The following is a 50,360-nucleotide window of genomic DNA, read 5'->3' on the forward strand; positions in this document are numbered from 1 at the left end:
TGTCAGCTGCTGCTCTTGCTGCGTTTTCAGCTTCTTGCTTTTGCTTTTCGGCTTGCTTAGCTTTAGCACGCTCTTTTTGCTCAATGGCACGTGCTTTTTTAGCTTCTGCCTCGGCTTGCGCTTTTTCTTTCTCTTTAGCTTTACGCTCTTGCTCTAGCTTTTTAATATTACGTGCTTCTGATTCACGTTGCTTGCGTGCATTGGCCGCTCTGCGTTCTAAATCACGGATACGTTTATCTTCAGCACTTTTTTTATCTTTTTCTTTCTTTTGAAGTTCAGCAATTTTTTGCTCAACTTGTTTTTGATCAACTGTAACGGCTGATACCGCTTTATCTGGCGTAGGTATAGCCGAATTAAGCGTTACTTCCATTACTTTAGGTGTTGGCGGATGAATATTTGCAGAAGCATACAAAAATCCACCAATCCCTAAATGAAGTACTATTGATTTTACTACTGAACTATTCATACAGCTACTTCCCCTCAAAGGATTCAGTCATTAATCCTACTGATGGTACGCCTGCATTTTTCAAAAAATCCATTAGTAATAATACTTCTTGATACGACACCTTACCCGAGCCTTTAATCATTACCGGCACGTCAGGGTTTTTCATTAGCTGTAATTTTATAACCGCAGCCACATCAAGTGCTTCCATAGGCTCTTCTGGATCAGTACCTACACTCACGTAATATTTACCTTGTGCATCTATTGAGGCAATAATAGGCGGAGTATCTTTAGTATCAACTAAATCAGACTCTTCCATTTTAGGTAAATCAACTTTTACACCATGCGTAATAAGCGGTGCTGTAGCCATAAATATTATAAGTAGTACCAACATTACATCAATGTAAGGTACTACATTAATCTCTGCGACCGGACGGCGCTTTTTACGCTGATACATTCGCTTGTGCCTCTATTTGTGTAGCTGCTTGACGGTGTAAAATATTAGCAAACTCTTCCATAAAGTTAATATAGTGAGACTCAAGCTTTTCAACACTGTTTGAAAAACGGTTATAAGCAATAACAGCAGGGATCGCCGCAAATAAACCCATAGCAGTCGCAATAAGTGCCTCTGCAATACCTGGTGCTACCATTTGTAATGTAGCTTGCTTAACTTCACCTAGTGCAATAAAGGCATTCATTATACCCCACACTGTACCAAACAAACCGATGTACGGACTTATAGAACCTACTGTTGCTAAAAACGATAGGCTAGATTCCATTTTTTCAATTTCACGAGAAAGCGCAACACGCATAGAGCGGTGCGTTCCTTCCATAACAATACTCGCACTTTGAAATGTATTCTTTTTATGGCGAGCAAACTCTTTAAAGCCCGAAGTAAACAAAGCTTCAATGCCTTGAGACTGACCGCTGCGTGACGATATCTCGTTATATAATTTGCTTAAATCAATACCAGACCAAAACTTTTGCTCAAATTTCTTAGCATTTATTAGCGCATCCGATATTGCTTTTTTACGTTGAAATATAATTGTCCACGACATTACAGACATGGCAACTAGCCCTAACATTACTAATTGAACAAGCAAACTTGCTTCTAAAATTAGATCTAAAAAATTAAGCCCTGATCCCACGTTAAACTCCTAAATAATTTCAAAATACGGCAAATTGGTTAATTTGTGTAAATATGACCGTTTACACGGCCAAAAGTTGCATCTAGTGTATCTAGTCCATTTCAAGCTGACAACGGTATTGCTATGAATAGGCAACAAAAAACGTTAAAAAACAGCTTTAGTTGGCATTTCCCTTTGCCTCAGTATTTTATTTAAACTTTTAAACAAACTCGCTAACTATAAATATGCGTAAATATATACATGAAACGTCATAAAATGCGCCGTTTATTCAAAATAAGAGCATAAACACTCAAAACCTATAAGCCTCACCTGCACGTAATAGTAAAACTAATACCGAGATATAACGAAATAAATTACTTAAGTTATAAATTTCATAAACTTATAAATTTAACGATTAATTAACGCACAAGATTCAAACAACAATAAAATTCACTAAATTAGTTTTTCTAATCTGAAAATACAAATTTTCTAGTTTGAACAAAAAAGTAAACTTACGTATTATTCTCCCATACCGAGCTAGCGCACTGAATGAGATAGTTTCATTAAGCCAAGTTCTTAGTAATAGGATATTTTATCGTATTACATTGTTTTACTCTTTCTGGATAAAACCAAATTTAGTAAAACGTAGTTCCCCTGGATTACTTCCTTCAACTTGTTGTTTGCCCGCATTTTTTGCGGGCTTTTTTTTGCCTGCAATTTAGCGCGCTACATATTTTATTTATAAACTAATAATTGCCCTACCTAATTTACAATAAGTAATTCGCTTACTAGTTTGAATGCTACGCAGGATAGCCTCGCGAGTCTTAACGCCCTGTGAATTAACAGTTAACTATAAAGCGTATTTGTATTTTGAAATAACATTTGCAACAGTGTGTTGAGGTTTTGGGGATAATAATTTGAAACAAAGGGATACTGAAACAATTACCTGCTGCGCAATAAACCACAGCAAGTAAAGTATATAGGCTAGTCTTTTTTAGGAAGTAAACCAAAGTGATGGTATGCACTGTCAGACACTATGCGCCCACGTGGTGTACGTTGAATAAATCCTTGCTGGATTAAAAATGGCTCTATTACATCTTCTATTGTTTCGCGCTCTTCGCCAATAGCAGCCGCTACATTGTCGAGCCCGACAGGGCCGCCCATAAATTTTTCGATTATGGCGAGTAAATATTTGCGATCCATATAATCAAAACCACTTTTATCTACGTCAATCATATCAAGGGCTTGCTTAGCTACATCGGCGTTTACTGTACCGTCAGATTTTACTTGAGTGTAATCGCGTACACGGCGTAATAAGCGGTTTGCAATACGTGGTGTGCCGCGTGAGCGCTGGGCAATTTCGGTAGCGCCATCGTCACACATTTCTAAACCAAGATAATGTGCAGAGCGCCCTACTATGTGCGACAAATCTTCTACAGAATAAAACTCTAATCGCTGCACAATTCCAAAACGGTCACGCAGTGGCGATGTAAGCGAGCCTGCTCGTGTGGTTGCACCAATGAGTGTAAATGCAGGTAAGTCTAATTTAATAGAACGCGCAGCTGGGCCTTCACCAATCATTATATCAAGCTGGTAGTCTTCCATTGCGGGATACAGTATCTCTTCAACTTGCGGGCTTAGCCTGTGTATTTCATCGATAAACAGTACGTCGCCCTCTTCTAAATTAGTAAGTAGAGCAGCTAAATCGCCTGCTTTTTCAAGTACAGGGCCTGATGTTGTTTTAATACTTACGTGTAATTCATTGGCTACAATATTTGCAAGCGTGGTTTTACCAAGCCCAGGTGGGCCAAATATTAATAAATGATCGAGCGCTTCACCACGAGTTCGCGCAGCTTCAATAAAAATTTCCATTTGCTGCTTAACATGAGGCTGGCCTCTGTAGTCGGCTAAAAGTTTTGGTCTTATTGCACGATCTATAGAGTCTTCATTTGTTTTTTCAGTCGCATCAATTAAGCGATCCGCTTCAATCATGGGTTACTCACAACATAGATTTTAAAGATTCTCTAATAAGAACCTCAGTAGACATATCGGGTTTACTTATCGATTTTACTGCTTTTTGAGCTTGTGGCAATTTATAACCTAATGCAAGCAGTGCCGATACGGCATCATCCGCTGCATTATTAGCAATTGTCGCATCGCTCATTGGCTCTATTACTGCGCTGTCGCTAAATGGCGTAAATAAATCATTGCCCCAATCTTTTAGTCTGTCTTTCATTTCGAGTACTAAACGCTCGGCTGTTTTTTTACCTACACCGGGTAATTTAACAAGCGATGTTGAGTCTTCGTTATTTACACAACTTACAAATTGTTTTGCCGACATGCCCGATAAAATAGCTAAGCCAAGTTTTGGCCCTACGCCATTTGCTTTTAATAGCTCTCTAAACAAGGCACGTTCAACTTTATTATTAAAACCAAATAATAGTTGAGCATCTTCACGCACTACAAAGTGAGTGTAAACAATCGCATTTTCACCAATTTTTGGTAAATCGTAAAAACAGGTCATCGGCATTTGTACTTCGTAACCTACACCACTTACTTCGAGTAATATTTCTGGTGGCTGTTTTTCGACTAAAATACCATTTAAGCGGCCTATCATAATTATTTCCTTAAACGTCCTCTAACGGTTTTGCTTGCGCTGCCCGCTAGTTTAATTAAATTTTGTTCTGAGTGGGCGTGGCAAATCGCAATAGCGAGTGCATCAGCTGCATCGGCCTGTGGCGTACCGGGTAGTTTTAAAATATTTTTTACCATGTGTTGCACTTGTGTTTTATCTGCGCCACCGTTGCCTACTACTGCTTGCTTAATTTGCCTAGCTGAGTATTCAAATACGGGTAAGTCGGCCATTGCAGCGCCAACAATCGCAGCGCCTCTAGCTTGGCCTAGTTTTAAAGCTGAATCGGGGTTGTGCGCCATAAATACTTTTTCAATGGCAAAGGTTTCTGGCGAAAACTGCTCAATAAGCTGTGTAATGCCTTGATAGATCATTTTAAGCCTAACCGGAAAAGGATGATCGGCTAACTTAATACAGCCACTGCCTAAGTATGTAAATTTAGAACCTTGATGGGCAACAACACCATATCCGGTCAAACGTGAACCAGGATCGATCCCTAAAATGATGGCCAAACAGCGCTCCATTGTTATTATTTTTAAATTACGCTAATAATGCCAGAGCACTGTATAAATTACCAGTACAAAGAAAAACAAAAATGCCCACGTACTAGGTGGGCATTTACAGGAGCATGTTAGTTTAAGCTTACCCTAGGGCACGCACTAATCCTTGGGTATTTTGTTTAAGTGTTCGGGCAATCATTAAATAGCCTAAACCAGCCACAAATACGCCGCCAGCTACCGGACCTATAATCCATATATGTGGGTGTAACTTACCTGCTAAATCAAACATTTGTTGCTGCACAATTAAAAGCGCTATATCACTAAAAAATGCAGCCACTAAACCAGCTAAACCGCCGAGTAATAAAAACTCATACAGGGTCGCGTTTTTAATTAATCGGCTTTTAGCGCCAAGCGTTCGCAGTATTACAATTTCTTGCATACGCTCACCTAAACTAGCTTGCACTTGCGATATAAGTACAAGCGCGCCACACAGCACAACAATTGCAAGTACAAAGCCAATGGCGAGCGATACTTGCGAAATAGTAGTTTGTATTTGCTTAACAAAGTTATCAATATCAATGGCTGTAATAGTAGGGTAAGTACGTAATAACTGGCTAAAGTCACGTTTTTGATCTGGATTTATACGTAACGACGAAATATATGTTGCGGGAAAATCTGCAAGTACATCAGGGCTTAAAATAATAAAAAAGTTAGGTTTAAGCGTGGCCCAATTTACTTTGCGCACACTGGTGATTTTAGCGTCGAACGACTGCGAACCAATTAAAAATGTAAGCGTATCGCCTATCTCAACATCTAAACGCTCAAGCATCGACTCCTCTACTGAAGCCTCAGCCATCGCATTTTCACCAAACCACGTGCCTTGTGTTACTTCATTTTGGTCAGGCACATCTTTAAGCCATGTAAGATTTAGCTCACGACCAATACCTGCACGTGCTTCTTCGTCTTTTTTCTCGTTGTCTTGCAGCGATACAGAGCGCGCTACCAACTCGCCGTTCACAGCATTTACGCGCCCACGAATAGTTGGATAAAACTCTGATACTTGAATATCTTTTTGTGCTAAATATTCATTAATTGGCTCAAGCTCATTTTGCGTAATATTAACTAAAAACGCATTAGGCGCGTCGCTTGGAAGTTGCGACTGCCAATCAGATATCATGTCGTTTTTAAGTACCACTAAAAACAGCAGTAATTTAATCGCTAACGAAAAACTAATTAACTGTACCGCGTTCACATTTGCACGCTTTTGGATAGATGCAATTGCAAGCGACCAACTGTTACCTGGCTTTAATCCTAGCTTTCGACCACCACCAAATATTAATTTAGATACTAAAAACAGCACACCAATTAGCGCAAGTGTTGATATAAACAAAATAAGCGTTATTTTTATGTTGTTACTAAATAACCACATTAATAAAAACACGGCTAACGCACTCATACCTAAATGCACACGACTTACTGCCAACTTGTCGCCTAAGTTACGGCGCAGAACTCTAAGCGGTGGAATATCAAATAAATCAAATAATGGTTTAATAGAAAACATAATGGCACAAATTACGCCAGTGCTTATAGCCACCAGCCAAGGTTTAAAGCCACCTAAAGGCAGCTCTGTGCCCATACTTTTTGATAAGTAACTTGTTGCTATTTCTTGCAAGCCATAACCAATTAACAGCCCAATACTTACCGCCATTGCACATACAAGCAATAAATGGAGCATGTATATTTTGCGGATCATTGAACGGCTACCGCCTAGCGTTTTCATCATCGCTACTGGGTCGTATTGGCGTTCACAATAACGTTTTGCTGAAACAGCTATAGCCACTGCGGCTAAAATAATACCTAATAAGCCGGCTAGTAATAAAAAGCTCTCTGCGCGGTTTAAGCTGTTTGAAATGGGTGATTGGCGGTCTTTAACGCCATACCATTGTTGGTTTTCTTTCATTTGTGGTTTAAGCCACTCGTAAAAGCTATTTATGTCGGCCTCACTACCTGCATAAAGTTGGCGGTAATAAACACGACTACCCGGCTGCACAACTTCAGTTTTTGCCACATCGTCAATATTAATAAGCACACGGCGGCTACTCGAAAATACATTAAATGGCGCGTCTGGCTCTTCTACAATAACTTTTGAAACATTAAATAGTGCCGCGCCAAGCTCTACTTGTGCGCCTATATCAATATTTAAACTGTAAAATACCGATTCACTTAGCCACACATTACCCGGCGTTGGTCCGCTATTAGCAACTTTAGTTTCACCGGTTAGGGTATCTTTAACTTTTAACTGCCCTTTTAGCGGGTACGCATTAGATGCCGCTTTTACTGAGCTAAACTGCATTTCATCATCGGCAAACAACATAGTGTCGAAGTACACCATTTGCGCCGTTTTTAAATTTTGGCTCTGTGCTTGAGTAATAAAAGCGGTGTCCAGAACATGGTCGCTTGCAAGTACACGGTCTGCTGCAATAAAAGCACTGCTTTTTTGCGCAATACTTTGCCCTATTCGCTCAGTAACCATAGACAATGTAAGCACGGTTAACACAGCAAGAGCGATAGCTGCGCTTATAACCGTGAGCTCACCACGGCGAAATTCTCGCGAAAATAACTTAAGCGCTAACTTAACCCACATTAGCAACGTCCTCTACTTGGCTTTTTACCAGTAAACCCGCTTCTATTTGAATAATGTGCTCACATTTTTGTGCAAGCCCTTCATCGTGAGTTACCAAAATAAGCGTAGTACCGTGCTGAGTATTTAAATCAAATAATAAGGATTCAATCATTTTACCGTTTTTGCTGTCTAAATTAGCCGAAGGCTCATCAGCAAATAGTATTTTAGGTGTACCAATAAATGCTCGCGCAATAGCAACACGTTGCTGTTCACCGCCAGAGAGTTGCGACGGGTAATGATCAATTCGATGGCTCAAGCCTACTTTTTCAAGCAAAGCAATTGCTTGCTCTTTCGCATCACTTTCGCCAGCAAGCTCTGCTGGCAGCATAACGTTTTCTAGTGCAGTTAAGCTTTGTACTAACATAAACGATTGAAACACAAATCCAATTTTAGCGGCGCGCAGTGCAGCACGCTCTTCTTCATCTAAATTGTGTAATGGTTCACCATCTAAAAATATTTCACCGCTGCTGGCGGTATCCAGCCCTGCTAATAAACTGAGTAACGTAGATTTACCTGAGCCCGATGTGCCAACAATAGCAACAGACTCGCCATGCTTGACATTAAAGCTGATGTCGCTGAGGATGGGCAGCTCACCTTCAAAGGTAGAAACTATTTTAGACAAACCATTAACCTGAATTATATTTAATTGAGAAAGCGCTGACATATGACTCATTCAATCCTTCGTTTAGTATTCATTTTATTTTTAGTTATCAAACCGCTGAGCGCAGCAGCCGAAAACACGATTTTAATACTCGGTGACAGTTTAAGCGCAGCCTACGGACTTCAACAAGAAGAAGGCTGGGTAAAATTGTTACAAGATAAATACGATGACGAACAAGCCGACATTGAACTTATCAACGCCAGTATTAGTGGCGAAACATCTGGTGGAGCCCTACGCCGTTTAGATGCATTGCTTGAGCAATACGAACCCACTCATGTACTTATTGAGCTAGGTGCTAATGACGGTTTACGTGGTTTCCCAGTTAAAAAAATGCAAACTAACTTAACGTCTCTTATTCAAAAAAGCCAAGCAGCTAATGCGATGACCGCCTTAATGGAGATTTACATTCCCCCTAATTACGGCCCGCGTTACAGTAAAATGTTTACTGACACTTTTTCGCGCGTTAGCGAAGAGACAAATGCGCATTTAATGAACTTTTTTATGCTAGATATTGCCAGCCAATCTGATCTAATGCAAAACGATAGTTTACACCCTAACAAAAAAGCTCAGCCATTAATACGAGATGAGATGTATGACTCGATCAAAAAGTGGCTAAATAAAGACTAGCTAATTAATACACCGCAAGGGCGCCTTTTTAGGCCTCTTGCGTAATAAACACCCAAACAAACAATCGCTTATTGATTTTTAAAAAAATACACGTACTATTGCAAACAACGTCGGTATGTAGCGCAGCTTGGTAGCGCACTGTCATGGGGTGGCAGGGGTCGAGAGTTCGAATCTCTCCATACCGACCAATTAAATCAATATCTTACCTCAACTTATAAATCTCTCGTTAAAACCTAAACTGCTCCGTGTAGCCAATCTGTAGCCACTCTTTTCTTTTTTATAGTCGGGAATTAAAAAATTTATCTCTTTAATCGTTCGCGCGTACTGGTTGCGAATCTTCCTTTTACGGTGTCTGAAAATACCCTATAGAAATCTAGCTAATTTGTTATGTTGTTCTAAGCTATTTCTTAGCCCCCATACGCCAGAGAAGCCGTTTCTTTGTAGATACCTGAATAAGCTTTTACTAGTCCAAGAATTACCCCAGCTTGTCTTAATGGCTCTATTATTCAGGTAATTGACTAAAACACGATAACTAGGGTTTTTGTATCGACTGGATTGGTTTATCAACTCCACCAGCGTTATAAAAATTAGCTTATCGTTATTAATTTTATGTGATGTATTCATATATCCCCCAATATGAGTTCTTATTATACCCTTTCTTAGCTTAGTATCATGCGGATATGACCTACTAAAAAGTACATTAAATATCGCTTTATAATATTAAATTTAAATAGCTTGAATTTGCCTCGTTCTTTTGTGATTCTAAAATAATTACAACTACTAAGGACGGTTATGTTTCTATCAGACAACCAACAATCATCTTCTTCAAATACAAAAACAGAATGGACATTAAACGACAAAGGCCTGACGAATAATTTTACAGAAATAACTTATGATATTGACAGCCTAAGCTTTTCACTAAAAAAGGATGGGTATAAAGGGGTTGCATCAATCTTTTATAAGGATAAATTTCTTTGTAATCTATCAACTTTATTTAGTCAATCTGGGATCTATAAAAAGCACGGTATTAAAGAAAGTATAATAATAACCAATAATATTGAGGATAAGCTGACAGATGTACACAATAACGAAATCACTCTGACAAGCACATTACTCAACTTTAATTCAAAAGAATATGGTATTGCAGGCTTGCGAACGGTTAAAGGTACTTCATCATATGACGTTCTGTTTTATGGGAAACACTTAACTGATGTGTCAGAAGCAACAGCTCAAAAATTAGAGAGCACAAAAGACATATACTTAAAGCGTAAGTTGTCTACTTTCCATGAAAAAATGAAAGACAAAAAAACAGTTAGCGAAATCGTAAAAATAAAAGAGAGTCTCACTGCAAAAAATTATAAAATAATCCGTAGTCCAAATGAAGTAATACTAACCACTGAAACCTCATCAAATTTAAATGTGCTGAAAAGGCTGGACGTTATAACTGCTGAATGTGCGTATGGTATGAACATATTTAAAGACTTGTTCGCGAGCATAAGTGATATTTTTGGCGGTAGAAATAAAAGTATTCAAAATACGTTGAAAGACGCTCGTAAAAACGTTTTAGCTGAACTACAAAAAGAAGCATTTTCTCTAGGTGCTAACGCTGTGGTAGGCATAGACCTAGATTACAGTGAAATATCGGGCGGTGGTAAATTCGGTATGTTATTTATCGTTGCTTCTGGCACTGCGGTAATTGTTGAGGATTAAATTTAATTATTTATTTTAGCTAGCTTATAGCGGCGTTAATAAAGTATAAAAACGCCGCTTTTAAAATTAGTTAATACTCATCTGGGGCGCTGCGCCATTAGTGAATGTGTAGTTTGAAACAATACCGTCATCAAAAAGTATATCTAACATTTTTTGAGTGCCTTCGGTTTGAACTTTCATAGTGAACACATAAGATTGGGCTTTAGATGTGCCCTGTGAGTAAAAATAAAGCCACTTTACTTGGTTGCCATTAATAACAGTTTTTGAATACGGTTCACCAAACCAATCTGCAACTTGCTCTTTAGTTGTAACTCCCTTTTCAATCTGATCAACCTTATCTGTTTTAAAGTCGCTGCCTGTTGTGTAATTTGCAGTAGCACAGGCCGTCAGTAATAAAGCACATAAAATTAAAATTCCATATTTCATAGTTATTCCCTTTTCATTTAATGAACCATAAAAATATACAAGCATGTGAATATTTACAACTATTTAATTAGTTAAGCCATACATTCACTCTTAACTACTCCTAATATATTGATTCTAAAATCATAAAAAGCTGTTAAGTTAAGTGTTAAGTAAAAAGGCCACCTTTACTATATTAGCCTTTTCTATACTCGGTAGTCCTTATTCCCTTTACAGACCACACTATTTTAAATCAGCTATTTAATTTATTTATAGAAAGTTACTTAACTACTTAACACAAACAAGTAAAGCCCTTATAAATAAAGGGCTTTAGCTGGGTTAGGTGAATTTTAAGAGCTTAACTTTACTCAACTAACCTAACAGTTGATATAAAAGAAGCGGCTAGTAAATGCTTAATTTATAGCGTGTTTGATTCCCCCCTGCTTTTTTGGCTTGTAGATAACCTTCGCGGCTTAATTGCTTTAGCGCTTTACCGACAACACCGCTTGTATAAGAGTTAAGTTTTTTATCTTCATAAATTAACTCACCAGCTGAAAACCAACCATTAATACACTGTGGCCTATCAATTTCGTTTGCAAAATCTATCTTGCTGGCTGGTGCTATGTAATTGTCGTATATGTAACTATACGCAAAGCCCTTATCTTGGTAGCTGTCATTAAACTTGGCTATTTGCTGCAAATCTTCGTCTTTTAGCATCCAGCCATAACCACTTAAATAGAGCTGCTTTACTTCAAGCCAAAACTGTTTAAGTTGTGACTCATCAACCTGTTTTAATGAGCCTGTACCGTCATAGTGCCAGCCCAGTAACTCGTTTAGCTTATCCATGTTAGCGGCTCGCTCCATTTCAATTACAGCAAAGCGGCTTGAGCCTGTTTCATCCTTTAAAAACTCGCTACCGTTAACCGTGGCAATAAAATGTGTTTGCCTTGGTTTTTTAATATCGAGCCTTGCATAAGGTGGGCGAACCTTATCAACCTTATTAGTGATAAACGCTTTCAAACTTCCTTGTGAGTTTTTACTGGTACGTTCAAGCTCGCCTAGCTCAACAATAAATGAGCGAATACACGACAACACACTGTCTTTATCATCGGGATTTAAAGCTGCCCCTTCTAAAAACGCATGTGGGATAATCTCAGCAAAGCGAGAGACAAACGCCGTTTTTCTAAAAGACTGATTGCCCTGCAATACGGGCACAAGCTTACTATTGAAATTACTCTCATAAAGAGATGCCACACAGCCCACCAGCCAGTGTTTTAATATTGTGTCGGCCAAGTCTTCATGTTTAGCGTTTAAGCAGCTAATAACGGCACTAACGCGCCCTTTGCCATCCCATTTTTCGCCATCAAGATATAGCTTTATTGGGTGGTATTTAGTTTGCTCACATAATGCAACTAAATGTGTGTTAATTGCCTTTTCAGGTAAACCATAAATATTTGCAGCTGATATAAGTTTACTGTTAATGCTGTCGTACGAGTCGGCTATTAAATTGCCGAACATATCGCACACCTCGTTATTAAAAGTCATCATGTTAAGCCTAACATCTAGGCTACAAAAATTAGCTAAGTCAGCAAGGTTTTGATTAGTGTTTAATACTCTTACATTGCCTTTACTGTCCTCCTTTAAATCTGTAAAACGTGGCTTATCTAATACAGTATTTTGAGGTAACTCTATTTCGTAGCTTTTATGCGGGGCTGGTATAGCTATACTCATAATTTAGCCCCCATAAATAACGTATGAGTGCGTTGGTTTTGCTTATGAATTTTGTACTCTTTTAGGTTGTGTTTGTGCAACTCAGAAAAGTAAGTTTCAGCCACCAGCTTTAATGCTCGTTTATAATCGCCTTGATAGGAACGTATCACCATAAAATCAAACTTATCTATACATAAGCCATTAGCGCAGGGGTCATTTTCATGGTGCGAATAGTACCGCTCTTTTCCATCTGTATTACTTGTTAGTATGTAAACACCTGCCTGTTTGCTGGTGGACTCTGGCGGTAAATACGCCTTACCTTGTGCTTTGTAACCGTATTGAATAAGTAACTCATGCCATGAGTAAGCGCTGTTAACAGCATCGATAATAGATACCTGCTTACCTATTAACTGAGTTTGATAACTTGGCTTAACAGGTAGGCTAGTAGCCTTTTCTAATTCCTGGTTTTGCTCTGCTTCTAAAGCTTGTGCGTCTTTGTAAAGCTGAGAGCTTTCAACATCAAGCGCCCTACCTTCTGCAATTTTAAATTGGTAACTATCACCTTTTAAGCGGACAGGTAAATACATTATTTGCTGCGGGCGTTTGGCGCAATCATCTGCCATGAACACATAGCTTAAATAGCTTTCCATTGCCGCCCACACCTCATAAGTAATAGAGGCGGCTAGTTCTATATAAACTCTATACCGATTTGTTGTGGTCTGTTGCTGGTGGCTTGCTGTTGTATGGATTATGTATGACTCAATACACATACTTTCTAGCATGTCGGCAATAGTCGTTAACTCTAGGTTAGTATCGTCTAAATCAAGCCTAAGTAGCGTAAACTTATCATGTAAGAGAATAGACTCTTTTGTTTTATTGGGCGCATCTGTAGCCGCTATAACTGCCGATTTAGCTTTAGCTTCTTTGGGTGTTATTGCGCCTAAGTTTTGAGGGCTTTCAATTTTGAGTGTTAGCTCATGCCAATTTATATAGGTAAAATCAGCGGTTACATTGTGACTTTTAGCATACAAAAAGCTAAGCATGGCAATTACCTCGTATTGAAAAAGCAGTATTAGTTAATGAGTTTGTATTTATGTAATGGCTGAGCAATTGCCGTTCATTTCGAGTATAATTAAACATGCAATCTATTGATTTAATCAGCCCTTTAACGAGGGCTTTTTTATTTGTGTTCATAAAGCCCCCGACTTGAGTAGGATAATTAATAAATTTGTCGATACTATTAGCTGTAGAATCAGACATACAATTATCATTAATAAATCACTAAGCTTTACACTCACTTCTAATTTAAGTAAGTTGTCTATCGCAAACTTTGTTCGTTTGCAGCTTCTAAAAAGGCTCATTATTTTGACTCCTTTTTTGGCTGGTGGTTAGTCTGTAAACTTTTATCACCAGCATTTGAACTAGAAGCCGTTACAGTTGGCGCTGCAGTGGCTTTTTCATTTTGGTTTTTTGGATTGTAGTAATCATCATTTGCAGCATTGCTCACTAAATTAGCTAATTCTGACCTTGCACTAATTGATTCAATAAAGGCTTTTGATTCTCTGAGTCGACCTTGCTTAGCCAGTTTATGAGAGTCACGTTTGTATTCACTTTTCCTCTCAGCTCTCGCCTTCGCATCATCTAGTTTTGAACCCGATTTATGCCTTGGGTCTAAGCTACGCGCAAAAATAACGCCTTTATCATTTGTATGGTTAATGATATTCCAGCAATACGTATCCCCTCCCAAGCTTTGCAGCGGGCTACGTTGTCGACCACTAAAAATTTGAGTTAAATCACATTCGCAAACTTCGTCATTACTCAAAAGTAATAAAAGCAATTTGTAAGCTTGGCTGTTTAGTTTTGGGATATAACGTTGATCAAAATCATTGATGGCGAACATGATCACGCCTCCTTACTTTCAAGCCATGCGTCTAAATCTACTCGGCGATAAATACAACAGCGGCTAGTAATATGGATTTTTCGTGGGAAGGTAGGGTCATTTTCCCCTAGGCGATAAAGTGAAACCTTGCTAATTCCAAGGTATTCAGCTGCTTGTTGTAAACGTAGGTTTGAGTTGTTTAAAGACATTTCTATTTACCTCATGGTTGCTATGTCGAGATAAATAATATTTTTAAGTGGTGATCAAATCTCACAGGACTGATCACTTATTTCAATTTTATTTTCTTATTCCTCACAAACTTTTGAAAAGTACCTAAACTTAACTTGAAACCCTTATTTTTTAAATGCGTGTGTACACTTCGCTGATAAATTGTAGCCCCTTTATGAACATCAATATATTTATCAATATATTTTTGCATCAGAGGAATGTCATCGTCGTATTTGCTCCGCTTCTTATCACTCGATTTTTCTGTTTTTACCCTCCCTATGTGATGTAATCGCTCAAGCTTTTGAGTTTCTAGATTCCTTAAACAAATAGCTGCTCGCATTAAATGTACAGAAGCACCACTAAACCCATCATTTAGCGCCCATTTGTAGGCATATAGCATTTCAGTTAGCCCTTCAATCGCAGTATAAACTATTGGGTTTTGCGAAGACTTTCGCTCAAAATATTTTTTATAATCACTGATGTAATCACATTGTTCTAATGCGGCTTTTCGCTCATCTTTATTTAACTCGTAAAAAGGAACTCCATCGGAAACTCTTATTGGTGAGTCACAAACTCTGATATGGGAATAAACCGCCTCAGCCTTTAAGGTTGACTCAAATAAGACAGCTAACAGCAACCAATTAAAATAAAAGCTATCCACTAGATCGCTGTTAAACTTAACTATATCCATTACTTTTGAAAGCTCTGATAGCTGCTTCTCTGATAACTTACCACTACAATCAAGCTTGAGCTTATATCTACGTCTATTTATATACCCTGCTTCAGTATTATCTGAATTTTTACTGTTTGTTTGAACTGAATAGCCCGCGTACTTTTCAACTTTACCTAGTTGATTAAAGGGTCTTTGATTGAGTCTAATTAATTCACTTTCCAGTGATTCAACTTTTTTTAAATCTTCAAGACTGAGCATTTTGTTTTCCTTCACTAGAGTCGTACCAATCGTTATTAAGTATTTTAGCTATGTCATGCTCATCATGTCTTAGATAGTTAGCTGCAATCATTGAACCATCTTTATGCCCGACTAAACCCGCAATAGTTAATACAGGCACACCACGAGCCACCAGCTCAGATATAAAGTTATGGCGGAACGAATAAAAATCTAATCCCTCTAACACGCCACCAAGCGCTTTAACCTGCTTCCAGTGTCTTAGGTGGGCTTTACGCTCTAAAGTTTTGTTAGTGCGTTCTGATTTGAATATTAGGCCATGTTTAGCCTGTTCTTGTTGTGCTGCCCAGCTATCAAATACATGCTTTAACTCTCCAGTAACAGGAAATTTAATCTTTCGGCTGTTCTCTGCTTTTTTAGTTTTACTAGGTGTGAAAATAAGTGTGGTTTGGTTGTTAAATTGATTGAATACCAAGTTATCCCACCTCAAAGCGTATATGTCGGATGGGCGCATACCTGTTAATCGCGCTATATGGCAAAAGGGAATAAACCAGTGCGGGTAAGTGTGATTATCTAAATTTATTAAATGGCTTTTACCGTGGGCTATGCTTGAACGTCTTTTCTTTTTAAGGTTATCTGAGTAAAGCTGTAAGCCTGTGCTTATTTGCTGTTTAACTTCATCGCTGAATATGTCGCGCTGGTGGCTTAGCTTTTCGTTATGGGCTTCTAAGTCGTCTTGCTCTTTAATAGTGAGCGCTGGTAACGTAAAATTTTTAATAGGGTTAACTTTAAGAATTGGCTCACTCACTCCCCTTAAAGGCTGGGCAGCATAATTAAGCATGGCTTTAAATGCGCCATAATCCCTTACGAGTGTTGAACGCATAATGCCTTTGCTTCTGCGCTTGTTGTACCACTGTAAAATATCAGCACTATTTAGTTTATCCATATCGCGCTCAAACAAGTGCGAAAAATTATGCTTAATACCTTTTAGTGTACCTGCGCCATAGCGGTAGTTATCTATTTTATGAGGCGTATAAATAGATTCAAAAAACTCACCCACTTTTAAATATACATTGGCTGCTTTTAACTGCTCTTCTTCTCGCTGTATTTGTGCAAGCTCTTCTTTGTATGAGAGTGGATCAATGCCCTCTCTTAGTTTAGCTTTCCATGAAATAGCTTCTTCTGCTGCTTGATTAGGCTTAGTGCTGGTGTCTGCAATTGTGGCTGTTCTGCGCTTGCCTAATAAATCTGTATAGCGCAATCGCCATGCGCTACCTTGAGCAAGCTTTAGATAGAAAAAGCCTGATATTTTATCGCACCCTAGCTGCTGCCGTGGAGTAGCCGTTTTTTTGAATGCTGATAATTTAGCTTGAGTAATAGAAGTTAAATCTGCCATTTTAAAACCGAGCGTGTAGCCAATGTGTAGCCAATGTGTAGCCAGTATAACTTAATTTACAGAAATTTGCTGAAACCTAGTGATAACTAAAAACAAGGCTATACAACGGCTTATGATTTTTAGGCTTTATAAAACAAGAGGCTTAGCCGTCATGGGGTGGCAGGGGTCGAGAGTTCGAATCTCTCCATACCGACCATTAATACCAATCCGCAATAATACTTAATCATTTTGCGGGGCTAAACGTGTCGCTACCTGTGTTAAAAAATTCTCATTTAGAACAACTAAATAGCGAATTTTTTGCCTAGCTATCAACACGTTTTTCCATCCTAAAAATAGATCACTTAATTAAGCGAATTGGTATAAACTCCTTCTATATCAATAAGTTAAGCTTCTCTTCAAAATATAGCCAAAATCCATCTGTTTTGATTCTACAATTTATCCGTGGCACTATCTTATTTATCTAAGCGCACTTAATAAAACTGAGTTTAGCTGGCTAGTTTTGTGGTTTTTGAGGGGGTTATATTTAAATGTTATTACCTTGAAGTGGCCTTTGTGGGATCTATATAAAGCCATTTAATTTCAATTTATTGAAATTAAAATAAAAAAGCGCTCTAAGCGCTTTTTTATTAAAGTACTAGTGCTTGCGCCCTACACCATTACGTACCATGTCTTGCCCTGTTTGGAATACATCTTCTGTAATACCGCGCGCTAAAAGTAATTTTTGATTATCGTCAAACACGGCTACAAAACGACTACCATCACTATTGTTTGTTGCCATACCAACGCCCGAAACACCCTTAAGGCCAAGACCGCCGTTTTCTATATTTAATAAAAAGCTTTCTAATTCGGCTAGACTAGAAATTACATCATTTTCTTTATTCATTTTAACACTCTTTTAGTAAGGCTTTTAAATCATTATGGTGGCTATTTTATATAGAAGAGCCAAAAACTTAAACCCTTGGCTCAGGTTAGTCACTAAATCGACTTTATAGCTAACTCTAAATTGCTTAGCGCACAACCAAACTCTTTTGCATTGATGCGATGATACTGCGTGTCACTCGTTGCTGTAAGGCTAATTATAAACTCGTCTTGTTGGGCTACCGCACTTTGCTCTTGGCTTAGGCACATCGCTTGAGTAAGTGAACGCAGTTTTGAATTTGTTAAAATTGAGCCAAAACGCTGCACTGGCAGTGGAGGTATTTTTATAGCGGGTAACGCTTCATCTATTGTGCGTGCGCTTAAGGTAAACGTGTTATTGGTAATTTCAATTACACTGCTTGTAGGCCAGTACGAGTAGCTATAGCTCTTACTCTCAGGTTGGGCTTTTCCTTGGTTAGCCAAATGCACTACACCACTTTTGCCTATTACGGTTATTAAACTACCTTCTGGCGATTTAATAACAACCAAAGCCGTATTTTCATCAATACCAAAACCATGTTGAATTTCTGTTTTAGTACTTTTTACTTCGTTTTTATTTAGCGCTGCTGTGAGCTTAAATGTACGGTTTTGTTCGCTAAATTGAGTATCTAGTACACCAAAGTTAAAACTGCCCAGCCCACCAGCATTAGTGTTATTTTCACTTTTACGAAGTGCCTCAAGGCTTGTCGTATTTGTAAGCATGCCCGTCACTTTACTTTGGATTACAGCACCGGCTCCTTCACCTACAATTACTGGGCGAGTTTGCAATGCTTGCGTCCACGGGTATGGGTTATTGTTTTGATCAAATAATACCTTATGAGTTAATGCTGCATTACCGCTATTAAACATCACACCGGTACTATTTTTAATAAGTGATACAAGTGCATTAGTGCCATTTTTACATAAAGCGTATTCGGCCTTTGTGCGATCGGGATAAATCACTTCACGGTTATACACATTCATTAATGTATTTCTAAGCGCTGGTAATTCATCGCACGAGTTACTCGTAATCGCTTTAGCAAGCGCTGGCGTTAGTGCTAACCATTGAGTGTTTATATTTGATTGTGCCAAAAGACTTTGCGCTACATCTGCCGACTCATAAGGGTCGCGGCTCGAAGCCGTAATAGCAAGCATGGTTGGTTTTGCGTTATTAACTTTTAAACTGCCCGACACAAATTGTAAAATATTATTAGTCGCAACCTCATTATTAAAATCGGTATTTACTTGCTCTTTTAAACGCTCACCGTTTTTATTAAGTAGCGGTACTTCTAGCATATCAAATACAAAGTTGTACTCTTGCTGAGTTAGACTTTCTAATTGCTGATTATTTTTATCGCGCCACTGCCAGAGTAAATCTGTTTTTGATACGCTATTTGACGATTTACTTTGTATGGTTTTAAGTGTTTTTAATACAGCCGTTTTTGCCTCAACATTATTATTAGGCCAATGCTGCGCGATGTTTTTTATTTGAGAGCTGCTAAGTGTATATAAATTATGTGACTTACCATCAATAACAGCCTCTTTTTGGCAATTATTAAGCTTGGCGCTAGTACAGGTAGTAAGCTCTGACCCCACTAAAATTAAAGTTTGGCTTTGCTCTTGAGCTACTGCATTTATTGAAAAACCGGCACCGAACAATGCCACTACCATACCCAGTAACTTCGGCTGTTGATCACGTAAAAATGCACATATCATAATGTAAACTCTAATATAAATAATAAAACTAATGTGCTGTAGTTTAACAGCTAGCCACTTGCGCCTAAATATATTTTTATAAATGTTAAATAATTCAAGTCTCTGAAAAACGTTCGGGTTAAGCACTGCATTTAAATACATTGTTTAGTTTGCCCCTCTGTCTTTGTAAATATTATCTAAACAAATTTAAACGGAGCATTTATTGACCAATTTCATTGTTTAAATTACGGTGGTGAATTATTTTATGTAACTGGGATGAAATATGGACTTTTCTAATGAAGAGATAAATTTTTTTGCTGAGTTATTTAAGCCCAATACAAAGTCACATGCTCACAACAGTCACGTTTTAACGTTACAAAGTTCAGTACCAGCCAATATTGCTCACTTACTTAGTAGCGCTAATTTAACCCTGCTCGCAGAGGTTGCACACTATCAGTTATGGTTTCCGTTGGACTTGAAAATTGATAGCGCCGGTATAATCAAACCGATTTTAACCGCCCCCGAAGTAATAGACACACAAGGCACGCTGCGCAGTTGGCGCTGGAGTGAGCTAAATATTAAAAGCCAAGGGTTTAAAATTGAATCAATATCAAACACGGGGATGTTTTTAAAACCCCTCAGAAAAGGTAACCATTTAAATAAATCGCAGCACATGGAATTTCTTTTACCTAACAAACAAAGTATTTCGATGGAAATAGAACCCGTAAGGCAAAGCACGCAAGGTATAGCCGCTAAAATAACGCAAATTCATAGCGGTCAAGAGCAACTAAGAGCTTACCTATTTGAAGAACATAAGCGTCAACATGCTAAATTATACGAGAATGGCCAATTAGTTGAGCAGCTAATTTAATAGGTGTTTACCCCGCTATACTTGCATTTAGTTGGCTTTATTTAACCCCCTCTCAATGTTAATCTGTACCCTTATTAATAAATCATAAGGATATGACAATGCCAGGTGCTTTTGCGCACATCACTGCTGTTAATATTGCAACGCAAACCAAGTCACTCGCTAAAATGGATATGCCTAAAAAAGCAAAGCTTATTTTAAGCCAACGCCAAGCATACCTTGAACTAGGCTGTGTAGCCCCCGATTATCCTTACTTAGCTGTAGCGCAGCCTAGCCAAAATGCGTGGGCCGACCTAATGCACTATGAGCACACAGGCGATTTACTTAAAGCAATGATTGAATACTGTAAAACACTTGAAGGTGAAGCATTTGAAAAGTGTTTTTCCTGGTTATGCGGTTATATGGCCCATGTTGCTGCAGATATAACAGTGCATCCGGTTGTTGAATTAAAAGTAGGCCCTTACGCGCAAAACCAAACGGCGCACCGTACCTGCGAAATGAATCAAGACGCGTTTATTTGGCAACGTTTAAACTTAGGTGAGTTAGGTTATGCTGACCGCGTGCAACAAAATATTGGATCTTGTACTAACAAAGACGATAATTTTGATACCGATATTGCAAAAATTTGGCGACATGCTTTATTAACGGTTCACCCAAGCTACGCAGCACAACACGCTCCTAACTTTAATTCATGGCATAACGGTTTTCAGCTTGTAGTAAATAATGTTGAAGAAAGCTATCGATTATTTGCCTGTGCACGCCATGTTGCTGCTAATTTAGGCTTGTTTTATCCTCGCCCAAACGAAGTAGACCCCACTTTTATTGAACATCTAAAAACGCCGCACGAGCCTATGCATTACAACGATATTTTTGACTTTGCCGTTAGTAACATTCAGCACTACATAACCATTATTGCCAATGCCGTATTTTTAGATACTGATTACAGTGCAATTAAAAATTGGAACCTAGATACAGGCTACGATGAACACAACACGATGACGGTATGGAGCCAATAAAATGAAACACTTACTTTATATAAGCCTCATAGTATTACTTAGCGGTTGCTACACTCCTAAAAAAAACAATCCAGAAGTGATGGCCGACTTAGCCTCACAATTAAAAGATATTGCTACAGCCGTTGATGGCACACTAAAATTTAGTGAAACATCCTATTCAACAACTGATGAGTTATTAAAAGCCGCTGTTAATAACGATTTAAGCAAACTTGCACCTTTTGGGGAATACACGCTTATTGTAAACGTACAAGATGATAACGCAGTGCTACTTTTATGTGATGCCAATACGGCTTTAATTGAAGATGCAGGCTGTACTGCTCAATCAGATATACAGCATTGGGGAGCAGGAGTTATTCATCAGTGCGAAATAACTATAAACGCCCAACAGCTCTGTAACTAGGTAATAAAATACCTGCTATACATTTAAAGTTGAGCCGTCACCTCTTTGGGGTTAAACACTAAGCCATGGCGGCTAACATGCTCTGCAAAATTTTCGGCTGACATTGGTTTCGCAAAGTAAAAGCCCTGAAATTCTTTACACCCCATTTGCGCCATTATTGCTACTTGCTCTTGGGTTTCTACTCCTTCGGCTACACACTTAATATCAAGCTCTTCACACATAACGTGCACCGCTTTAACTAAACTTTTTTGACGCGTAGAGCTTGTTACTTGGCTAATTAATGAGCGATCTAACTTGAGCTTGTTAATAGGGTAATCGGCAAGGCGTGCAATATTAGAATACCCCACTCCAAAATCATCAACCGAAATAGTAAAACCCCACGATTGCAGTGTTTGCATAAGCTTTAGCGAATGCGCTTGGTTTGCCTCAAGAGAGGTTTCAGTCAGTTCTAACTCTATTTGAGGTGGCTTTACGTTGAAGTCGGCAAGGTATTTAACCAGTTTTGACATAAAATCGGTTTGGCTAAAATCAATTAGAGATATATTTATTGCCACCGGCACACTCGGTAAACCCGCCTTAGTCCAATTGGAAATTTGAGCGCAGACTTTTTGAATAATCAGATCGGTTAACCTACTGACCATTCTGTATTCTTCGGCAATAGGAATAAATACCACTGGCGACACATTACCTAGTATAGGACTGTTCCAACGCGCTAAAGCTTCAAGCCCTATACATTTACCCGTTGCATCTACTTTAGGTTGATAGTGTACCGACAAATCGCCCTGCTGAAGCGCTTCATCTAATAACATCGAAATTTCGTATTTTTCGATAAAAGCTTGTGATTGTTTTTCGTTATAACCACTTAGAGGCATATTACAGTTTGCAACTTTAAGTGCTTCGCACGCATTGCTAAGTACTGTTGTGCTGTTTTTTCCGTGATCAGGATACTTTGCAAAACCAAATAAAAATGATTGCTGACACTTAGTGCCAAACACATTATAAGTTTTATCTAATGTATTTTTTATTTGCATTAATAGCTTATCTTCAAGCTCGTTTTGCGAGTTTGCGCCAATTATAAAAGCAAGCTTTCCTACTCCTATATGGGCACACAACAACGGCCCATCTGCCATCGCCTTTAAACGCTTGTACGCGTTAATAAGTAATGCTTGAGAGTCGGCTTTAGTGAGCTTTAAATTTAAGTATTCACTATTTGCACTTTGGGTAACAACGATAAAAAAACCTTTTTGGTATTTGCTTGTTAATCTGTCGCATTGCAGCTCAAACCATTCTCTATTAGGTAGTTTTGTTTGCGAGTCTCTAAAGCGTAAACGTTTATTTTCTTGTTCCATCATCGATAAATTTTGTTTAATGAGCTGTTCTTGCGTGCAATCGTAAAAGTCGTATACACGGTAGTTAGTACTCATTGTTATTTGTTGGTAGCAGGCTTTAAAATAGCTTTTTTTGTACTTCACAATTTTATTTTGAGCATTAGGGGCGTCAAAAACTAAAGTAGGAAATAAATGAGAAAGGTTAACGCATTCTTCTTTTAATTCTTTTTTTATACCAAACATATCAATAGCGTGTTGATTAAAATCAGTAATGACAAGATTTTCGTCAACAATAATTTTGGCTTTATTTGATTCGGTGAACAGGCTTCGATAAAGCTCATTTTTATCTTTAAGGTGTGTATTAGCGCTTATCATTGTTTTGTTTAAACGCTTAGCAGCCACAATTGTGCGTGCCACAGCAAGGGGAATACAAATGTTAAAAAATAAGAATATTAGCCCTGTAATGTATAAGCTGGCATCGGGAAGTTGCTGAGCAATGCCAGTTAAGCCCGATACATCAACGTTATTGATGATCATATAAAACGGTACAATATTTAATACGCCATAAGCAAGGGCTGTTCTATAACCAAGTAGCATAAGTGCGATTATTGGGCAGGAATACATATACATAGAGCCCACTTTAGCAAGCTCTAGGTCTGTTAAAAATAAGTTCATTGACACGCTAGCAGCTACAATGGCTATTAAAAGTACATGCGCGCTGAAGTGATAAAAACGCTTACTTGCTATAAGCAAACCGCATACAGTCGCAAAAAAACTGCTTGTTAATACAACAATATAAATTAAGTTAAACTCAATAGCGCTTGCGTACGTGTGGCACACCACAGCAAAACATAACACCATTACTAATGATAGAATAATGCGCAGTGCACTTACTCGCCAATTAGCAACCTGATCAGGGGCTGAATAGTGATCGTTTAATAAAAAGAACCTATTGAAAAAATGCATAATAAACAACAGTTAAAGCTCATTCTTCTATTAGACATTGATAACTTGTTAAAATCAATCAAATGAATATAATTTCTATTTACATTGTTCTATAAAATAGACAGGTGTAAACCTGCTCGTTAGCCGTTAAACATTCATTTTTCGAGTGTTTTTACAGTTATCCTCTTTAAGTGCGAAACCACTGCACCCTAAAAATTCACCGTGCTTAGATTTACGTTTACGCATTTCGCGACCACACTTTTCACAAATTGGATGCTGCGTTTTACACTCTGTATTCACACATTGTGAATACGTGCTTTTATCAACTGATGGGCTACTACAGCTTTTACACACTCGTAGTTTAGTTTCGCAAATCTGCGTATTAGTACAGCTATAATAATCACCATACTGACCCGTTTTTGGCACAATTAATCCGTCGCTGCACGTATTACACTCTCTTTGCTTTAGTTGCGACTTGTTAAACAACGTGGAGCCGATTTGAATAGGATAATCGTCATTTACTAGTTCTTTTACAAACGCTGAGCATGCATAAGGGTCTGCAATTAAATACGCTTTATGTTTTGCGCGCGTAATACCTACATAAAGCAAACGCCTTTCTTCTGAGTGAGTGAATTCATCTTGCACTGGTAATAACGACTCCACCAGGACGTTATTTTGATTATCGCTAGGAAACCCTAATTTACCTTGTTCAAAACCAATAATAATACAGTAATCGGCTTCAAGCCCCTTAGCGCTATGCAATGTCCAAAAATAAAGAGGGTTTGTATGCTTTTTATCTTTTAAATGCTGCTGCACGCTATTTAACATGTATCGGTATCGACTAAGTATGGCAATGCTCGCTGATGCATCGTTTTTTTGAATAGTGCTTATGCTCTGCTGTACTTTTATTTCTATCGATTTAGTGCCTTGGTATAAATCGTCTAACAAAATAACTTGTGGTGTGGTTACTTGCGTATGTGTGCTGATCTGCTTTTTATATTGCTCAGGGTTTTGCATTACAAAGCGCCCCGCTACATCACTAATACTATTGTTATATCTAAATGTTTTTTGCAACATAGTAAGTGAGTGGCTGCCCACTAATTCATTAAAGCGTGTAGTAAGCGCTAAATTACCACCCGAGAACCGATAAATTGCTTGCCAGTCATCACCTACCGCAGTAAAGCGTATTCCTTTGCCATATTTTAATATGGCATTTAAAAAAACCATACGCGCACTTGATATATCTTGAAACTCATCAACTAAAATGTGGCTCCATGGAATATTAAAATCTCCGCTTACTATCGCCTTTGTTGCTTGAATAATCATGTCGTCAAAATCAATGGCATTTTGCGTGCTTAGTTCATTTATATAAGCGTCATGAATTTGCACTAACAAGTTTGCATATTGTTGATAGTTTTTAATACCACTTTGCTTGATGCGCTGCGCTATTTGCTTATTACTTAGTTGCTCCACTCGAATAGCTTGTAAGCATTTTATGTACTTATCAATGCCTTGCTGTAACTGTCCTGAGTTATTTAAAGTATGAAATATTTCGTCGTTACTTAAAGGTGTTAATTCAACATTATGCTGCTTTAATTGTTTAGCGAGAGTTTGCTCTAGCTTTCCTTCTACCCAGTTGTAATGAAAGGTTTCGAGTAAAGTGGTGCCATTTTGTTTATGTAACTTACGCTTAAATGCAATTTGCTCGTTATAGTGTTTTTTATCTATATCGGCACGAGTATTCCCTTGCCTATCAATGCCAAAGTGCTCTAAGTAAATATCGTATTGAGGTATATAAAAGTCTGGTTGGTATTGCCCACTTAGCTCTGCGCCTTGATTAAAGTGATAATTCACCTCATAACTGTGCGCCACGCAATTCAAATGTAGCCAGTTTGAAATAAGCACTTCCTGATAACTTTTTACTTTATGACCCGCAAGGCTACGGTATTCGTTATCGCGTACGTACCGCTCGTACTGTGCATTATCTTTAAAGCTAAATATATCAATCGGCTCATGGAGTAAATCTACAAATGCTTTTAAAAACTGTGGCTCGGTTTGTATTTTTTTACTTACCCACCCAGTTAACCAACTATTTAATTGAACTGGGTCGGTTGCAAATTTTGACAATTCGATTGGCTTTTTAGCACTTTGTAATAATTTAAGCCCAAGCGCATGAAACGTTAAAATAGTGGGTGCTTTGGTATGCAATTTTGCATACGTGGCGCGTTTAATAAAGCGCTCTTTAAGCTCATTTGCTGCTGTTTTATTATAGGCCAGCACCAAAATTTGCTCAGGCTTGGCAATATCACACGCTATTAGATCTAACGATTTTGCGACCATCACAGATGTTTTACCTGTGCCTGCTGCCGCTAATACTAGGTTTTTATCGTTATCGCGTATAACCGCTAAGCGCTGCTCTGTTGTTAATGGATTTGACTCTACTTGATTAAAAAAGTCATTTTTAAGAGTTAGCTGTTTTTTTTCATATTTATGGCGCAGCTGTGCGATTGCATCGTGAGTATTGGGTGTGGAGCTCAGTATATTTAAAAATTTAATACTGCTTGGCGATAAGTGTTGTTGCCATGTATTTGTACTTTGAGCGTATTGTTTAGCAAGTAAAAATACTTCGTTATTAAGTATTTTCATGGAACTATCACGTAAAAACTCATCTAAAGCATAACGCTTTAGCAAAGCCTTGGCGTTATTTACTTTTTGCTCAAGCATGGCTGAAAATTGCGTATTAAGGGCGGTATTTAAAGACTTAGCTTGTGCTTTGTTTAAAAAGCTAATTGATGTATTGCTACTATCGCACAAATTAATTTTGGCGCTAAATAAACGATTTTTAAGTATTGAGTAATTATCAAAGTCTTTAATTAAAAATGTCCGTGCGGGAGCACTTCTAAAATGAACAACAAGCTCTTCTTGCTCAATAGTTACGTGTTTAATACGGGTAAAAAAACGGCCTAGCCAACTTGGGGTAGCAATATACTGCGCCATAATACTCAATATGAAGATATGCTTTACCTGATTGTAACATACTCTTTTATAATACATTTAGCGCTAATTCGATGCTTACTTAGCAAACAATTTAATTAGTAAGTTAGTTTTTAAAACTTAGCGTTTAATAATTTATTTACAACCGTTAACAAATTTAAACATTTACAGATAGCGTGTTGTGTAACAATGCACACATACAAACTTATACTTCATATAATTGTTAGGTATATCCCCTATTAAACAATTATTTACAGCCTAATTTAGTGGTTTAAAGGAGCTAACATGCTTAAAAAATGCATTACCACAACGGCTTTAATTTTAGCTCTATGCGCTTGCACGTCAGAAACAGAGTCGGATTTAGTAAAAACAAAAGGAATTTGGGCAGGCTTTGAACTGATTTCTGACGGTAACCGCACGCGTGTTAACGCAGAGCTAAATGCGGGAGATGCTAATGGCTCAAACATTATTTTAAGCGATAGCGACTCATTGCAAGCTGTTGTTAATAACACTGCTATTGTACTTACAAAAGACACCGACTTTTTATACGTTGATTACCAAGCGTATATAAATGCTACTGATGATAACCAACAGTTTGATATAAAATTTAAACGAGACGATGGCATAAATGCGAATTCAGGTGTGGAACTACCTTTAAATTTTATTATTTTAACCCCGAGTAACAACCAAACTTTTAGTATTAATAGTCCCCTTACAGTTCAGTTAGATGGCACTGATCCCAATAGTACTAGTCAAGTAGAACTTAGCAGTAGCTGCACTAACAATAATAATGAAACACTTTTACAATCAATGCTTTTTGCGCTTAGTACTTCGCGCCTTGAAATAGATTTGCAAAGCTTAGATATGTTTAGCAGCTCGCAAGTAGATCAAAGTAAAACGTGTAGTTTAACAGTTAGTGTAAAGCGTGAACGACTAGGTAGTATTTCGGGTGAGTTCGCAAACCAAAGTTATATTAAAGCCCAGCAATCACGCGCTATTAAAAATATGACTTTAACGTTTTAATTTGCACGCTAATTTACTCAGCGTTAAGCTACGCCTTTATTAAGTAATTTTACCAATTGTAATTGCCCTCCTTATTTATAGGAGAACAAATAACAGTTGATATAAAGGTTTATTATGACTAACAGCACATACCCTATTGGCACACCAGGCAAAAAATGGAATAACAACGATAAAGCCCAGTGGTTAGCACGCCAAAACATTAAACGCAGTTACCAAAACGAAGTCGTAACGCTAATTAATGACCTTAAAAGCACCTTAGATATAGAGCAATACGGCGAGCTTAATTACGCCGCTGGTACTTACCCATTATATATATTAAAAACGCCTAACTTTAATGCCAATAAACCAACTGTTTTAATCACAGGTGGTGTACATGGCTACGAAACCAGTGGCGTACATGGCGCACTTAGATTTGCTAAAACATCCGCTATGCAACACTCAGAGCAGTTTAATATTGTTGTTGCGCCCTGCATTAGCCCTTGGGGATATGAAACTATAAACCGCTGGAACCCTGATGCTATTGATCCTAACCGCTCATTTTACGAAGGCAGCCCAGCACAAGAGTCAGCAGCTATTATGGCGTTTGTAAAATCACTCAATGTAGACTTAGTTGCTCATATTGATTTACACGAAACAACCGACAGCGATAACAGTGAATTTAGACCCGCACTTGCTGCCCGTGAAGGCACAACAAACACTAATTGGAACATACCTGATGGGTTTTATTTAGTGGCCGATACCAATAAGCCTGAGCCTGAATTTCAAAAAGTAATTATCGAAGATGTGGCAAAGGTCACGCACATTGCCCCGAGCGATGAAAACAACCAGCTAATAGGCGTCCCTCAAGAGCAATTTGGCGTTATTAATTACGCAGCACGCGATTTAGGTTTGTGTATGGGCTTTACAGATGCACCCTATGTAACCACAACAGAGGTATACCCTGATAGTCCAACAGCCACAGATGAAGAATGTATTTTGGCGCAAGTAGCGGTTATTAAAAGCGCGCTTAACTATATTAAAGCACTTTAATAAGTTTGCAGCCGCTTGTACCCTCTTGGCTGCTAAACTACATTTAGATAAAAAGCTAATTTAGGAGGTATTAATGGAATACAAAAATAAAAACGGACACGTTAATTTATCGCTTGAAAATAACATAGTTATTGCACAATTTAGCGGAAACCTAGAACTTGAGCTTTTAAGTAATTTTAAAACAGCGCTTTTTGAAACCATTCAATCATTTAAAGGCGAAAAATGGGGTTATATAAGTGACTCATCAAACGTTGTAGCTGCAACCCCACAGGCCGAGCAAGAAATGGTAGCCATAAGCCACAGCATGCAGCAAAACAACTGTTTAATTAGCGCGTTTGTGCTTACATCACCTATTGCTATAAGCCAAATGCAACGAATAATGCAAAACGCCAAAAGAGACGTTACTTTCAAAGATTGTCTTTTTGATAATCTAGAATCTGCAAAGCATTTTATTTTAAATGAATTAAACAATGACTTGAGCTAGGTAAAGCTCAAGTCGTTGTTTATATAGAGCTTATTACTGGACTAATTTTTATAAAATTGGCTGTCTTTGGTTATAGTAATGCTGGCATCTTCTTGCGCTGTTACTATAAATTGTAACTTACTCACTTTGTGCGCAATATTGTAACCATCGGCTGTTACAGTAACGGGGACTCTTTTCATTGCACCTGGCTGTATAAGTGTAGAACTTGGACTTGAGAGTGTTGCTTCTGGCAAGCCCTCTATGGCAATACTGTAATGCAGTGCTTGCTGCGTTTTATTAATAATAGTAAGTGTATAAGGGTTTTCTACCAGGCCCTCGTAGTTCACTCTATAAAGCGCATTCCTATCGCGTAGTACTGAGGCTTCTATTGGTGTGCGTTGCAGCATCCATGCAAACATAGAAATTATTAACAAAGCCGTTAATGCGCCGTATCCTATTAGTTTTAATCTAAATGGATTGGTTTTTTTGCCTTCCATTTGTTTTTCGCTGGCGTATTTAATTAAGCCTTTTTGATAACCAAATTTCTCCATGGTATCGTCGCAAGCATCAATACATAAGCCACAGTTTATACATTCATATTGTAAGCCATTTCGAATGTCTATTCCTGCAGGGCATACCTCTACACACAAGTTACAGTCTACACAGTCACCTAAGTTAAGCTCTTTTGGATCAGCTTTGCGTTTGCGTGGCCCTCGGCTTTCACCGCGCGTGCTATCATAGGTTACAAGCAACGTATCTTTATCAAACATAACAGCCTGAAAACGAGAATACGGGCAAGCAATCGTGCACATTTTTTCGCGTAAAAACCCTGCATTACCGTAAGTGCAAAAAGCGAATAAAAACACCCAAAAGCTCGTAATACCTGACCATTCAAATGTAAGCATTTCCATATACAAACTTTTTGCTGGAATAAAATACGCCATAAACGAGGTGGCGGTTAAAACTGAAATAATAATCCACGCACTGTGCTTAGTTATTTTTTTGCGCCAAGTACTTAGCGTCCACTGAGATTTATCTAATTTAATTCGCTGATTTCGAGTGCCTTCTATGCGTTGCTCTACCCACGAAAACATGAGCATCCATATTGTTTGCGGGCAGGTATAACCACACCAAACCCGACCAAGCCAGTTGGTTACAAAAAATAACGCAAAAGCCCCCACCATGAATAGCAGGGCTAAAATCATAAAATCTTGAGGAAGGAGTGTTAAACCAAAAATAGTAAAGGTTTGCGTTGCCACATCAAGCAGCACAGCTTGTTGACCGTTATATTGGATCCACGGTATTGCAATAAAAGTTAGCATTAGCAGCCAACCTAAATTACGGCGTATGCGCTGAAAAAATCCTTTTTGCTCGCGGATATAAATTGGCCCTTCTGTGTTATAGGGCTTAATAATCATGTCTTCTTCTTTAATATCAAACTTCATAGTACTTGCTTCATAATGACGGGTATTACGCAAGCATTTGCAACTTTCAGACCAAGCTGAAACCTTAATTACTTCATTGATATTAAAGAAATTATTTTAAAAAATAAAAATAAACCACGCGATATAAAGCGTACTTCGCGATATATCACGAATTTTTAGCGATTCCTAACTTTCGCATTTTTGAGCGTAGTGTACTCTCAGGTAAGCCCAATTTAACTGCCGCTCCTTTATCACCTGATATTTGCCAGTGCGATAACGCGAGAACAGAGGTTATATGCTGCTTTTGCGCTTCATCGAGCGTAAGTGAAGGATTAATAACAACTTCACCACCCGCTTGCAAAGGCTGACTTAGCTGAAGTACCGCTTGATTAGATAAAATAGCTTCACGTTCAAGTACATTTTGCAGCTCTCTAATATTGCCTGGCCAATCGTAAGCCTGCAGCTGCGTAATTGCTTTTTTACTTAGCCCTTTTAAGTTTTTCCCGAGCCGTTTATTTAGCTGCGCAATCAAATTAGCGCATAAATAAGGAATATCTTCTTTTCGATCTTTAAGGGCGGGTACTTTTATAGGAAATACATTGAGCCGATAATACAAATCAATTCTAAACGTGCCTTTTTGTACCATTTCCCACAAGTCGCGATTAGTCGCTGCAATTACTCTAATGTTTACTTTTAGCGTGTTGCTGCCACCCACGCGTTCAAACTCTTGTTCTTGCAGGACTCTCAGTAATTTACTTTGCGCCTCAAGTGGAAGCTCTGCTATCTCATCTAAAAACAAGGTGCCTTTATCAGCAAGTTCAAAGCGCCCTTTACGGCGGTCATTGGCACCTGTAAACGCGCCCTTTTCATGACCAAACAATTCCGATTCTAGCAAGCTTGGGGTAAATGCGGCGCAATTTACTTTTATAAAAGCTTGTTCGCTACGCTTGCTTAGTCGATACAAATTACGGGCTACTAATTCTTTACCCGTGCCATTTTCGCCAAGTATAAGCACTGTGCTGTCGGTTTCACTTACCAGTTTTATTTGATCTAACATGGTTTGAAATATATGGCTTTGTCCAACTAGCCCTGAGTCTTGCCAGTCTTCGTTGAGCTCTGCAATTAAGTAGTTGTTTTCATCTTTTAGCTGCTCACTTAAATGCTTTACTTGAGTAAGTGCCTCTTGCAGTGCATTTTGTGTTTGCTGTTGCAGTGATATATCGCGAAATACCGCTACAGCACCAATTAACTTATCATTTTGATAAACCGGTGTTGAAGTGTATTGAACTGCAAATGAGCTACCGTCTTTACGCCAAAAAACTTCATTTTTAACTTCACGACGCTTTCCGTCAAACATGGTGCAGTAAATTTGGCATTCATCTGCGGGATAAGGTGTGCCATCAGCATGAGTATGGTGATGATATTGGTGTATTTTTTTACCTAATAGTTCCTCAGCGCACCAACCTGTCATGCGCTCAGCGGCAGGATTAACAAACACCGCATTACCCGATAGGTCAAAACCGTATATGCCCTCACCTACTGCGTTTAGCAATAATTTAGGATCGTTTAAAAATTGTTTTATCATAAATACACCTCGCGAAATATCGCGAGCATTATGGCAATTTTATACACTAATTGCACTCATTACTTAAAGTGCACTTACGCGTAAGTTAAAAAGCTATAAATAGTGCTTAAATAACGTTTTTACATCTATTTTTGCACCTAGCCTTGCGGCTATTAAATAAAGTCCTGCAAGTTTTCGGTGAATAAATAACGCATCAACGGGCGGTGTATGCCATTGCTGAGATTGCGCACTAAGGGCAAGCCCTGCATTTTTAATTTTGAGCGCGAGTTCGCTATTTTTAAAATCAAATTCCCCTTCTGCTCTTAGTGGCTCGCACGCCATTAAAAATAAATCAATGACGTTGTTTTTATACTCATCAACTAAGTCATTTTTAAAATAACCTATGTGTGATGCCGCTTTAAGTACACCTTCTCGGTTGTTTTCGCTACCCGCTTTAAATAAGGCTAAGTACGCTAAGCTAAGCTCGGTTGATATTTCTCGCGTTGCACCAAAATCAAATAAAACAATTTTTTGTGTATCAAGCTGATAATGAAAGTTGGCAAAGTTAGGGTCGGTTTGAATTAATTTAAATTCAAACATTTCTTTAAAAAACAAATCAATCAGTTGCTCTGCAACAAAGCTTTTTTGACTATCTGGTAGCTCTGTAATGCTCTCAATAGGTTCTGCTTTTATATACTCCATAGTTAGCACTTGTTGTGTGCTGTGCTCTGGATATACGTTGGGTACTTTAAAGTGGGGATTAGTTGCTAATGCATTTTTATAACGTATTAAGTACTGAGCCTCACGTTTATAATCAGCCTCAGCTAATAACTGTGCCTTAGCCTCACCAATAAGTGGTTTAATATTAAGATCTTTTGGCAATAATCGAGAAATCGTTAATAACGAAATAACGTTATCGACATCACTTACTACACTTTTTGCAATACCAGGATATTGAATTTTAACAGCAAGCTGATCGCCATTTTCTTTATAAGCTAAATGAACTTGCCCTATAGAAGCCGCTGCAAAAGGCCTTAGCTCAATGTGAGAAAAACGCGCTAGCCACTCATCCCCCCATTGCTCTTTTAACACTTCAACAAGCTGCTTATGAGGCATTGGATTCGCGTCTGAGCGCAGTAAAGCAAGTAACTGAGCCAATTCAGGACTAAGTAAATCACCGGCATCCATTGAAAGCAATTGCCCTAGCTTCATCGCAGCGCCACGTAAATGAGATAGCTGTATAGCTAGTTTTTCAATGTTTTTAGGTTGTAGCAGTAAGCTTTTATTGTCCCAACCTTTACCTGTTAGCGCGCTCTTAGCACCATCAACTAACATGTTGGTAGCAACACCTGTGGCAAGTGAGCCTAATTTTGCAAAGCGAGAAAGCCTAGAAGTGGGAACAGTACGAGGAGCCGCCATAATATTAAAACCTAATTAGCCTGAAAGTCAGGCTAATTAATACGTATATTATAAGTAGGTAGATCTACTTATAGACGAGGTACTAGCTTAATTGCACCTTCAACCACTTTCATATCAAGTGGAAGCTTACTAAGTAGCATCATTTTAGGGTCATCCATATTTAGAGTATAAACAGGGTTAACCGCTAAAAAAGCATTAATCACATCCATTGCTTGGCTATCAAGTGCACCTAAATTACCTTTGAAACCACCGGCATCAACACTCGAATCAAGTAATTTAATATTACGTAAAAACACCGCTTTTTTCTCACTGTCGTAAAATGGGCTACCTTCAATTTGTAGCTTTAAACGCACTGGGTATTTAAGTGCGAATGCATTAATTTCAGCGCTTGAATCAGCACCAAGAACAACAACGTCGCGGTTATCAGGCCCAATATTTACACTTAAATCGTTTACATCAAACTGAACCGGCAAACCCATTAAGCTTACTTTTTCACTTAACTTTGGTAATTGCTTACCCAGTACAGACTCAACCTCAGAGTTAGTAAATGAATATACTGATATGCCTTGCGTGGTATTACAGGCGGTTAAAAATAACGCTGCAATAATAACTAAAATTCTCATGAGAACCCTTTTGTTTATAAATTAGTGGTACATAAAAAAGCCGCTATTAAAGCGGCTTATTAAAATAGTAACCAGCACATATTATGCTGGTTTTATTAAGCTGCAAGTGTCGCTTTAAGTCGCGTTAGTGTGTCAGGTTCAACTGAACCGTCACTGAGCGCTAATAACTGTTTTAAATAATAGTTTAAATCAGCATGATCGCCACGATGTTTGTCATCTAGCATGGCTACTTGTTCTGCCATTCTAAGTGACTTATCGGTTGAACTTACGTTCGCTAGTATTTCCATACGAGTAATAAGTTGCTCTTTACTTAATGTTGTTTTAAGCGGTGCTTGATACTGACTTGGTAACGCTTCATTGTTTTCAAGTGCAGTAATTAATGCATCTAAATTAGCTTGCTCAGATTTACTTGTAAGCAATGCAAGTTTATCTTCAATAGCAGCTAGTAGCTTAGTAACCTTTGGCGCTAACGATCTAAATTGCGTGTACCCTTTCACTTTTGTTTCTAGGTCGTGCAACTGCGCTCTTTGATTAACATCACTAAGTGCTGCTTCAAGCTCAGCAAGTTCTGCAATTGCTTGTTTATCTGACTCGTTTTGCTCGAGTTTTTGCTGCTCAAACTCACTACTACGCTTAGTAAATGTTTCATCGTTATACTGACGAAACTTTTGCCATAACGCATTTTCAGCTTTTAAACCAGCAAAGCCAATGGTTTGCCATTGCTGCTGCATTTGCTTCAACTCTTGGCAGGCAGCGGCTAAATCATCGCTTTGTGATAATTGCTGCGCTTTTTCTACTAACTCATTTTTAAGTGCTGCATTACTTTTATGAAATGCGTTTAATAAAGCCAGTACTTGTTGTTGCTCATTTTTATAACGATCGTTTAGTGTACGGTATGTCTTAGGGTCAACTTTACCCACACTGCGCCACGCTTTATTTAAACGATTGTATTGGCTTTCATATTGTTTCCAATCAAAATCATCCTCAGCAGTTGGCTGTAAATGGAGCGCATGCATGTCGTTAATAATACTTTCACGCTGTGCTTTTGATGCTTCGCGTTGCACTTCTTGCTCTGCGAAGTAACTACGGCAAGGCGCAAATAACAACTCGATTTGTTCATCAAACTGCACACCTTGTAGCTTTTCTTCATCTGTGTCTAAACGACCTAACTCATTCCAACGTTTACGTAGCGCTTTTACTTGCTCTGCGCGTTGTTGTGGGTCTGTACACTCTTCGCTTACTAATGCACTTACTTCTTCTAATAAAGCTTTACGCTTTGGTGCTGCAGCGTATTTTTGCCAATCTTTCGCATCTGCAAGTTGCGCTTCAAGGTCTGCTTTTATGTTTACAAGTGGCTGCTGATATTGCTCAGTAAGTGTATTAAATAACTCTTCAAAGCCTTTAAACACGCCAAAAGCAACATTAAAACGACCTTCTTCAATTAGGCGCTTAACATCACGAGCTTTGCGCTTTGCTTGGCTTTGGTTTTTTTCAAGTGGCTTAACTAGCTCATTCATTGGTGCTAAAAATTGCTTTTTATGCCCATTTAACTGTGTTTTAAAGGTACTTTGCAGTGCGCCATCTAAAACATTCAAATGATTACGCGCTGCTTTAAAGCCATTATTAAATTCAGTAAGAGTTGCATCGTATTGTGCTAAATCTTCTGCTGGCTTAATTTCGCATAATGCTGCAAAAGCGAGTTTGTACTCTTTAATAGCCGTTGTTAGCTCGGGTAATTTAGCAACTTGAGTAAATAGTTTTTCTAACTTGCTTACAGCGAGTTTTGATTCTGCATTATTAGCAAGTTCTGTTTCGCTAATAGCTTGCTTAGCTTGCGCTACTTTTGCATCAAGCCAATCTTGTTGAATTTGCTCTGGAGTTTCAAGACCAAGCTGTAAGGCATTTTCAATTTCTTCACCCAAAGCTTCAAGTGTTGCAAGTGCTAATAATTGACGCTGTTGTTGCGCTAATTGCTGCTGCTCTTTGTCATGTACTGCTTTTAGCTGTTCAATGTGTGCATCTAACTTAGTAGTAATAGAAATATATTTTTCATCAAGCAGCTTTACACGTTCATCACTTAACCATTTGAGCTCAAGTGCTTGCCACTGGGCCATTAATTCGCCGGCTTGTGAATTTACAACACCAAAATCTGTTTTTTCACGTAAAGCATTTAACTTAGCTAAAATAACACGTGTTGCACTTTCAACCTGAAGTGGCATTTCAATTGCTAAACGCTCATTTTCAATATGCGTTTCAAGTGCTGCTTTTGCATCACCTTTTGCATGTTTTACTAATGGCTTAATTAATTGATGGGTAATAACAAGTTCAACTAACTGAGTTTGTAGCTCTTCGCTACCTTCTTTAAATGCTTTTTCTACTAATTTTGGGTTTGCTAAACGTTTTAATAATTTAACGCGTACTTGCAGTTCTTTTTCTGCAAATGCTAACTTTTCGAGTGTTTTAACAGGTGCAAAACGCTCTATGTATTCACTTTTGATTTGCGCTGTTAATGTACTTTCGCTATTTAAAACAGCATTAGATATTTGCAGCTCTGCTATATCTTTTAATGCTTGATCTTGTTTATACGCTTTCCACCATAGCGGCAAATTGTTTACCTTTTGCAGCGCTTTACGGCGAATTTCAGCTGAGCTATCTTCAAGTGCTAACGTGTTTAATATGGTTGCATCACGTTCAATGTCTAATTTTTCGATAGCATCAAGACGTACTTGTTGCTTTGGGTGTTTCCACTTAGGTGTAAAAAGGTGCTTAAAGATCATGTTCACTAAACCTAGCTATTTCGTTGTCTGATTTGAATTCTTTTTGTAGTTGAGCTTTTGTCTTTTGGATCATTTCACCATTAGCACCAATCGTAAATTGCTCGTTTGATTGAGCCACCTTTGCTTGATACAACATAACCAACTGCACTGTTTGTTGCTTTTGTTCATCTGATAAAACGGTACCGTCTGGCCACTTGCCAGTAGAAGCACCGTATTGTAAGCGTTCGAATAATTCGGGAGTAATATTTTGTACAAGATTGTCGATGTTCATGTCATTTTTTCTTTTTTAGAGTCACTAAAATAATACGATTTATAAGGTACCAGATACAGCCTATGCCTATTGCGGCAGTGTAAGCATACCACTGAAGTGTTTCTTCTTGCGGTTGTAAAAAGTACAAGCAGAAAAAACCACCTAAAAATAAGATAAGCGCCAAAAAGGAGTGATTTATAAACATCTGCTTTTTTTTAATTCGCTGTTCGCGCTGAAGTTGTAAAACTTGCTCGTCGTTTAGCTCTGCAATGTTGCTTTCGCAATGCGGACATTGCTTATGTTTATCTGAAATTGATTTTGCACATTTTGGGCAACGAATAATCGCCATACTTCTCTCCATACTACGCATAAAAAAAGCGCCTTTCGGCGCCTTTATTGTACTTGTTTTATTTCTCGTTGTCTTTTTTGAATTCAAATCAACAACTGATTTGGGGGCTATAATTTTCTAAGTTGCCCACTAAGTTTAATTACTCAGCGTCTTTTGACTGTTTCTCTAAACGCTTTTCCCAAAACGAGGCGTTTTTAATCCCTAATTTAACTGGGTCAAATGTGATCTTTCCGCCTTTTTTCTTCTGATCCTCATAATCGCTCAAACATAACAAAGCTGGCTTAGCTACAAAGAAAATAGCTAAAATACCCAATATGTTAATCCAAGCCATTAAGCCAACGCCAATATCTCCAATAGTCCAGATATAACCTGAATTATTAACCATACCGTATGCAACCATGAACATAATCACAAATTTCACAAGGACAAGCGGGATATTGCCTTTAAAGTAACGATTTAAGTAAGCAATATTTGTCTCTGCAATGAAGTAATAAGCAAGTATTGTGGTAAAGGCAAAGAAGAATAATGCAATACCGACAAATGCTTGTCCAAAGCTGCCAAATACACTAAATAAAGCCATTTGAGTAAAGGCTGCTGAGCCTACTTCAGTCGCTGCATCGACATTTTGTACAATAAACTGTCCTGCTGGTAAATCACCTACAACATTATATTGCTGCGTTATTAAGATCATTAATGCTGTTGCAGTACATACAAAAATGGTATCAACATAAACCGAAAAAGCTTGTACTAAACCCTGTTGAGCTGGGTGATCAACCTCTGCAGCAGCTGCAGCATGAGGCCCACTACCTTGGCCAGCTTCATTAGAATATATACCACGCTTTACGCCCCAACCAATAGCAGCACCAAAACCTGCCTGCGCAGTAAATGCATCACTAATAATTAAATAGAATATATCAGCTACTTTATCTAAATTTAAAAATACTACGATTAATGCCAGGACTATGTAACCAAGCGCCATAAATGGCACTACTACTTGTGTAAAGTTTGCAATACGCTTTATACCGCCAAAAATAATAAACGCTAAAACAATAAGGATGATTGCTAAAGCGACTAACTTAAAGCTACCTACGTCACCAAAGCTAGTAGTAACCATGTCGCCACTGCCAAACACTTGGGTAAACGCATTACCTACTGCATTTGCTTGTACACCAGGTAGAAAAACACCACAGGCAATAATCGCCGAAACAGCAAATAAAACAGCTAGCCACTTTTGCCCTAAACAACGGTCAAAATAGTACGCTGGGCCACCACGGTATTGCCCATCTTCTTCTGTTTTATAAATTTGGCCTAAAGTAGACTCTGCGTATGCAGTGCTTGCACCTAAAAATGCAACAACCCACATCCAAAAAATTGCGCCTGGCCCACCAAAGCCGATAGCGGCAGCAACGCCAGCGATATTACCAACGCCTACTCGTCCAGACAACGATACTGCAAGGGCTTGAAAAGATGAGATACCTTTATCAGACGTGTTAGGACTAAATAATAACTTACACATTTCTTTAAAATGTCTAACTTGAGCAAATCGAGTTAATACTGAATAAAACAAGCCTGCGCCTAGGCATAAATAGATGAGTGCATTACTCCAAACAACATCATTAACAGCACTTACAAAAGCTTCCATGGATATCCTCTATAGTTATATTTATTATTTTTAATTACGAGACTCTGCTTTAGCTACTACGCTACATAAGCTTTACGAAATAAGGTTTTACCTCTCCCGTCCCGACTCATGATTTAATTAATCTTAACTTAAGTAACCTAACTTTGTTAACACTTAATTTTCAAAATATATAATTACACACTTGGCGAAAGGCATTACATCTGTAGTATTTAAATGAAAGTAGATTGATTTGTACCGATACGGTGATGATACGCAGCGAAGAAGCGTTGAAAACGTTTTAAGAATAAAGCTGCTATATGATTATTATTTTTTTATACAAGGGGTTTTATTAAAAGCAAAAAGGGTATCAAAACTATTGATACCCTTTTAGATAAACGTTTTATCTTAAATCATCAACAACATTAACAATAGCCGCTAATGTATCTTGACCAAATTGATACGAACGACGATCTGACCAGCCGTAATCTGGATCCGGTAAAGCGTTGTTGTCTTTAAATGGCATTTCAATTGTGTACGTTAATGCTTTGAATTCTTCAGCCGTAGCTGATGAACCTACCGTTAGGTTAGCTTGACCTGGCTCATCTTTTGGATAGCCATGCTCATCTTGAAACTCAGGTGTAATAGTTAAAAGCGCAGCTTTAAAGCTATCTTCTAAACCTTTTAAGCGTTCATCGTAACTTGGAATACCTTCACTGCCTGCCACAAAGTTATATGGGATAGCTTCATCGCCGTGTATGTCTAAGTGCATATCTAAGCCAGCTTCGCGCATTTTATTAAGCACTAAGTAAACCTCAGGGCTATTTTCCATGCTTGGTGTTTGCCATTCACGGTTTAAGTTAACACCTTTAGCGTTAGTACGAAGATGTCCGCGTGCGCTACCGTCTGGATTCATATTAGGCACAACGTAAAAAACTGCTTTTGATAGAAGCGCAGCTGCATGTGGGTCTTCGTCATCAAGAAGTTTGTGCAGTAGACCTTCAACATACCACTGCGCCATTGTTTCACCTGGGTGTTGACGTGCTGTGATCCAAATGGTTTTCTTGTCTTCACTTGGCTCACCAATTTTAAGCACACTCATATCGCGGCCATCGAGTGTTTCACCAAGCGTTATTAATTGGCAAGCGCCTTGGCTTTGTGCCCAAGATAATAAATCTAAATGGCGGTCGTAACTGTATGGCGCAAAGTAAGCAAAATATACACTGCCGAACTCTGGTTCAATTTCAAAGCTTAATGTGCCATTTTCATAGCTTGATGGTACACGAAACCATGTTTGGCGGTCATATGATGCAACGGCTTGATACCCTTCCCAACCATCTGGGTAAGCTGATTTATCAAGCTCATTAATATTTAACTTATGCAATTGGTAAGGTGTTGTTTCAAGACGAAAGTGAAACCACTGATAAAATTCAGACTGGTGATCTTTATTAATTTCTAATTGAATATTTAAAGGATCGGTGGCTTCAATAACTTTGATATTACCACTGTCGAAATTGCTGCTGATTTTCATGAAAAAACCTTTAGGTTGAATAAGTTTATCTGCTTATTAATTCACAGAACTGACATTATTTTATAAATAGTAAAACGAATGTGCACTTTCTTAATTAAAGCCTATCACAAGGCATACGCTTTAAAAATAATACACGACCAAAAAAGCCAGCAACATGCTGGCTTTTAAGTCACTGCAAATAAATTAGCGAGGTAAGCTTGGGAATGACACTTCGGCCATATCGCGCATACAACGTACTACTTGGCAGCTGTAACCAAACTCATTGTCGTACCATACATATAAAACAATACGGTTATCTTCAACAATTGTTGCTTGTGAATCAACAACACCTGCGTAACGGCTACCTACTAAATCGGTAGATACAATTTCCGTTGATGCTGTGTAATCAATTTGATCACGTAAGTCTGAATGAAGTGCTGTGTCGCGTAAAAATGCGTTTAGCTCTTCAACTGATGTGCTTGTTGCTAAGTTAAGATTTAAAATAGCTAGCGACACATTAGGTGTAGGTACGCGGATTGCGTTACCTGTTAACTTGCCTTCAAGCTCTGGTAATGCTTTTGAAACCGCTTTTGCAGCACCTGTTTCAGTAATTACCATATTGAGTGCTGCGGCACGGCCACGGCGCTCTGCTTTGTGGTAGTTATCAATAAGGTTTTGATCGTTCGTGTACGAGTGTACAGTTTCAACATGGCCATTATTGATACCAAACTTATCGTTTAATGCTTTAAGCGTTGGTGTAATTGCATTGGTTGTACAGCTTGCTGCACAAACAATTTTATCTTCAGGTAAAATATCTTTGTTATTAACACCATATACGATGTTTTTGATATTGCCTTTTGCAGGAGCTGTTAATAATACTTTTGCAGCGCCCTTACACTCTAGGTGCTGGCCAAGGCCCGCTTCGTCTTTCCAAATACCGGTGTTATCAACAATTAATGCATTGTCGATACCGTATTGAGTGTAATCAATTTCGCTAGGAGAGTTAGCGTAAATAACTTGAATGTAGCTACCGTTAGCTTTAATTGCATTGCGTTCTTTATCAATCGTGATTGAGCCATTGAATGGACCGTGAATTGAATCACGACGCAGTAAGCTTGCACGCTTTTCAAGATCCCCATCTTTACCACCACGCACAACAATAGCGCGCAAACGTAAATCTGAATATGGACCTGATTTTTCAATTAATAAACGCGCTAATAAACGACCGATACGACCAAAACCATACAATACTACATCGCGTGGCTCTTTCGCTGGTGAGTCTGTTATTTCTGCAAGTTCATCTTTTACAAACTCTTCTACTGAACGACCTTTTGCGGCTTCAGTGAACAAATAACTATATGCAAGCTTACCAATATCAATACGTGCTGAGTTTAATTCCATTTTGCTGATAGCTTCTAAAAATGGGAAGCTTTCGCGCAAACGTAATTTAGTGCCTTCAAACTGAGCAACGGTTTTGTGAGATTTGATAATATCGATAGTACTGGCATTTACGAGAGGACGGCCATATACAGCGATTTCGATACCACGATTACGGTAAAGCTTACCAATGATTGGTTGCATGCTTTCTGCGTAATCTTGGCGCTCTTGCCAACTATTTGTGTATTCTAACTCGTGAGATGAGGTCATTTTATTTACCTAAGTTTATCATTTTGAACGGATAGCCTTTAAAAATGCACTATATTTTGAGAGTAATGCACTTCAGGCAGGGCTATTCTAATTTAAACTGAAGTTATTCTCTACTGTTAGGCGTTAAATGATTGCGTTAGAATAACAAAGTAAATATTCATTTGGGGTTAAGGAATGCTTAAAAAAGCAAGTGTACTATTGGGTTTGCTAACATTGGCAGGGTGTGAAGAGCCGTTAACACTCGCACAAGTGTGCAAAGAAACACCTGGTTTTTGTAGCGACTTAAACAAAGACAGTCACTGCAAGGATGAGCGTTCTGATGTAATTATCAAACGCTACATAGAATACAAAGACCCTACTGATGAAAATAAATACCAATTACTCAAGGACTTTGAATCTTATAACCAATGCATAACTTTGGCCGCTAAAATTGAACATATTAAGTTAAAAGCTAAAAAAACGTCACGTATTGATGGTCAATTAACGAGTATTAAAGAAATGACTCGGTTATATCAAGATACCCAAAATACAAACCACCCAGGTTTGCTCTACTACCAATGGTCACGAAATAACAACCAAAGTGCGTTGACTAAATTATTGGCTATAGAAAATGATAAAAGTGTAACGCAAAGTGCCGAAATGCAATTTTTTTTAGCATCGTACTATATTAAATTTGATGATGAAAAAACCATTGATTTACTTTATAAAACTCTAGAGCTCAATAAAAAAGACAACATACCGAATCCGGAAGTGTATACATCACTTATTAGTCTTTTTTATAAACATGATAAGTTTAAGCACGCATATATATTTTCTAAAGTAGCGCAAATGTCGGGGATTGAAAATATTGATGTATTTGAAATTGAGCAGAAATTAGTCGCAAATGGTAAAAGCTTAGATAGCCTAGATGTACTTGCAGAGCAAACATTTCAGCAAATAATGGCAGGTGATTTTGTATCTCCTCGAGAGTTTTAATTTATAATCGCAAAAATAACCTAATACCAATCTGCTTATGTATGGGGTCTATTTAACGTTAAGGAAATTACGCTAGAACTAGGCAAAAATTTTGTATCTAGTTGTTCTAGATAAAAATATTTTAACGACGTTATAGTGTTATTTAATTCGTTAAATTGATCAAAGATTTATGCAGGTTGGTATAATTTAATAACTAGGTTATTCAGGCAAATAAAAAGGCAGCTTACGCTGCCTTTTTTTATTTTGCTTTGCTTGTGCCCACTTCTACGCGGGTTTTAAGCTTTTGACCTGGTCGAAAAGTCACCACGCGACGTGCCGAAATAGGAATATCTTCGCCTGTTTTCGGGTTGCGGCCTGGTCTTTCTTTTTTGTCTCGAAGATCAAAGTTACCAAATCCAGAGAGCTTAACCTGCTCGCCTTTTTCTAGCGCTGAGCGGATTTCTTCAAAAAACGCTTCAACTAAATCTTTGGCATCTTTTTTATTGATCCCGAGCTTTTCAAATAGGTGTTCAGCTATGTCGGCTTTAGTAAGCGCCATATCTAGTCCCTCAACGATGCATTAAACTGTTCGGCCAATTCGGCCACCACGTTATCAACTACTAGATTGATATCTTTCTCTTCGAGTGTTCTATCAACCGCTTGCAGTGTTAGAGCAATCGCCAAACTCTTATAATTTGGCTCAATACCTTTGCCCTTATACACATCGAATAAGTTTAGGTCAACCAATTGATTTCCGCCAACTTTTTCGATCACGCTTAAAATGTCGCCAGATTTAACGCTGTCTGCCACTAAAATCGCGATGTCGCGGCGATTTGAAGGGAATTTAGACACCCCTTCGGCTTGCGGTAAATTTCTTTTTTCTATTGCTGACATTTCAATTTCAAAAACAAAAGTTGCGTTGTTGATATCTAACGACTTTTGAGCTTGAGGATGTAAAGCACCAAAAAAACCAACCTTTTTACCATCAACATATATTACTGCTGATTGACCAGGGTGAAGTCCATCTGACTGCTCGGCTTTAATTTCAAAGCGAGTAATGTCATTGGTAATTGCAAGTAAGGCTTCAACATCACCTTTTAAATCGTAAAAATCAACATTGCGTTTTTCTTCAACCCAATGTTCACCATTTACAAGACCCGTAATAACACCGCCAATAACCGGTACTTGGTAAACACCATTTTCTGCACTTTCGTCGCTTATAAATTTAAGACCATGTTCGAATAAACGAATACGAGGCTGTTGGCGATTTTGGTTATACGCTACAGACGCTAATAAACCCGGCATTAAACTTACACGCATTGCTGACATTTCAATTGAAATAGGATGCGGTAATACCATTGCTTTACACTCTGGGTGTAAAATAGCTTGTGCTTTAGGGTCTACAAAGCTGTACGTAATTGCTTCTTGGTAACCACGAGTCACTAACGTATTGCGGAACTTGCTAAGCGCAATAGTTGCTTCGTTATGTGTCGTCATTTTAAGTTTTGCAGTTGGTGCAACATTTGGAATGCTGTTGTAACCGTAAACACGTGCTACTTCTTCAATTAAATCTTCTTCGATGCGAATATCAAAACGGTAGCTTGGTACGTCCGCACTCCAGCTTTCATTTTCTACTTTAACATCAAGACCTAAACGCGTAAGAATATCTGTTACTTTAGCATCTTCAATATGATGACCAATAACACGGTCTAAACGTGCACGACGAAGACGTACTTCAGTCACTTTTGGTAGTTTATCAGCCGCAACAGCTTCAACTACTGGACCTGCTTGACCACCCACAATTTCAAGAAGAAGTGCTGTTGCACGTTCCATTGCATCGTGTTGTAGAGCAAAATCAACACCGCGTTCATAACGGTGTGAAGCATCAGTGTGTAAACCGTAGCTACGTGCTTGTCCTGCAATTGCTACAGGATTAAAAAATGCGCTTTCAAGTAATATATCAGATGTTTTATCTGTAACACCTGATTGCTCCCCACCAAAAATACCCGCAATTGCAAGTGCTTTATTATGATCGGCTATCACAAGTGTTGTGTCGTTTAATTTAGCGGTATTACCGTCTAATAAAACAAGTTCTTCGCCTGCGTTTGCACTACGAACTTTAATACCACCTTCAATCGCATTTAAATCAAACGCGTGCATTGGGTGACCAAGTTCAAGTAATACATAGTTAGTAACATCAACTACAGGATCGATAGAACGTACGCCACTACGACGTAATTTTTCAACCATCCAAAGTGGTGTTTCAGCATCAAGGTTAATGCCCTTTATCACACGGCCAAGGTAACGAGGACATGCATCTTCGTTAACTAGCTCAATTGATACTTTGTCATCAATTGTTGGCGTAACCGCTGGGATATCTAATACATTTACGTCAATGCTATTTAAAACACCTACTTCACGAGCAAGGCCTTTAATACCTAAACAATCACCACGATTTGGTGTTAAGTCAACATCTATAATATTGTCATCAAGACCTAGGTAGTCACGTAAATCAGTGCCTACTGGTGCATCGCTTGGCAATTCCATAATGCCGTCGCCTTCTTCGCTAATACCTAGCTCAACAAAAGCACATAGCATTCCGTTTGAAGGTTGGCCGCGTAGTTTGGCTTTTTTAATTTTAAAGTCACCAGGAAGTACAGCGCCCACAGTTGCAACAGCAACTTTAATACCTAAACGACAATTTGGTGCACCACACACGATATCAAGTAGCTCATCGCCACCTACGTTAATTTTGGTAACACGAAGTTTATCTGCATCAGGGTGTTGACCACATTCAACAACTTCACCAACAACTACGCCATTAAATTTGGCAGCAGCAGGCTCAACACCATCAACTTCTAGACCAGCCATTGAAAGCTGTTCCGAAAGAGCTTGCGTATCAATAGCAGGATTAACCCACTCTCTTAACCACTTTTCACTAAATTTCATTTTATTGTTTCACTCTTAACGGAACTGGTTCAGGAATTTTAAGTCATTTTCGAAAAATGCACGCAAATCGTTTACGCCATAGCGCAACATTGTTAAACGCTCTACACCCATGCCAAAGGCAAAGCCGGTGTATTTTTCTGGGTCAATGCCCACAGACTTAAGTACATTGGGATGTACCATGCCGCAGCCTAGTACTTCTAACCACTTACCGTCTTTACCCATAACATCTACTTCAGCTGAAGGTTCTGTAAATGGGAAGAATGAAGGACGGAAACGAATTTCCATATCCTCTTCAAAGAAGTTACGTAAAAAATCATGCAAAATACCTTTTAACTCCGTAAAGCTAACATCGGTATCAACCATTAAACCTTCAACCTGGTGGAACATTGGTGTATGTGTTTGGTCGTAATCGTTACGGTATACACGTCCAGGTGAAATAATGCGCAGTGGTGGCTGCTCAGTTTCCATAGTACGAATTTGCACGCCACTAGTTTGTGTGCGTAGTACTAATTTAGGATTGAAATAAAAGGTATCATGATCAGCACGTGCTGGATGGTGCTCAGGGATATTTAGCGCATCAAAGTTATGAAAATCGTCTTCGATTTCTGGACCAGATTTAACTTCAAAACCTAACTCACCAAAAAAGCTTTCTATACGCTCAATAGTGCGCGTAACTGGGTGTAAACCGCCGGTAGGCATAACACGTCCTGGCAGAGTTACATCTATAGTTTCAGCAGCTAGCTTTTCTTCAAGTGCTTTACTTGCAAGCAATTCACGCTTTTCGTTAATAGCAGCTTGCACATCCTGTTTAGCTTGGTTTATAACTTGGCCTGCTTCTTTACGTTCTTCAGGTGCTATTTTACCTAACGTTTTAAGTAAGCTAGTGATTTCGCCTTTTTTACCAAGGTAATTAACCCTGATATCTTCTAACTGCGCTATTTCACTGGCACTGGCTACCGCCTCAAGTGCTTGCGCTAATATATTTTCTAAGTTCATTCGATACCTGATCTTTCACAGAAGGTGATTGCTTAAGAGCGTGTTGGCCTTTCAAGATTGCTTCTCAACTGTGTGGTTGGCTATTAAATAAGGTTAAGCATTGGGCTGTAGTTTCCTACATAAGTCATGCAATAACCCTAAATAAAGACCAAACACGTGTTGTTCGAAGTGTTTATCTTGTGGCTACTCTCTTTGTTGTTCGGGTATTGCATATAAAAACTATGCTAATGTCCTCACGACGCGATTAAAGCCCACTTAAATTAAACAAATTCCAATCAGGAAAGGTAAACACGCTCTGATAATAGCTTATGATAACTGAAAGCAGGGTCTAGATTCTAGACCTACTACAGCTTTAACGTTGATTTTATAAAAGGAATAGTTAATTTTCGCTGTGCAGCCATAGATGCATGATCTAATTTGTCGAGTACATCTAATAAAGCTCGCATATCACGGCTTAAACGGGTTAATAAAAAGCGTGCACACTCATCACTTAATTCAAGGCCGCGCATGTGAGCGCGCTTAACAAGTGCTTGTGCTTTATCGTCATCACTCATAGAACGAATTTGAAAGGTTGTTCCCCACGTTAAACGAGACTCTAAATCAGGCAGAGATATATTGAGCATGCTAGGAAGTAAATCAGCAGTTACTACTAACATTTTACCGGGTTCGTTAAATCGGTTAAAAAAGTTAAATAGTGCTTTTTCCCACGCATCATTCCCTGCAACTAAATGCACGTCATCAATACATAGAACATCAAGTGCTTCTAAACCGTCTAATACCATAGGTCCAAAGTCAATTACTTCGCGCATAGACAGCAACATATTAGATAAGCCACGCTCTTGTGCTTTTATGCAGGTTGCATATAAAAGATGAGACTTGCCCGAATCACCTAAACCACATAGGTATGTATACTGAAACGTTTTTGCTAATTTGGAAAAGCTATCTTTTAGGTGATTAACCTCCAAAGAGTCTTCTCCCCCAAAATACGATGCAAATGTTTCGTCATCCGGTAAAGTAACCGGTAGTGCCATTTGCATCGGCTCAGACATTAGCATTATGGTGTTACCCATTGATACTCTAAGCTATTTTTATCAACAACATGATAAAATGCGCGTGGATCCTCATAATCTTTAAATGAAGAGTCTAGCCCTAACCCTTTTTTAAGATCACTCAAGTTACCAGTATGATTTAATTTAAATTCAACAAATTCCGGTGTTTTACGAACAATTTTGACTTGCGTAACAACACTTATGCTCAATAATCTTCGTTTCGCTAATTCTATATCAACAAAACTTTGTGTGCCTTTTAGCGTGAGCGTAGCAGTTGCTTGTTCATAATAAGCATTTGGGTCAATTGCATACTCGCTTGCAAGGCCTCGAGCTAAGGTGTCAATCATCTGGCTAACTATTTGCTGCTTATCGCCCGTTAATCTATTTGAATCAAATTGATCATCATTAGTAAAACGCCAATCTAAAATCCAATTTTCGCTATCAGCTTCTTTATACATTCTTGCTGTAATACTTCGCTCAGCACTGTAGCGTCTAGAGGCCTCTTCTACTGGTTCAGAAAAGTTACCCCATACCTCAGGAATACCTACTAGACGTCGATCTTGTAAATCAAGTAATGGAACAACGACAGGTAAACCACGACGCCCTGCTTTGTCATAAATTAACTGCTCTAACTGCGGGTAACTTTCTTGTGTTACTAATTCTCTGCGCCAATTGTCTTCAATACCTAACCATATTGCGACTAATGGACGTTGTACTCCCCATAAAGGTAAGTTTAACTCTTTGATTAGCGCGTTGATCTTTCGAGCTTCAAATTTAACAACGAGTTTCAATTGTCCATTTGCTCTCTCGTCATATTCAAACTTAAGCATATAATCAGAAATATCTTTAGTACGTTGCTGCGCTAACTTATTTTGATCCGCAGTTTCATCACCGCTTACTTTCACTAAAACATTAAGCAAAGCTTTTCGACTCGCAGCTAATCGAGTATCTCGTGTTTTGTCATCCACTTTTAAAATATCTTGATATAGATCAGTTACTTCAACTGCCGACACAGAAAAACAAAATAAAATGGATATGGCGCTAATTAATAATCTATACACAGGCTGTTAGTTCTTGGTTTTAAACTGATTTGATCCTAAATCAAAGACAGTAACAAAGCAAAATTAAATTTGTTATCTAAGGAAATGAGAGTAATTAGCTTTTATAAAAAATAAAAAAGATTAAATTAACTTCAGGAGTCGCTAAGCTCACCCGACCTACGTGATGGTGTTGATGTGAATGTGTGTTAATTGCGCGCATTTCACTTTTCTGCAGACGTAAAAAAGCCCGACTATTTTTAGTCGGGCTTTCTACAATTTGAAGTCGGTGCGCTACGCAGTAGGATGTCGTAGTGCCCACAGCGGTGGAGAGCTACAGTAAAATGCTAAACTATCTTTGTGTCGCGATATGAGTGGGTGTTAATTGCGCGCATTTCACTTTTCTTCAGACGTAAAAAAGCCCGACTATTTCTAGTCGGGCTCTCTACAATTTGAAGTCGGTGCGCTACGCAGTAGGATGTCGTAGTGCCCACAGCGGTGGAGAGTCACAGTGAAATGCTACACTCTCTTTGTGTCGGGAGTCGCTACGCTCGACCTACCTACGTGATGGGGGGTGCTGTGAGTGTGTGTTAATTGCGCATATTTCACTTTTCTGCAGACGTAAAAAAGCC

Annotated in this window: 43 protein-coding genes and 1 tRNA gene; 10 read left to right on the top strand and 34 right to left on the bottom strand. The window is 38.4% G+C overall.

Annotated elements, in window-relative coordinates:
• From tolA to H5090_RS16375, 8 genes are all read right to left on the bottom strand, one after another.
• Positions 1–466: cell envelope integrity protein TolA (tolA, locus tag H5090_RS16340; RefSeq protein ID WP_182696220.1), on the bottom strand; the 466-nt coding region annotated here is incomplete at its 3' end.
• Positions 467–470: 4 nt separating this feature from the next.
• Positions 471–899 carry a protein TolR gene (gene tolR / locus H5090_RS16345; RefSeq protein WP_002960641.1) on the bottom strand — a complete coding sequence of 143 codons (429 nt, stop codon included), beginning with the start codon at positions 897–899 and terminating at the stop codon, positions 471–473.
• Positions 886–1,590 (bottom strand): protein TolQ, encoded by a 705-nt coding sequence (tolQ, locus tag H5090_RS16350; RefSeq protein WP_002960643.1) that lies wholly within the window; start codon positions 1,588–1,590, stop codon positions 886–888. Before tolQ ends, tolR begins: the two co-directional genes overlap by 14 nt.
• A 963-nt stretch (positions 1,591–2,553) precedes the next feature.
• On the bottom strand, positions 2,554–3,561 hold the full coding sequence (gene ruvB, locus H5090_RS16355) for a Holliday junction branch migration DNA helicase RuvB (RefSeq protein ID WP_002960645.1): 1,008 nt from the start codon (positions 3,559–3,561) through the stop codon (positions 2,554–2,556).
• Positions 3,562–3,568: 7 nt separating this feature from the next.
• A complete protein-coding gene (ruvA, locus tag H5090_RS16360) occupies positions 3,569–4,186 on the bottom strand; it encodes a Holliday junction branch migration protein RuvA (RefSeq protein ID WP_002960647.1) in 618 nt (205 codons plus the stop codon).
• Between the two features lie 2 nt (positions 4,187–4,188).
• A complete protein-coding gene (gene ruvC, locus H5090_RS16365) occupies positions 4,189–4,713 on the bottom strand; it encodes a crossover junction endodeoxyribonuclease RuvC (protein ID WP_002960649.1) in 525 nt (174 codons plus the stop codon).
• Positions 4,714–4,843: 130 nt separating this feature from the next.
• Entirely contained in the window at positions 4,844–7,345 is a 2,502-nt protein-coding gene (locus H5090_RS16370) for an ABC transporter permease (protein WP_182696221.1), read from the bottom strand.
• Entirely contained in the window at positions 7,335–8,048 is a 714-nt protein-coding gene (locus H5090_RS16375) for an ABC transporter ATP-binding protein (RefSeq protein WP_154903889.1), read from the bottom strand. Before H5090_RS16375 ends, H5090_RS16370 begins: the two co-directional genes overlap by 11 nt.
• On the opposite strand from H5090_RS16375, the gene H5090_RS16380 reads away from it, so the two are divergent.
• The 3 genes from H5090_RS16380 (at position 8,049) to H5090_RS20930 (ending at position 10,382) form a co-directional block, all read left to right on the top strand.
• Positions 8,049–8,672, top strand: coding sequence for an arylesterase (locus H5090_RS16380; protein ID WP_154903886.1), 624 nt, complete (start codon positions 8,049–8,051; stop codon positions 8,670–8,672).
• 111 nt (positions 8,673–8,783) lie between these two features.
• Positions 8,784–8,860 (top strand) — tRNA-Pro (locus H5090_RS16385).
• A gap of 604 nt (positions 8,861–9,464) precedes the next feature.
• On the top strand, positions 9,465–10,382 hold the full coding sequence (locus H5090_RS20930; protein WP_182696222.1) for a YbjQ family protein: 918 nt from the start codon (positions 9,465–9,467) through the stop codon (positions 10,380–10,382).
• Between the two features lie 66 nt (positions 10,383–10,448).
• Here the strand turns inward: H5090_RS20930 and bamE are convergent, their stop codons facing one another.
• The 9 genes from bamE to H5090_RS16435 form a co-directional block, all read right to left on the bottom strand.
• Entirely contained in the window at positions 10,449–10,808 is a 360-nt protein-coding gene (bamE, locus tag H5090_RS16395; RefSeq protein WP_182696223.1) for an outer membrane protein assembly factor BamE, read from the bottom strand.
• A gap of 378 nt (positions 10,809–11,186) precedes the next feature.
• Positions 11,187–12,515, bottom strand: a complete 1,329-nt coding sequence (locus tag H5090_RS16400) for a VapE domain-containing protein (protein WP_182696224.1) — start codon at positions 12,513–12,515, stop codon at positions 11,187–11,189.
• On the bottom strand, positions 12,512–13,537 hold the full coding sequence (locus H5090_RS16405; protein ID WP_182696225.1) for a hypothetical protein: 1,026 nt from the start codon (positions 13,535–13,537) through the stop codon (positions 12,512–12,514). The genes H5090_RS16400 and H5090_RS16405 overlap by 4 nt, the downstream gene beginning before the upstream one ends.
• Positions 13,538–13,854: 317 nt before the next feature.
• On the bottom strand, positions 13,855–14,394 hold the full coding sequence (locus H5090_RS16410) for a hypothetical protein (RefSeq protein WP_182696226.1): 540 nt from the start codon (positions 14,392–14,394) through the stop codon (positions 13,855–13,857).
• A 2-nt stretch (positions 14,395–14,396) separates the two neighbouring features.
• The gene (locus tag H5090_RS16415) at positions 14,397–14,582 is read right to left on the bottom strand and encodes an AlpA family transcriptional regulator (protein WP_182696227.1); all 186 of its coding nucleotides are present in this window, start codon (positions 14,580–14,582) and stop codon (positions 14,397–14,399) included.
• Between the two features lie 77 nt (positions 14,583–14,659).
• The gene (locus tag H5090_RS16420) at positions 14,660–15,532 is read right to left on the bottom strand and encodes a hypothetical protein (RefSeq protein ID WP_182696228.1); all 873 of its coding nucleotides are present in this window, start codon (positions 15,530–15,532) and stop codon (positions 14,660–14,662) included.
• A complete protein-coding gene (locus tag H5090_RS16425) occupies positions 15,519–16,904 on the bottom strand; it encodes a tyrosine-type recombinase/integrase (RefSeq protein ID WP_182696229.1) in 1,386 nt (461 codons plus the stop codon). The genes H5090_RS16420 and H5090_RS16425 overlap by 14 nt, the downstream gene beginning before the upstream one ends.
• 634 nt (positions 16,905–17,538) lie before the next feature.
• Positions 17,539–17,787: a hypothetical protein gene (locus H5090_RS16430; protein WP_182696230.1), complete on the bottom strand. Its 249-nt coding sequence runs from the start codon at positions 17,785–17,787 to the stop codon at positions 17,539–17,541.
• Positions 17,788–17,879: 92 nt separating this feature from the next.
• Positions 17,880–19,517, bottom strand: a complete 1,638-nt coding sequence (locus H5090_RS16435; RefSeq protein ID WP_182696231.1) for a cyanophycinase — start codon at positions 19,515–19,517, stop codon at positions 17,880–17,882.
• A gap of 262 nt (positions 19,518–19,779) precedes the next feature.
• Between H5090_RS16435 and H5090_RS16440 the strand changes: the two genes are divergently transcribed.
• The 3 genes from H5090_RS16440 to H5090_RS16450 all read left to right on the top strand — a co-directional run bounded on the left by H5090_RS16440 (position 19,780) and on the right by H5090_RS16450 (position 21,780).
• A complete protein-coding gene (locus tag H5090_RS16440; RefSeq protein WP_182696232.1) occupies positions 19,780–20,367 on the top strand; it encodes a hypothetical protein in 588 nt (195 codons plus the stop codon).
• A 98-nt stretch (positions 20,368–20,465) separates the two neighbouring features.
• Positions 20,466–21,380, top strand: coding sequence for a zinc dependent phospholipase C family protein (locus H5090_RS16445; RefSeq protein ID WP_182696233.1), 915 nt, complete (start codon positions 20,466–20,468; stop codon positions 21,378–21,380).
• A 1-nt stretch (position 21,381) separates the two neighbouring features.
• Entirely contained in the window at positions 21,382–21,780 is a 399-nt protein-coding gene (locus tag H5090_RS16450) for a hypothetical protein (protein ID WP_002960664.1), read from the top strand.
• Between the two features lie 23 nt (positions 21,781–21,803).
• Here H5090_RS16450 and H5090_RS16455 read toward each other — a convergent pair whose 3' ends face one another.
• Entirely contained in the window at positions 21,804–24,074 is a 2,271-nt protein-coding gene (locus H5090_RS16455) for an EAL domain-containing protein (protein WP_182696234.1), read from the bottom strand.
• Positions 24,075–24,200: 126 nt separating this feature from the next.
• The gene (locus H5090_RS16460; protein WP_182696235.1) at positions 24,201–27,050 is read right to left on the bottom strand and encodes a UvrD-helicase domain-containing protein; all 2,850 of its coding nucleotides are present in this window, start codon (positions 27,048–27,050) and stop codon (positions 24,201–24,203) included.
• A 282-nt stretch (positions 27,051–27,332) separates the two neighbouring features.
• On the opposite strand from H5090_RS16460, the gene H5090_RS16465 reads away from it, so the two are divergent.
• The 3 genes from H5090_RS16465 to H5090_RS16475 all read left to right on the top strand — a co-directional run bounded on the left by H5090_RS16465 (position 27,333) and on the right by H5090_RS16475 (position 29,583).
• Entirely contained in the window at positions 27,333–28,070 is a 738-nt protein-coding gene (locus tag H5090_RS16465; protein WP_182696236.1) for a hypothetical protein, read from the top strand.
• 114 nt (positions 28,071–28,184) lie between these two features.
• The gene (locus tag H5090_RS16470) at positions 28,185–29,099 is read left to right on the top strand and encodes a M14 family metallocarboxypeptidase (protein WP_182671832.1); all 915 of its coding nucleotides are present in this window, start codon (positions 28,185–28,187) and stop codon (positions 29,097–29,099) included.
• A gap of 73 nt (positions 29,100–29,172) precedes the next feature.
• Positions 29,173–29,583, top strand: a complete 411-nt coding sequence (locus H5090_RS16475; RefSeq protein WP_182696237.1) for a hypothetical protein — start codon at positions 29,173–29,175, stop codon at positions 29,581–29,583.
• 41 nt (positions 29,584–29,624) lie between these two features.
• On the opposite strand, the gene ccoG is transcribed toward H5090_RS16475, so the two are convergent.
• The 10 genes from ccoG to H5090_RS16525 all read right to left on the bottom strand — a co-directional run bounded on the left by ccoG (position 29,625) and on the right by H5090_RS16525 (position 42,743).
• Positions 29,625–31,007 (bottom strand): cytochrome c oxidase accessory protein CcoG, encoded by a 1,383-nt coding sequence (gene ccoG, locus H5090_RS16480; RefSeq protein WP_024596828.1) that lies wholly within the window; start codon positions 31,005–31,007, stop codon positions 29,625–29,627.
• A 145-nt stretch (positions 31,008–31,152) separates the two neighbouring features.
• Positions 31,153–32,571, bottom strand: a complete 1,419-nt coding sequence (locus tag H5090_RS16485) for a sigma-54-dependent Fis family transcriptional regulator (protein ID WP_182696238.1) — start codon at positions 32,569–32,571, stop codon at positions 31,153–31,155.
• A 93-nt stretch (positions 32,572–32,664) separates the two neighbouring features.
• Entirely contained in the window at positions 32,665–33,969 is a 1,305-nt protein-coding gene (locus tag H5090_RS16490; RefSeq protein WP_182696239.1) for an AarF/ABC1/UbiB kinase family protein, read from the bottom strand.
• 68 nt (positions 33,970–34,037) lie between these two features.
• Positions 34,038–34,592, bottom strand: a complete 555-nt coding sequence (locus H5090_RS16495) for a DUF1439 domain-containing protein (RefSeq protein ID WP_002960677.1) — start codon at positions 34,590–34,592, stop codon at positions 34,038–34,040.
• Between the two features lie 95 nt (positions 34,593–34,687).
• Positions 34,688–37,369, bottom strand: coding sequence for a DUF349 domain-containing protein (locus H5090_RS16500; protein WP_182696240.1), 2,682 nt, complete (start codon positions 37,367–37,369; stop codon positions 34,688–34,690).
• On the bottom strand, positions 37,359–37,640 hold the full coding sequence (locus H5090_RS16505; protein WP_007378333.1) for a YeaC family protein: 282 nt from the start codon (positions 37,638–37,640) through the stop codon (positions 37,359–37,361). The genes H5090_RS16500 and H5090_RS16505 overlap by 11 nt, the downstream gene beginning before the upstream one ends.
• A 1-nt stretch (position 37,641) precedes the next feature.
• Positions 37,642–37,968, bottom strand: coding sequence for a hypothetical protein (locus tag H5090_RS16510; RefSeq protein ID WP_002960680.1), 327 nt, complete (start codon positions 37,966–37,968; stop codon positions 37,642–37,644).
• 139 nt (positions 37,969–38,107) lie between these two features.
• Positions 38,108–39,610 carry a sodium:alanine symporter family protein gene (locus H5090_RS16515; protein WP_182696241.1) on the bottom strand — a complete coding sequence of 501 codons (1,503 nt, stop codon included), beginning with the start codon at positions 39,608–39,610 and terminating at the stop codon, positions 38,108–38,110.
• 379 nt (positions 39,611–39,989) lie between these two features.
• Positions 39,990–41,117, bottom strand: a complete 1,128-nt coding sequence (locus H5090_RS16520; protein WP_182696242.1) for a carboxypeptidase family protein — start codon at positions 41,115–41,117, stop codon at positions 39,990–39,992.
• A gap of 183 nt (positions 41,118–41,300) precedes the next feature.
• Positions 41,301–42,743 carry a glyceraldehyde-3-phosphate dehydrogenase gene (locus H5090_RS16525; protein WP_002960684.1) on the bottom strand — a complete coding sequence of 481 codons (1,443 nt, stop codon included), beginning with the start codon at positions 42,741–42,743 and terminating at the stop codon, positions 41,301–41,303.
• Between the two features lie 174 nt (positions 42,744–42,917).
• Here H5090_RS16525 and H5090_RS16530 point away from each other — a divergent pair, with 174 nt between their 5' ends.
• Complete coding sequence (locus H5090_RS16530; protein ID WP_024596170.1) at positions 42,918–43,718, top strand: DUF2989 domain-containing protein; 801 nt, start codon at positions 42,918–42,920, stop codon at positions 43,716–43,718.
• Positions 43,719–43,956: 238 nt separating this feature from the next.
• Here H5090_RS16530 and ihfA read toward each other — a convergent pair whose 3' ends face one another.
• The 5 genes from ihfA to H5090_RS16555 all read right to left on the bottom strand — a co-directional run bounded on the left by ihfA (position 43,957) and on the right by H5090_RS16555 (position 49,752).
• Positions 43,957–44,256, bottom strand: a complete 300-nt coding sequence (gene ihfA / locus H5090_RS16535) for an integration host factor subunit alpha (protein WP_002960690.1) — start codon at positions 44,254–44,256, stop codon at positions 43,957–43,959.
• A 2-nt stretch (positions 44,257–44,258) separates the two neighbouring features.
• On the bottom strand, positions 44,259–46,646 hold the full coding sequence (pheT, locus tag H5090_RS16540) for a phenylalanine--tRNA ligase subunit beta (RefSeq protein WP_002960691.1): 2,388 nt from the start codon (positions 46,644–46,646) through the stop codon (positions 44,259–44,261).
• A gap of 15 nt (positions 46,647–46,661) precedes the next feature.
• Positions 46,662–47,642, bottom strand: a complete 981-nt coding sequence (pheS, locus tag H5090_RS16545) for a phenylalanine--tRNA ligase subunit alpha (RefSeq protein WP_002960692.1) — start codon at positions 47,640–47,642, stop codon at positions 46,662–46,664.
• 344 nt (positions 47,643–47,986) lie between these two features.
• Entirely contained in the window at positions 47,987–48,697 is a 711-nt protein-coding gene (gene hda / locus H5090_RS16550) for a DnaA regulatory inactivator Hda (protein ID WP_002960693.1), read from the bottom strand.
• Positions 48,697–49,752, bottom strand: a complete 1,056-nt coding sequence (locus tag H5090_RS16555) for a DUF2066 domain-containing protein (protein WP_182696243.1) — start codon at positions 49,750–49,752, stop codon at positions 48,697–48,699. The genes hda and H5090_RS16555 overlap by 1 nt, the downstream gene beginning before the upstream one ends.
• Positions 49,753–50,360: the final 608 nt, after the last annotated feature.

This window comes from Pseudoalteromonas sp. SR43-5 (assembly GCF_014163835.1).
GTDB lineage: Bacteria > Pseudomonadota > Gammaproteobacteria > Enterobacterales > Alteromonadaceae > Pseudoalteromonas > Pseudoalteromonas distincta.

Coding starts and splice junctions, on each gene's coding strand:
- tolR (WP_002960641.1), bottom strand. CDS start 899: ATGTATCAGCGTAAAAAGCGCCGTCCGGTCGCAGAGATTAATGTAGTA.
- ruvB (WP_002960645.1), bottom strand. CDS start 3,561: ATGATTGAAGCGGATCGCTTAATTGATGCGACTGAAAAAACAAATGAA.
- ruvA (WP_002960647.1), bottom strand. CDS start 4,186: ATGATAGGCCGCTTAAATGGTATTTTAGTCGAAAAACAGCCACCAGAA.
- H5090_RS16370 (WP_182696221.1), bottom strand. CDS start 7,345: ATGTGGGTTAAGTTAGCGCTTAAGTTATTTTCGCGAGAATTTCGCCGT.
- H5090_RS16375 (WP_154903889.1), bottom strand. CDS start 8,048: ATGTCAGCGCTTTCTCAATTAAATATAATTCAGGTTAATGGTTTGTCT.
- H5090_RS16380 (WP_154903886.1), top strand. CDS start 8,049: ATGACTCATTCAATCCTTCGTTTAGTATTCATTTTATTTTTAGTTATC.
- H5090_RS20930 (WP_182696222.1), top strand. CDS start 9,465: ATGTTTCTATCAGACAACCAACAATCATCTTCTTCAAATACAAAAACA.
- bamE (WP_182696223.1), bottom strand. CDS start 10,808: ATGAAATATGGAATTTTAATTTTATGTGCTTTATTACTGACGGCCTGT.
- H5090_RS16400 (WP_182696224.1), bottom strand. CDS start 12,515: ATGAGTATAGCTATACCAGCCCCGCATAAAAGCTACGAAATAGAGTTA.
- H5090_RS16405 (WP_182696225.1), bottom strand. CDS start 13,537: ATGCTTAGCTTTTTGTATGCTAAAAGTCACAATGTAACCGCTGATTTT.
- H5090_RS16410 (WP_182696226.1), bottom strand. CDS start 14,394: ATGTTCGCCATCAATGATTTTGATCAACGTTATATCCCAAAACTAAAC.
- H5090_RS16415 (WP_182696227.1), bottom strand. CDS start 14,582: ATGTCTTTAAACAACTCAAACCTACGTTTACAACAAGCAGCTGAATAC.
- H5090_RS16420 (WP_182696228.1), bottom strand. CDS start 15,532: ATGCTCAGTCTTGAAGATTTAAAAAAAGTTGAATCACTGGAAAGTGAA.
- H5090_RS16425 (WP_182696229.1), bottom strand. CDS start 16,904: ATGGCAGATTTAACTTCTATTACTCAAGCTAAATTATCAGCATTCAAA.
- H5090_RS16430 (WP_182696230.1), bottom strand. CDS start 17,787: ATGAATAAAGAAAATGATGTAATTTCTAGTCTAGCCGAATTAGAAAGC.
- H5090_RS16435 (WP_182696231.1), bottom strand. CDS start 19,517: ATGATATGTGCATTTTTACGTGATCAACAGCCGAAGTTACTGGGTATG.
- H5090_RS16440 (WP_182696232.1), top strand. CDS start 19,780: ATGGACTTTTCTAATGAAGAGATAAATTTTTTTGCTGAGTTATTTAAG.
- H5090_RS16445 (WP_182696233.1), top strand. CDS start 20,466: ATGCCAGGTGCTTTTGCGCACATCACTGCTGTTAATATTGCAACGCAA.
- H5090_RS16450 (WP_002960664.1), top strand. CDS start 21,382: ATGAAACACTTACTTTATATAAGCCTCATAGTATTACTTAGCGGTTGC.
- H5090_RS16455 (WP_182696234.1), bottom strand. CDS start 24,074: ATGCATTTTTTCAATAGGTTCTTTTTATTAAACGATCACTATTCAGCC.
- H5090_RS16460 (WP_182696235.1), bottom strand. CDS start 27,050: ATGGCGCAGTATATTGCTACCCCAAGTTGGCTAGGCCGTTTTTTTACC.
- H5090_RS16465 (WP_182696236.1), top strand. CDS start 27,333: ATGCTTAAAAAATGCATTACCACAACGGCTTTAATTTTAGCTCTATGC.
- H5090_RS16470 (WP_182671832.1), top strand. CDS start 28,185: ATGACTAACAGCACATACCCTATTGGCACACCAGGCAAAAAATGGAAT.
- H5090_RS16475 (WP_182696237.1), top strand. CDS start 29,173: ATGGAATACAAAAATAAAAACGGACACGTTAATTTATCGCTTGAAAAT.
- ccoG (WP_024596828.1), bottom strand. CDS start 31,007: ATGAAGTTTGATATTAAAGAAGAAGACATGATTATTAAGCCCTATAAC.
- H5090_RS16485 (WP_182696238.1), bottom strand. CDS start 32,571: ATGATAAAACAATTTTTAAACGATCCTAAATTATTGCTAAACGCAGTA.
- H5090_RS16490 (WP_182696239.1), bottom strand. CDS start 33,969: ATGGCGGCTCCTCGTACTGTTCCCACTTCTAGGCTTTCTCGCTTTGCA.
- H5090_RS16495 (WP_002960677.1), bottom strand. CDS start 34,592: ATGAGAATTTTAGTTATTATTGCAGCGTTATTTTTAACCGCCTGTAAT.
- H5090_RS16500 (WP_182696240.1), bottom strand. CDS start 37,369: ATGATCTTTAAGCACCTTTTTACACCTAAGTGGAAACACCCAAAGCAA.
- H5090_RS16505 (WP_007378333.1), bottom strand. CDS start 37,640: ATGAACATCGACAATCTTGTACAAAATATTACTCCCGAATTATTCGAA.
- H5090_RS16510 (WP_002960680.1), bottom strand. CDS start 37,968: ATGGCGATTATTCGTTGCCCAAAATGTGCAAAATCAATTTCAGATAAA.
- H5090_RS16515 (WP_182696241.1), bottom strand. CDS start 39,610: ATGGAAGCTTTTGTAAGTGCTGTTAATGATGTTGTTTGGAGTAATGCA.
- H5090_RS16520 (WP_182696242.1), bottom strand. CDS start 41,117: ATGAAAATCAGCAGCAATTTCGACAGTGGTAATATCAAAGTTATTGAA.
- H5090_RS16525 (WP_002960684.1), bottom strand. CDS start 42,743: ATGACCTCATCTCACGAGTTAGAATACACAAATAGTTGGCAAGAGCGC.
- H5090_RS16530 (WP_024596170.1), top strand. CDS start 42,918: ATGCTTAAAAAAGCAAGTGTACTATTGGGTTTGCTAACATTGGCAGGG.
- ihfA (WP_002960690.1), bottom strand. CDS start 44,256: ATGGCGCTTACTAAAGCCGACATAGCTGAACACCTATTTGAAAAGCTC.
- pheT (WP_002960691.1), bottom strand. CDS start 46,646: ATGAAATTTAGTGAAAAGTGGTTAAGAGAGTGGGTTAATCCTGCTATT.
- pheS (WP_002960692.1), bottom strand. CDS start 47,642: ATGAACTTAGAAAATATATTAGCGCAAGCACTTGAGGCGGTAGCCAGT.
- hda (WP_002960693.1), bottom strand. CDS start 48,697: ATGCTAATGTCTGAGCCGATGCAAATGGCACTACCGGTTACTTTACCG.